Genomic DNA, 57671 nt, shown 5'->3' with positions numbered 1-57671 from the left:
CCCCAGTTCCGTGAAGGCGATCTCGTCCCGGTACTCGACGAATTCCGTATTGGAGATCCGCGCAATGGTTCGCTTGGAACCGAGTTGCTTGGCCAGCATGCAGAGGGTAATATTCGTGGTTTCCGATGCGGTGACGCCGATCACCAGGTCCGAATGGTCCACATGGGCCTCCTTCAGGACGCTGATACTGGTCGCATCCCCTTTGAGGACACGGATATCCAGGTGGCCTTCCGCATAGGAAAGGCTTTCCTTGTTCGTATCGATCAGCGTGATGTCCTGGGATTCGTAAGAAAGTAATTTCGCGAGATGGAAGCCTACCTCTCCTGCTCCTGCAATAATGATCTTCATTCAGTATAAATTGATACGGGTAGCTGGCTGTCCGCCGGTCCGCGGCATGCGGAAGTCCGCCCGGCAAAAGTACGCAATTTTATCATTCTCACCGATACAGGCGGGAATCGTTCCCCGGTTTTCGGAGGCCTTTCCAGCCTGCTGCCAAGCCGGCGCATTGTCGTATCTTTGCGCGCAAAAGAGCACCCGAATGGCAAAGGAAATCCTCCCGTACGACGATTCCGGGGAGAGTAAAAAGCAGCAGGTCCGAAACATGTTCGATACGATTTCGGACAAATACGACGGGCTGAACCGCGTGATCAGCCTGGGTATCGACCGGCGCTGGCGCAAACGTCTGGTGGGGCTGGTGGTCGATAAAAACCCCGGATCCGTCCTGGACATTGCCACGGGTACCGGCGACCTGGCCCTGTCCCTGGCCCAAGCGGGGGTCAAAGCGGTAGTTGGCCTGGACCTGGCGCCCGGCATGCTCGAAGTAGGACGCAGGAAGGTCCGGGATTCCGGACTGGACGACCAAATCGAGATGGTGCTAGGCGACAGCGAAGCCCTGGAGTTTCCGGACAACCGGTTCGATGCGGTGACAGTGGCCTTCGGGGTGCGCAATTTCGAGGACCTGGAAAAAGGCCTGACGGAGATTTACCGGGTGCTGCGGCCCGGGGGTACCCTGGCCGTTCTGGAAACCTCCGTCCCGGAGAAGCAGCCGTTCCGCTGGGGCTATAATATCTACTGCCGGCACTTCCTGCCGCGGGTGGGCCGATGGTTCTCCAAAGACCCGTCGGCGTACAGCTACCTGTCCCGGTCGGCGGCCGCATTCCCCCACGGGGAACGGTTCAACAATATTTTGGGGAAAATCGGGTTTATAGCTATGGAACACCGGCCCCAGACGTTCGGGGCAGCCGCCATTTATACGGCAACAAAATAAATGTATGAGGAACCTCCTGCCGCTCTGTTTCCTGATAATCCTGTGCCAGTCCGGCCAGGCCCAATTCCGGGAAAACCCCATCCTGAACTTGCAGAACGAAGACAAGGCGCTCCTGAACTGGGGGTATTACCTGGGTTTCAACCAGTACGATTTCAAATTTGAATACAAAAACGACCTCCCGGATATCGTCGTGGACAAATCCTTCGGGTTCAATGTCGGGCTGATCGGGGAACTCCGCCTGAATGAATTCCTGGACCTGCGTTTTGAGCCCGGGCTGTTCTATTCCCGGAGGCTGCTGGGCTTCCCGGGGTTCGCTTCGGACAACGACGCCCTGAGGGAGGTGAAATCCACCTACATCAGTTTCCCCCTGCTCCTCAAGGCAGGTACCCGCCGTTTCGGCAACATCAAACCCTTTATCATCGGCGGGGCCGGCGTGGCGCTCAACCTGGGCTCAAACCAGGATTCCATGGAGGACAACAGCAGCGGAACCTTCCGGATGAAAAAGACGGTGGTGAACTACGAATTGGGGTTCGGCATTGACTTTTACCTGGAATACTTCAAGTTTTCGCCTTCCATTCGCGGGGTTTTTGCCCTGACGGACGAACTGGTGCCCGACGACGACCCGCAGAGCCCCTGGACCGGGAATATCGAGGCGCTGAAAACCCGGGGCATCTTTATCAACTTTACTTTCGAGTAGCCCGTCGTATTTCGTAGAGCAGGATGGCAGCCGCGGTTGCCACGTTCAGGCTTTCGGCCCGGCCGAAAGACGGGATGGCCCAGGTTTGCGACAACCGGTCCCGGACCGGCCCGGAGAGTCCGTGCGATTCACTCCCCATCACCAGGATACCCGGCAAAAGCCGTTGCTCCCCCCCGATGGCCTCGCCTTCCATACTGGCTCCGTAGACCGGCAAGCCGCTTGCGTCCAGGGTCTCCGCCAGGTCTTTGTACACCACCCGTACCCGGGCAATGGACCCCATGGTAGCCTGCAGTACTTTCGGGTTGTAGCAGTCCACGGTGTCCGGGGAACAGAGCAATTCGCCAATACCGAACCAATCGCACAGGCGGATCAGTGTCCCGAGGTTCCCCGGGTCCCGGACCCCGTCCAGGGCGAGTGTCCAACCCTCAAATGTCAGCGGTTCCGGGTCGGGTATCGGGAAGACCCCGAGCACACCGCTGGGGCGGACCAGGGCGCTCGCCTTCCGGAGCTCCCCCTCGGTGATCGGCTGCGACCCGGGAAGCTCCTCCGGGGCCGTGCTGTACAGCCCAACCGGCTCCAATCCCGAATCGAGCAGCTCGCCAACCAGTTTCATCCCTTCGGCCAGAAATTGCCCTTCCCGTATCCGGTACTTTTTTTGATGCAGACTCCTTATTCGTTTTAATTCGCTTTTTGCAACCATACAAATAGCTTAATTTTGGGGGTTATGAAGGTTTATCCTCCCTTTGTGAACCTCCCGGCTAAAATAGGATTAATCTTGCTGTGCCTGGTTATCTGTTCCTGCAACGCGCTGAAAAGGGTCGAAGAGGATGAACAACTCCTGACCGAGTACAGCATCCACGCGGACGGGGAAAAAATCACCGATCCGCTGGTGAACAGCCTCGTGCTCCAGAAACCCAACAGCCGGTTGCTCGGGATCCCGCTCCGGCTGCACCTCTACAACCTCGCCAAAAAAGATGCCGACTCCTCCTACCAGGCCTGGCTCAATCGCAAGGATGGCCGCCGGGAACGGCTCGAATCACTGCTTTCCAAAAAACAGGTAAAACGCCTGGGGGAATCTTTTTTTGTCAGCGGGTACAGCGATTGGCTCAAGCGGGTTGGGGAAGCCCCTGCTGTTATCGACACGGCGCGGATCAACCGGTCTGTCCAGCGCCTGAGTTCCTATTATACGAACCGCGGGTATTTCAACAACTCGGGAAGTTACCAGCTGGACAGCACGGGAAGGCAACGGGCTGCGGTCCGGTACCAGCTGGACCTCGGGGAGCCCTACCTTGTGGATTCCCTGAGCCGGCGGATCGCCTCCCCGGCCATCGACTCCATCTACGCCCTCAACCGGGACGCTTCCCTGGTGCGCGAAGGAGATGTATTTGACCTGGGCAATTTTACCCAGGAGCGGGAACGCCTCACCACGCTGTTCCGGAATTCCGGGGTCTGGAATTTCCAGGAGAGTTCCATTACCTACGACATCCTCCGCGACACCCTCAGCCGGGATGACCAGCAGATGCATGTGGAGCTCAACATCGACAACCTGCGCCGACGGGGCGACAGTGCTGTGACGGACGAAGCCTACCGGGTCCGCCGCATGGGAAATATCCACATTTACCCGGACCACCGGTTCCAGGACGGCACACAGAAAGCGGATACCGTCCGGTACGACAACTACATCATCCATTTTGACGGCCGGCTGCGCTACAAACCCAAAGTCCTGGCCGATGCGATCTTCCTGGATCAGGACAGCGTCTACCGGGACATCGACCGGCTCAGGACCTACCGGCAAATCAGCAACCTGAACACCTTCCGGTACCCGAATATCGAACTGATCGAAGCCCCGGGGGACCGACTGGATGCAAACGTCTACCTGAGTGCGCGTCCCCGGAATTCCCTGGCGGTGGATTTTGACGTGACCCATTCCAACATCCAGCGCCTGGGCTTTGGCCTGGGAGCCTCCCTGATTACCCGGAATGTTTTCGGGGGGGCCGAAACCCTGAGCCTGTCTGCAAGGGGCACGTTCGGGCTGCTGAGCGACGATACCCAGGGGGAGGATTTCTTTTCGGAAATCGGCGGGGACATCAACCTGATTTTTCCGCGAATCTGGTTCCCGCTGGTAGACGGGGGCAATATCATCCCGTACTACATGCTGCCCAAAACCCGGATGACCGTAGGTACCAGCTTCCAGAAGAATATCGGCCTGGACAAGCAGACCCTCAATGCCGTATTGGGTTACAGCTGGTCCTCTACCGACTTCAAAAAACACCTGATTGAATTGCTGAACATCCAGTTTGTCCGCAACGTCAACCCGGACCGTTTTTTCAATGTCTACCAGAGCTCCTACGGCCGCCTGAACGATGTGGCGAGCGACCCGGAGTATTTGAACAACCCGGACCTGGCCGGGTTCTACGAACCCGGGGACACCCCCGAGGACCCGCCGAATCTGACCATCCCGGAAGGGACTACCGGGTTTACGGACGCCATCATCAACCAGGGGCTGGCGCCCACGGATTCACAGGACTACGCAGATGTCTTCCGGGTAGAGGAACGCCGGCAGCGCCTTACGGAAAACAACCTGATTTTCACCTCCAACTACACCTACACGAAAAACTCCAAGACCGGGATCAACGACAATAGCTTTTACCAGATCCGCTGGAAATTGGAAGGGGCCGGCAACCTGCTGGCGGTCTTTACCAATATCGTACCCTTTAACGAAAACGACTCGGGCAAAAAGCTCGTATTCGGCGTGCCTTTTTCCCAGTACCTGAAAGGGGAGTTCGATTTTATCCGGCACTGGGAACTCAATGCCACCGACGTTCTCGCCTTCCGCACCTTCATTGGCCTGGCGGTCCCATACGGGAATTCGGACGACATCCCGTTTGTCCGATCGTACTTCGGCGGGGGGTCCAACGACAACCGGGCCTGGTTCCCGTATTCCCTCGGACCGGGGAGTACCAGCAACCTGAACGACTTCAACGATGCGAATTTTAAACTGGCGATGAACCTGGAATACCGTTTCCCCCTGGTCGGCGACCTGAAAGCGGCCCTGTTCAGCGATGTGGGGAACATCTGGAATGTCTGGGACAGCGAAGACGACCCAGCCGCCACCTTCAACGGGTTCTCCTCCCTGGAGGAACTCGCCCTCGGGACGGGCTTTGGCCTCCGGTACGACTTTACCTATTTCGTCTTCCGGGCAGACCTGGGCTTCAAGACCTACAACCCGGCCGAACCCGTTGGAAAAAGATGGTTCCGGGACTACAATTTTGCCAACTCCGTACTGCAGATCGGAATAAATTATCCGTTTTAACGGGTATTATTATTACTTTTGTCGCAGCGAACTACCAACCCAAAAAACGCAAAACATGCCGCATTCCATCAAGCCGGGCGTTGCCACTGGTGAAGAAGTACAGGAAATATTCAGCTATGCAAAGTCCAAAGGCTTTGCCCTGCCAGCCGTAAACGTCATCGGCTCGGATACCATCAATGCAGTCCTGGAAACAGCTGCTGAACTCAAGGCACCGGTTATCCTGCAGTTTTCAAACGGGGGTGCCCAGTTCAACGCGGGGAAAGGCCTGTCCAACGAAGGGCAGCGCGCCGCCATCAAGGGGGCCATTGCCGGAGCCCGGCACGTGCACGAACTGGCCGAAGCCTACGGGGCAACGGTAATCCTCCACACAGACCACTGTGCCAAGAAACTCCTGCCGTGGATCGACGGCCTGCTCGACGCGAGCGAGGCGCATTTCAACGCCACGGGCAAATCCCTGTTCAGCTCGCACATGATCGACCTGTCGGAGGAACCCATCGAAGAAAACATCGCCCTTTGCAAGGACTACCTGGCCCGCATGAGCAAGATGAACATGACCCTGGAAATCGAACTCGGCATCACCGGAGGGGAGGAAGACGGCGTCGACAATACGGACGTGGACGACTCCAAGCTCTACACCCAGCCCGAGGAAGTGGCCTACGCCTATGAAGAGCTCTCCAAGGTAAGCCATCGCTTTACAGTAGCTGCCGCTTTCGGAAATGTACACGGGGTTTACAAGCCGGGGAATGTGAAACTGACCCCGAAAATCCTCAAGAATTCCCAGGAATTCATCAGCGAAAAATACAAGGTGGGCCATAACCACATCGATTTTGTCTTTCACGGCGGCTCGGGTTCCACCCTGGAGGAAATCCGCGAGGCCATCGGGTACGGGGTGATCAAAATGAACATCGACACGGACTTGCAGTACGCCTTCATGACCGGCGTACGCGATTATATGAAAGAAAAGGAGGGCTACCTCCAGGCGCAGATCGGCAACCCGGAAGGCGCCGATTCGCCCAACAAAAAATACTACGATCCCCGGGTCTGGCTGCGGGAAGGGGAAAAAACCTTTGTCGCCCGGCTCAAGAAGGCCTTCGAGGACCTGAACAACGTGGGCACGCTCTAGGCAGGCCTGCATCGGAATTGCGCGGGCATCCTTCGGGCATGCCCCGATACGTGGAATTGAAATAGCACATTATGTCATCCTGGTTCAAGAGAAAAGAAAAAGGAATACAAACCGCCACTGAGGAAAAGAAGGACACCCCCAGGGGCCTTTGGTACAAATCGCCCACAGGGAAAATTGTCGAATCCGAGGAACTGGCCAAGAACCACTACGTCAGCCCGGAGGACGACTACCATGTGCGCATCGGCAGCAAGGAGTATTTCCAGATACTTTTTGACGACAACAAATTCACCGAAATGGATGCCGGGCTTTCCTCCAAGGACCCGTTGAAATTCGAGGATACCAAGAAATACAAGGACCGGCTCAAGGAGGCCGAAAAGAAAACCGGGCTCAAGGATGCCGTCCGCACGGCCTACGGCAAGTCCATGGGCCGGGACCTGGTAATCGCCTGTATGGATTTCAGCTTTATTGGCGGATCCATGGGGAGCGTGGTCGGCGAAAAAATTGCCCGGGCTATCGATAAGGCTATCGAGAAAAAAGTGCCCTTTGTAATGATCTCAAAATCCGGCGGGGCCCGGATGATGGAAGCGGCCCTGTCCCTGATGCAACTGGCCAAGACAAGTGCCAAACTGGCTCAGCTGGCCGAAGCCGGATTGCCGTATATCTCACTATGCACGGACCCCACCACTGGCGGGACAACCGCATCCTATGCGATGCTTGGGGATATCAATATTGCCGAACCCGGGGCGCTGATCGGATTTGCAGGTCCGCGGGTGGTCAAGGAGGCCACCGGCAAGGAACTGCCCGAAGGTTTTCAGACCGCAGAATTCGTATTGGAACACGGCTTTTTGGATTTTATCGTCCATCGCCGGGAACTGAAAAAGAAAATCAACCTCTACCTGGACCTGGTACTCAACCAGCCGGTACGCGTGGAAGAAGTGCCGGAAGAATAAGCGGGAAGCCATTGGAACATAAAATTTCCCGGGACCGCCCGGATAGAAATCCTGAAATTATTCCTATCTTTGCGGCCTGATTGAAAATCAATCGGATACATAAAAATCATTTACAACAATATTGGCATGTATTTAACCAAAGAGAAAAAAGCCGAAATCTTTAAGAAATTCGGCGGATCGGACAGCAACACCGGCTCCACCGAGGGCCAGATTGCGCTGTTCACGGAACGGATCAACCACCTGACCGGGCACCTGAAGAAGAACCAGAAAGACTACAACACCGAGCGTTCCCTGGTTCGCCTGGTGGGTAAACGCCGCAGCCTGCTGGACTATCTGAAGAAAAAGGATATTGAGAAATATCGGAGCCTGATCAAGGATCTGAATATTCGTAAATAACTTATTGCAGGGGAGCCCGTCGGGCTCCCCTGTTTGTTTACCGGCGGTTTGCCCGCCACCCCGAAGTCCCTGCCTTTGCAGGGCAACATAAAAAGCTCACTTCCGGTTTTTCATTGGTCGACCTGCACAACACAACACCGCAGACCATTGTTTAACATTCTCCCGGTAGCTCGGGAGGCTAATTCCATTTTATGATTCCAGAAGCTTTTCAGGAGGTCATCGACCTCGGAGACGGTAGGGAGATCTCTATCGAAACCGGAAAACTTGCCAAGCAGGCCCACGGGTCGGTTGTGGTACGGTCCGGGAACTGTATGCTGCTTTGTACGGTTGTATCCAACTACAAGGCCAGCGATTTGGATTTTCTGCCCCTGACGGTAGATTACCGCGAAAAATTTCACGCGTCCGGGCGGTACCCGGGCGGATTCTTCAAGCGCGAAGCGCGTCCCAGTACCGGGGAAATCCTGGTCATGCGGCTGGTAGACCGCGTACTGCGCCCGCTCTTTCCTAAAAATTATCACTGCGAAACCCAGGTGATGATCCAGCTGATGTCCCACGACGACGACGTCATGCCGGATGCCATGGCCGGCCTGGCCGCCTCGGCTGCTATCCAGCTTTCGGACTTTCCGTTTGAATGCCCCATCTCCGAAGTACGGGTGGGCCGCGTGGATGGCGAATTCATCATCAACCCCACCCGGACCCAACTCGAGTCCTCGGATATCGACATGATTGTCGGGGCTTCCGAAGATTCCGTTATGATGGTAGAGGGGGAAATGGACGAAATCTCGGAGGAGGACATGACCGAGGCGATCAAGTTTGCCCACGAAGCCGTAAAAGTTCAGATCGCTGCGCAAAACCGGCTGGCCGACAAGGCAGGCCGCAAGGAAGTGCGCGAATACGAAATCGAGGAGGAGAACGAAGCAGTTGAGAAGAAAATCCGCGATATCGCTTACGACAAGGCCTACGCCATTGCCAAGGCCGGTTCGGCCAAGCAGGAACGCAGCGCCGCGTTCAGCGAACTCAAGGAAGAGGTCCTGGCTGCCTTCAGCGAGGAGGAGCAGGAAGAATTGGGCGACCTGATCAAGAAATACTACTACAAGGTAGAGAAGGAGGCCGTCCGCAACCTGACCCTGGACGAGCAGATCCGGCTCGACGGCCGCAAGACCGACGAGATCCGGCCCATCTGGTGCGAGGTGGACTACCTGCCTTCTACCCACGGCTCCGCGATCTTCACCCGGGGGGAAACCCAGGCCCTGGCCACGGTAACCCTGGGGACTTCCCGCGAGGCAAACATTATCGACATGCCTTCCTTTGAAGGGGAAGAACGGTTCTACCTGCACTACAACTTCCCGCCGTTCTCCACAGGGGAAGCCCGCCCGATCCGCGGGACGTCCCGTCGTGAGATCGGCCACGGAAACCTGGCACAACGGGCCCTGTCCCGCCAGGTACCGGAAGATTGCCCCTATACCGTACGGGTGGTATCGGAAGTGCTGGAAAGCAACGGATCCTCATCCATGGCAACGGTTTGCGCCGGAACCATGGCCCTGATGGATGCCGGGGTAAAACTCCGCAAACCGGTATCCGGGATCGCCATGGGGCTGATTTCCGATCCGGAGTCCGGTAAATATGCCGTATTGTCCGACATCCTCGGGGACGAAGACCACCTGGGCGACATGGATTTTAAAGTGACCGGGACGGCCGACGGCATCACCGCCTGCCAGATGGACATCAAAATCAAGGGGCTTTCCTATGAAATCCTGATCAAGGCGCTGAAACAGGCCCGGGACGGACGGCTGCATATCCTGTCCAAGCTGACAGATACCATTGCTGCCCCTGCCGAAGACGTGAAGCCGCATGCGCCGAAAATGGTGACCCGCATCATCCCGAACGAGTATATCGGGGCGGTCATTGGCAAAGGTGGCGAAGTGATCCAGGAATTGCAGAAAGAAACCGGCACTACCATCGTGATCAACGAAGATCCGGCAACCGGCGAAGGGATTGTTGAAATCCTCGGGACCGACCAGGGGGGTATCGACAAGGTTTTGGCAAAGATCGATTCCATCATGTTTACGCCCGAAGAAGGCAGCGTGTATGAGGTAAAAGTGATTAAAATGCTCGATTTTGGGGCCGTGGTGGAATACCTCGACGCCCCGGGCAACGAAATCCTGCTGCACGTTTCCGAACTCGCGTGGGAACGCACGGAAAATGTAGAGGATGTGTTGAGCATGGGCGACGTCTTTGACGTCAAATACATGGGCATCGACCCGCGTACCCGTAAGGAACGCGTTTCACGCCGGGCGCTCCTGCCCAAGCCGGAAGGCTGGGAGGAACGTCCCTCGCGTCGGGATGGCGGCCGTGGCGGAGATCGCCGTGGTGGCGGAGATCGCCGCGGCGGTGGAGACCGACGGGGCGGAGATCGCCGGGGCGGAAATCGGCGCCGCGATTGATCCCCAAACGTCTATTTAAACGTAAAACCCCTGGCAACAGGGGTTTTTTTATGCGTTTTAACCAAAAAATCAACTTTTTGTAACCCCTGTGTAACATTTGCACAATTTATACGTATAACTAATGCAGTAGGCACTATTTATATAGGATAAGGATCGATACATGAGACAACTAAAGATTACCAAGCAGGTTACCAATCGCGAAACCGCTTCCCTGGACAAATACCTCCAGGAGATCGGAAAAGTAGACCTGATTACCGCCGATGAGGAAGTGGAACTGGCCCAGCGCATTAAAGCGGGCGACCAGGCAGCTTTGGAAAAACTCACCAAGGCGAACCTCCGTTTTGTCGTTTCGGTAGCCAAACAGTACCAGAACCAGGGCCTGACCCTCCCCGACCTGATCAACGAGGGCAACCTGGGGCTGATCAAGGCAGCCCAGCGCTTTGACGAAACCCGGGGGTTTAAATTTATATCATATGCCGTTTGGTGGATCCGGCAATCCATCCTGCAGGCACTGGCGGAGCAGTCTCGGATTGTTCGCCTCCCCCTGAACAAAATTGGGTCGATCAACAAGATCAACAAGACGTTTGCATTTTTGGAGCAGGCCCACGAACGGGTACCCTCGGCCGAGGAGATTGCCAAGGAACTCGACATGACCGTGGAAGACGTAAAACAGTCCCTGAAAAACTCCGGGCGCCACGTATCCATGGATGCGCCCCTGATCGACGGGGAGGATTCCAACCTCTACGACGTACTCAGGAGTGGCGAATCCCCGAACCCGGATAAGGAATTGCTTCACGAATCCCTGCGCACGGAAATCGAACGTGCCCTGGAAACCCTGACCCCCCGGGAAGCGGATGTGATCCGCCTGTATTTCGGGCTGGCCGGGCAACATTCTATGACCCTGGAAGAAATCGGCGAAACCTTCGACCTGACCCGCGAACGCGTCCGTCAGATCAAGGAAAAGGCCATCCGCCGACTCAAGCATACCTCTCGTTCCAAGATACTTAAAACGTATCTCGGATAAGGGAGGAATACAAATTACATGTTAAATAAACGATAAATTGGAAATCTGGTATAAAGTTTGTAATTTGTAACCCATAACAGCAGTTATCATGACTGTTCGTTTTTTGATTGATGAATAAACTCCGGCTGATTACCGGAGTTTTTCATTTTAGGGCCCTTGAACAGGGCTTTTTCCCGTTTATGGGGCTGCACTGGTCGATTCCAGGGTTATTCGCTTACCGGGGTCGCCGGGAAAAATGTATTTTTGAGAAACCGCATCTCCTATCCCATGAAACATCCGATAATTGCCCCTTCCCTGCTGGCCGCGGATTTCGGCAACCTGCAGCAGGCTGTGGAAATGGTGGAACAAAGCCAGGCGGGCTGGCACCATATCGACGTGATGGACGGCCTGTTCGTCCCCAACATCTCCTATGGCATGCCCGTGATCCAGGCCATCGGGAAGCATGCCTCCAAGCCCCTGGACGTCCACCTGATGATCGTCGACCCGGACCGCTATATCGACACCTTTGCCGATTTAGGCGCTGCCACGCTAACAGTCCACCTGGAGGCCTGTACGCACCTGCACAGGAGCCTGCAGCGGATCCGGGACGCCGGGATGAAGGCCGGCGTGGCCCTGAACCCCCATTCGCCCGTAAGCCTGCTTTCCGAAGTAGCCGAAATGGCAGATCTGGTGCTGGTTATGAGTGTAAATCCCGGGTTCGGCGGGCAATCTTTCATTGAAAATACCTACCGGAAGATCGAAGAATTGCGGAAGCTGCTGAGCGAACGCAACAGCCAGGCGCTCATCGAGGTAGACGGCGGGGTGACCCTGGAAAATGCCAGCGCCCTGGTTGCAGCCGGCGCAGATGTCCTGGTGGCGGGGAGTACGGTGTTCCGTTCCGACGATCCGGCCGGCACCATTGCCAGACTTGCGGCGGCCGGCCAAAAGTAGGCCGGGATCCGCCCGGCCGGCAAGTCTTGTTTGCGGTGAATTCAAACTTCCCCGGGAAAAAAGCAGCTGTAGCGAATCTTTCGGATTCAGAAGGCATCAATACGGAATGAAGCGGTATTAATACTGATCCAAAAGGTATTTAATCACGTCCGTAGTGGTTACAATGCCTATGAGTTCCCCGTCACGACAAACCGGCAACGCGTGGAATTCCTCTTTGCTGAATATTTCCGCCACCTCCTTGATGGTTGCATCCGGACCGACCGACCGCAAATTCTTCACCATGACCTGCGGGACGGTAAACATGTCGTAGACGATGGATTCAATAGCTTCCTCATCCTCGTAGGACCCGTCTACAAAACTGATGCGCAACAGGTCCGTCAGGCTGAGCATGCCCACGATCTTTTTACTGCTGACCACCGGGATATGGCGGATGCGGTGTTTCTTGAATAATTTTTCAGCTTTTTCCAGACTGTCGGTGGTATTGAGCACCACCAGTTGGGTGCTCATGATACTGGATACCGGGATACGTTCTTTTACGCTCATGGCTGCATGGTTTATGATGTATTAAAGATCCCATTTAACAGGCTTCCAAAGAATGATAATTGTCATACGGGCCCGCAGCGGTTCCTGATTGGGGCCATCCGGCCCAAAATGGTTAATTTTGCAACTCCCAGCGGGCCGGTTGCCTGGGGGAGGACCAAATCAGCGAGCTATGGATTTAATTATCATCGGAGGGGGGCCCATTGGTATTGCCTGTGGGCTGGAAGCGAAGAAAAAGGGGGTTTCCTACACCATCATCGAAAAGGGGCCCATCGTGAATTCGCTGTTCAACTACCCGGTGAATATGCAGTTCTTCTCCTCCTCGGAGCGCCTGGAAATCGACGAAATACCCTTTATCAGCAAAGAAGCCAAACCCAAGCGCAACGAGGCGCTGGAATACTACCGGCGGATTGTGACGTCCAACCAGCTGAACATCCGTCTCTTTGAAAAAGTCGGTGGGATACACCGGGGGGATGACGGTTTTACCGTGCAGACCAGCCGGGGGGAATACGCCGCCCGAAACGTCATTATCGCCACGGGGTTTTACGATTTGCCCAACCTGCTGGGTGTTCCCGGGGAAGACCTGCCCAAGGTGTCGCACTACTATAAGGATCCCCACTTTTACGCCAGTCAGAAACTCGCCGTGATCGGCGCCAGCAATTCCGCGGTGGATGCCGCCCTGGAATGCTGGAGGAAGGGGGCGGATGTCACCATGATCGTCCGGGGGCCGGAAATCGGGCAACGGGTTAAATACTGGGTCCGGCCGGATATCCTCAACCGGATCGAAGAGGGCAGTATCCGGGCGTATTACAACAGCGAGGTAACCCGCATTGACGAAGAATCCATTGAGATCCGCACGCCGGATGGAATCCGGAGCCTACCCAATGACTTCGTCCTGGCCCTTACCGGCTACCAACCCAATTTTGAGTTTCTGGAACAGGCGGGAATCCGCTTGTCCGAAGATGCCAAACGACTGCCGGAATACAACCCGGAGACCATGGAAACCAATGTGCCCGGACTCTATTTGGCAGGGGTGATATGCGGGGGTATGGAAACCCACAAATGGTTTATCGAAAATTCACGAGACCACGCCCGCCTGATCCTGGACCATATTGCGGGGAACATGGAGGCCGCCGCCCTCCCGGGGAAACTGTAGCCCAGGCTACTGCCAGCCGGGGCCCGGATTGAGCCCCTGTTTTCTTCATTACAACCCAAATGCCTCCAGGATAGCCTTTTACGGCATTATTTTGGGTGAAAAAACAAACCGGTCTCCTCCTATCGGCATACATTTACCTCAAGGAAATCCGAGTTGGCCTACCCAATCGGGGATTACCGCGTTTTGTACTCAGGCCAACCCGCAGGAATCAACCCATAAACACACCCATTAATTAAAATAGAATAGTATGTCGCTCCTCACCATAATATTGAACCTTTTGTTACCCCCTGTAGCGGTCTTTATGCAGCACGGGGTCGGCACCACCCTGTTGATAAGCATTTTACTCACGCTCCTGGGTTGGTTGCCCGGTGTCATCCACGCATTTTTGGTCAATAGTTGATTGCAACCTGCCCCCGGGAAAGCAACCCCCCTGTGCGGATATGCGCACAGGGGGGTTGCATTTTTGAAGCCCTGTTAAAAAAAGTATTTATCTTAGGGCTTCCCAGCCCGCATATCAACCCACCGACAGATGTCCCATCCCTTTCGACGAATTATCATCCCGATACTTGTTATTTCTACCCTGGCCGTTTTATCCGGCTGTTCCCGCTGGGATCAGGATCCCGTGGTTCCCGTGCGACAAGGCCAGTCTATCGTCTTCCTGGGCAATAACCTGCCTTCCCGAATGATGCATTACGGGTATTTTGAAGCGACCCTGCAAGCCGCTTACCCGGACAGCCTGCTGCAGATCCGCAATATGGGGGACGGGGGGAATACCCCGGGGTTCCGGCCCCACTCCGGAAGGATGCACCCCTGGGCATTTCCGGAAGCGGAAGCACTTCTCGGGGAACTCTACCCCCCTTCCGGGAGTGAGGGCCACCTGGAAAGTCCCGACGAGTGGCTCGCCCGGCTTCGGGCAGATGTCATCCTCGCGTTTTTCGGCTTTAACGAGGTTTTTCGCCCGGATAGTTACCGGGAAATTACCCGGGACGAACTCCGCGCATTTATATCCCACACGCGCTCCCAGCTGTACAACGGGGCTTCTCCGCCCCGGCTGGTGCTCCTTTCCCCCACCGCAATGGAAGCGGTTGCCGGCGGTCCGGACCTCCCGGATTTTCGGGAAACCAACAAAAAGCTGGAGGCCTACACCGCCATGATGGAAACTGTGGCCGTCGAGGCCGGGGTGCCCTTCCTGGATCTGTTCCACCCCTCAAAAGAGTGGTTCGAAGGGGAAGAGAACCTGACCATCGACGGACTGCAACTCAACGATGCCGGCTACCGCCAACTGTCCGCTTACCTGGCCGGGCAACTTTTTGGCGTCGACGCAGGTGTCCCCGAAGATGAGGCCCTCCTCGCAGCGGTCCGGGAAAAAAACTGGTTCTGGCACAACGATTTCAAAATCCCCAACGGCGTCCACGTTTTCGGGAGGCGGTACGACCCCTTTGGGCCGGACAATTACCCTTACGAGCTCGAAAAGATCCGCCAGATGACCGCCGTCCGCGATACGGCTATCTGGAAGACCGCGGCAGGAGGGTCCTACGACGTGGCTGCTGCCGACTCGCTCACCCGTCCCCTGCCTCCGGTTCAGTCCAATTACAAGCCCGACCAGTACGGGCACGGAGGAGGTGAATACCTCTACGGGGAGGAAGCCCTGGCCACGTTTACGCTGCCACCGGGATATGAAATTTCACTCTTTGCCTCAGAATCGGATTTTCCAGAGCTCGCCAACCCGGTGCAGCTTTCCTTTGACGATGCCGGCCGCCTCTGGGTGGCCACCATGCCCTCCTACCCCCATTACCGGCCGGGCGATTCCAAACCGGATGACAAGCTGTTGATCCTGGAGGACCTCGACGGGGACGGCCGGGCCGATACGGCAAAAACCTGGGTGGACGGACTCCACCTGCCGGTGGGATTCGAATTGAGCCCGGAGGGCGTCTACATCTCCCAGGGCACCCACCTGAAGCGCTACCGGGATACGGACGGGGACGACCGGGCCGATACCGAAGAGATCGTCTTCAGCGGGTTTGACGACCACGATACGCACCACGCCATCAGCGCATTCACTTCGGATCCGAGCGGTGCGATCTATATGGGGGAAGGCACCTTCCTCCATACAAACGTCGAAACCCCGTACGGCCCGGTCCGGGGTACAAATGGCGGTTTTTACCGTTACAACCCGACCCGCCGGCACCTGGAACGGACCGCCCAGTTACCGATCCCAAACCCCTGGGGGATCGCCTTCGACCGGTGGGGCCAGCCCTTCTTCCTGGATACCTCCGGTCCGGCCCTGCGCTGGATGTTACCGGGAACCCTGCAACCTGAATACGGCATTTCCCACCCGCTACCGGCAGACATGGTCCCCGATGCACACAAGGTCCGCCCCACCTCAGGGCTCGAATTTGTCTCGAGCCGCCATTTCCCGGATTCGGTCCAGGGAGATATCCTCCTGTGCAACGACATCGGATTCCTCGGGATCAAACAACACGCCCTGCGGGAAACCGGAACCGGCTTCTCCCTGGAATTCCGGCAGGACCTGCTTCGGAGCAGCGACCCGAATTTCCGCCCGGTGGACCTGGAATTCGCCCCCGACGGCAGCCTGTACGTGGTGGACTGGCACAATATCCTCATTGGCCATATGCAGCACAACGCCCGGGACCCCTATCGCGACCACAGCCACGGCCGTATCTACCGCATCACCCATACGGAGCGGCCACTGCTGTCCGCCCCGGACCTGCAGGCGGCCCCGGTTGAAGAACTGGTCAGGGCCCTCGGAGCCCCGGAATACCGGACGCGTTACCGGGCCCGTCGGGTGCTCAGGGGGCGCGACCCGGACGCGGTTTCCGAGGCATTGAGGAACTGGACCGCCCGGCTCAACCCGGCCCACCCGGAAGCGGAACACCAGCTTCTGGAGGCCCTCTGGACCAGCTGGGGGATCGGCAGGCTCGATACGGCTTTACTGCGGGAACTCCTGGACTCAGGCGACCCCCGGGTACGCGCTGCCGGGGTTCGGGCCGTCCGTTACAATACGCATTTGCTCCCGGACCATGTGAAAATACTGGAAAGGACGGCCGGTGATCCCCATGGTCGTGTTCGGATGGAGACCCTGGCGGCAGCATCCTGGCTACCGGATTCGACGGCCCGGAACATCCTGCAAATCCTCGGCGAGTCCGGACTGGACAGCTGGAACCGCGAAGCCTTCCTTGCAGTAAGCAACCGGCTTTACGGCGAGAGGCAAAGCGATGTGGAGGACAAGGGCCCGCCGGTACCGGACGGATTCAGCGAACGGGACAGTACGTTATTTGTCAGCGGTCGGGAAATCTATCTGCGGGAAGGGTATTGCGCCACCTGCCACCAGGAAGACGGGCAGGGCCTGCCCGCTTCCGGTTTTCCGCCCCTGGCCAACAGTTCCTGGGCCACCGGTTCGCAAGAGCGCCTGATAAAACTAACGCTTAAAGGCCTGCAGGGCCCGCTGATGGTCAATGCCGTTCAGTACGACGGCAAGGTGCCGATGACGGCTTTTGAGGGTCTCCTCTCCGACGAGGAGATTGCCGCGGTGCTCACTTATGTGCGCAACGCCTTCGGGAACCGGGCCAAACCGGTGTATCCGGAATCCGTGGGGCGTATCCGGGAAGCGGTCCGGGAGAAAAAAGGATTTTATCACACAGAAGAACTGCAATAGTCCTTTGAAAAACGTCACGCCCATGAAGTACGCCACACCCATAAAAAACGCCATCCTCGCGTCCGTTTGCCTGGTGGCATGCCTCCCCGGGATGGGTTGCAGGCAAGCGGCTGAACCGACAGGGCAGGCAGCAGAAACGGAAAAAAAACCCCATGTGGTATTTGTCATCGGGGACGAGGAATATCGCTCCGAGGAATCCATGCCGATGTTGGCCGGGATTCTCAAGAGGGAGCTGGACGCGGAGGTAACGCTCTGTTTCTCGGTAGATTCCAGCGGGGTGATCGACCCAAACCGCCTGGATCATATCCAGGGGCTCGCTGCCCTGGACAGCGCGGACCTGATGGTGTTGTTTACCCGATTCCGCGCGCTGCCTGAGGCCGAACTGGCCCACATTACCCGGTTTGCCGAATCCGGTAAACCGATGGTGGGGTTCCGGACGGCCACACATGCTTTTCTCTATCCGGATTCCACGGAAAACGCCCGGATGAACAACGCCTGGCCGGCCCGGGTCTTTGGGCAGCAATGGATTACCCACCACGGACACTTCGAGGACGGGAATGACCCGTTGACAGCTGTAACCCTTGCGGAAGGCGTGGAGCATCCGATACTGACAGACGTGAATGCCTTCCAGGCGTATTCCTGGCTTTACCATGTGGACGGAGGCGATTGGGAGTTACAGGGAGATGCCGCGCCTCTCCTCATTGGGAGGTCCCTGCGCTCCAAGCACGAGATGGACGGCCGCCTGGACGAATTCCCGCTGGTCAATCCGGTTGCCTGGACCAAATCCTATACAGGGGAATCGGGGAAAACGTCCCGGGTGTTCTTTACCACCCTCGGGCATCCTTATGATTTTCGAAACCCGAATATGCGCCGACTCGCCCTGAATGGCATCTACTGGGCGCTGGGACTCGAGGTACCGGAAGACATGGACGTGTCCTATACACAGCCCTACCAACCCAATAATTCCGGGTTCGGGGAGGTCTACAAAAAAGGCCTTTTGCCGGAAGGGCAGCTCCCCTAAACCCTGTGACGGTCAGGCTACAGGACGGCTCCTGAGACTCCCATGGATGACTCCGGCACGGCTGGTAACTCGGAGGATGGCTGAAAATCCCCGCAATACGGCACGAATTTCCATGATTTCTATAATTTTGTTTATTGTTTAACATTAATTGTTAAACATTATGGGTACATTTTACCCCATAAACCGATATGATATGTTTGGATTCCTAAAATCCCGTACTCCCCGTGAGAAACTTGAGGTGCGGTACAAAAAACTCCTGGGGGAAGCCCACAAACTCTCCCAGACCAACCGCTCGCAGGGCGATGCAAAATACGCGGAGGCCGAGGCCGTCCTTAAAGAAATAGAAATGCTGGATTCGGGTGCCTGACCCGATTCCTCACAATAATCGATTCATGCAAAAACTACCCACTACCCCACCCGTGCAGGTTAACGGGACACCCAGAGAAGGCACCGGGACTGCATCGCTCCCCGAGCACCTGCAAACCCCGCTCTGCGAGGATGCCTTTGATCTGAGCGACGCCGAGAAAAAAGTCCGGATTGCATTCTATTTTCAGCGGATTATGGAAACCCTCGGTTTGGACCTCAACGACGATTCCCTCAGGGATACCCCTGCCCGGGTAGCCCGGATGTATGTGGAAGAGTCCTTTTCCGGCCTGGACCCAAAGAACAAACCCCAGGTATCCCTGTTCGAAAACACTTATCGCTACGGGCAAATGCTGGTAGAAAAGAACATTTTGTTCTATTCAAATTGCGAGCACCATTTTGTGCCCATTTTCGGAAAAGCCCATGTAGCCTATTTCTCCTGCGGCAAGGTCATCGGCCTGTCCAAACTCAACCGGATAGTGCGCTACTATGCCCAACGGCCGCAGGTGCAGGAGAGGATGACCTGCCAGATCGGGGCCGAATTGCAAAACGTGTTGGGCACCCGGGACGTCGCGGTGATCCTCGATGCGAAACACCTCTGTGTGGCGTCCCGGGGCGTACAGGACGATTGTTCGGAAACCCTCACCTCATTTTATGGAGGTTGCTTTGAAAGCCCCGAAAAAATGGCGGAATTGCAATTCTACCTCCGGGGTTGCTGAGCAGTCCTTACAACCGCAATTGCACTTTTCACAACAAAAAGGAGCCCCATGGGGCATAAATCGGTCGCCCGCCCGTTATGGTAAGCAAAATTCCGATTATGCGAAGCTTATTTTTTTCGATACTCTTTCTGGGGATTGTCGCTACGGCCACCTCCCAGCAGGGATTTAAAATCGGGGCACACGGATCGTTGCCCGTCACCTCGGAGGTCAATGACGTGGTGAGCCTGGCCGTGGGGGTGGATGCCGGTTACCTGGCAGCCCTTGGGGAAGTGGTAGACCTTGGCGCCATGGTGGGGTTTATCAACGGGTTTCCCGAAAAATTTGACAGCGGGGGCGCGGACCTGCCCAGCGTTCAGTTCCTGCCCCTTGCCGGCAGCCTGCGCATCTGGCTGTCGAACTCCTTTTCTTTTGGGGGCGATGCCGGATATGCCCTGGGCCTGAATGACGGAAATGACGGCGGGTTGTACTACAAACCCGTTATCGGATTCCTGATGGGGGCCCAGACAGAAGTAAACCTGTCCTACACAGGCATCGAAACCGACGGGAGCCCCTGGGCAACTGTCAATCTCGGGTTTCTCTACACCTTTCCGGAAGCGAACCGGTTCCGCTAAATTTCCCGGGGGCACGCGCAATCACCTGGCGTACTTTCCGGAAATCGCTATCTTAGGCGCAGACCAAACTCCTAAAATGGCAAATTTTAATATCGATGCCCGCCAGGCGATGACCTACGACGCCATCGTGATCGGGTCGGGTATCAGCGGCGGATGGGCCGCCAAGGAATTGTGCGAAAAAGGGTTGAAGACCCTGGTCCTGGAACGGGGTCCGATTGTAGAGCATGTGGCGGACTACAAAACCATGAACGACGACCCCTGGGACCTGGAACTCCGGGAATCTCTGACCCCGGAGGAACGCCGGAAACACTACAAGGGTATCCGGTCGGGATTTATCGGCAAGTCCGTGGAGCATTTTTACGCAAACGACGCGGAGAACCCCTATACGGAAGTTAAGCCCTTTCTATGGATCCGCGGCCACCAAATGGGCGGCCGATCCCTCCTTTGGGGGAAACAGACCTACCGCTGGAGCGACCTGGACTTTGAAGCGAATGCCAGGGACGGCTATGGGGTGGACTGGCCCATCCGATACAAGGATATCGAACCCTGGTATACCTATGTGGAGAAGTTTGCCGGGATCAGCGGGGAACCCCTGGGTTTACCGCAGTTGCCCGACAGCCACTTCCTGCCACCGATGGAGTTGAACTGCGTGGAGAAACACGTAAAGAGCCGTATTGAAGAGCAATTCCCCGGGCGCCACATGATTATCGGCCGGGTGGCACACCTGACTGAGCCCCTCAATGGCCGCGGGAAGTGCCAGTACCGGAACCGGTGCAGCCGGGGCTGTCCGTACGGGGCGTATTTCAGCAGCAATGCAGTGACCCTGCCGGCCGCCCAGGCCACGGGGAACCTGACAATCCGCCCCTACTCCATTGCCCAGTCCATCCTCTACGACGAAGAGAAGGGCCTGGCCAACGGGGTTCGCATTATCGACGCGGAAACCGGGGAGTCCATGGACTACCGGGCACGCATCGTTTTCTGCAATGCCTCTGCCCTGAGTACCACTCAAATCCTGCTGAACTCCAAATCGAACCGCTTCCCGGAAGGGATGGGGAACGACAGCGGGGAACTGGGGCATAACCTGATGGACCACACGTACCGGGTGGGGGCCACAGCGCGGGTCCCCGGGTTTGAGGATAAATATTACAGCGGCCGCAGGCCAAACGGCATCTATATCCCGCGTTACGTAAACGTGGACGAAGGTTCCAGGTCCCAGGATTTTGTCCGGGGCTTCGGCTTCCAGGGAGGCGGATATCGGGGAGGGAACCCGGCCAATATCCCTGAATTTGGGGCCGGTTTCAAGGACGAAATCCTCAAGCCGGGACCCTGGGAATTCTTTATTACCGGATTTGCAGAATGCCTTCCCTACCACGAAAACAAGGTAACTCTGGACACTGAAAACACGGATAAATGGGGCCAGCCTACATTGGCCATCGACTGCGAGTTCAAGGAAAACGAAAAAGCCCTGAACCGGCAGATCCGCAAGGATGCGGTTGAAATGCTCGAGAAGGCCGGCCTTGAAAATGTCATGGGTTTCGACAACGAGCATGAACCCGGCTACGGCATCCACGAAATGGGAACCGCCCGTATGGGTCGCGATCCCAAAACCTCCGTGCTGAACGGTACAAACCAGGTACACGCAGTGAAAAACGTCTTCGTCACGGACGGGGCCTGTATGACCTCGTCTTCCTGCGTAAACCCTTCACTGACCTATATGGCATTGACCGCCCGTGCAGCGGACCACGCGGTATCCGAACTCAACAAATTCAATATCTGACATGGATCGAAGAAGCGCGCTCAAGAGAACCGGACTGATGGCGGGGGCTGCCCTGGCCCTGCCAACTGCCCTGTCCCTCCTACAATCCTGCCAAAATGAAAAACGGCCGGACTGGAAACCGGAATTCCTCACGGCCAGCGAGGCAGCCCTGGTGGCCGCCCTGGTGGACACGGTCCTGCCCCGGACGGAAACCCCGGGCGGGCTGGATGTAAAGGCCGATATGTTCATGGACAAAGTCTTCGCCCGGGTGTACGACCCGGAGGCCCGGGAGGCACTCCGCAGGGAACTGGCCGCCTTTGATTCCCGGTGCATCGATGGGTATGGAGAGGTGTTTGCAGAACTCGGGGATACCGACCGCGCAAGTGTACTTAAAGCCGAGGAAGCCGCCGGCGGAAAATTCAACCCGGGGGTATGGGGGACGGCCGTAGGGGAACAGGAACCCGTCGGTTTTTACCGCAACCTGAAATCCATGATGGTCTGGGCGTATTTCTCCTCGGAGGAAATCGGCAGGAATGTACTTAGCTACGACCCGATACCCGGGGCGTTCCAGGGGTGTATCCCCCTATCCGATGTGGGGAATCGCTGGAGCCTGTAGCCGGCTTATCCGATAATCCGCCGTTCCCCGAAGAAAGGCTGTTCGTAATACCGCGTACCCGTCGCCTTGTAGAGCGCATTGGCCAGGGCCCCCTGGACAGGCGGCAGGGAAGGCTCCCCGAGACCCGTCGGGTCGATCCCATTGTCCACAAAATACGTTTCAATGGATTTGGGCGCCTCGGCGTTGCGGATTAGCCGGTAGGTATCAAAGTTTGATTGTTCTGCCCGGCCGTCCCGGAAGGAAAGCGCGCTGAATGTCGCATGCCCGATACCGTCGACGATACCACCTTCCACCTGGTTTTTGGCGCTGAGCGGATTGATAACGATACCGCAATCCACTGCGCAATACACTTTCTCCACCTTGGGCGTATTGGCTTCCACCTTCAAATCCAATACCTGGGCCACATAGGAATTGTGGCAGAAGTACGCCGCCACGCCGCGCGACAGGCCGCTGGGCGGCCCCGCTTCCCAATTCGATTTCTCCCGGACCAGTTTCAGCACACCTGCATAACGTTCCGGGTCGTAATCATTTGTTTCAGGGTCCCCGACCGGGTCGCTGATCGCCCGGTCAAAGAGTTCCAGGCGGAACTCGATCGGATCCTTACCCGCCGCCTCGGCAACTTCATCCATAAAGGCCTGCTCGGCCCCAGCGATAAAATTGGAGCGGGGCGCGCGCCAGGCTCCGGTGGTTACCAGCGTCGGCAGGGCGTGTTTCTCGGCCAAGTAGTTGTCTACTGCACCGGCGGGGAAACGGTTCTCAAATACCAGGTCGTCGTTGGTACCCACCCCGCGGACATGCCAGGCAATCAGGTTGCCCGCTTCGTCCAGGCCGGCCTTGTAGCGTATTTTATAGGAGGGCCGGTAGGTGCCCTGGGTCATATCATCCTCCCGGGAGTAAACGAGCTTTACAGGTGCCTGCATCTTTTTGGAAATCATCGCTGCTTCAACGGCGAATGTTCCGTAGAGCCGCCGCCCGAAGCCGCCACCCATCCGGGTCATCATCACATCGATCTTCTCCTTGGGCATGCCCAGGACGGAAACCAGCGTATTCTCCAGGTATTCCGGAGTTTGTATGGGGCCGAGCAACTCGGCTTTCTCCGGGGTTACATGGGCAAAGAAATTCATGGGTTCCATCGTGTTGTGGGCCAGGTAGGGCGCACTGAAGGTGCTTTCCACCACTTTGGCCGCCTGTGCAAAGGCCCGATCCACATTGCCGTCCTTCCGCGCGGGTTTCTCGGGGGCGGTTGCCAGCAGCTTCTCGAGTTCTTCTTCGTGGAATGCCGTACTCTCCAGGGTCCCGTCTGCCTCCCACTCGGCCTGCAACGCCTTCTTGGCCTGCATGCACTGCCAGGTGCTTTCGCCTACAATAGCTATCATCTCGGGGATGGCTCCCCCGTCCGACCATTGCCTTTCGGCCCCTTCCGGGTAGACCACGATCGGGAACACATCCCGGATACCGGGCATGGATTTTACCGATTCCGCGTCAACGGATTTTAATTTCATCCCGAATGCCGGCGGATGGGCCACCATGGCGATCAACATCCCCTCGCGTTGCACATCCAGGCCAAACAAGGGCTTGCCCGTTACAATCTTTGGGCCGTCCACGTTTTTGCGGTCCGTCCCGATTATCGTAAAATCCTTAGGTTCCTTCAACGCCACTTCCTCCGGGACTTCAAGCGCTGCAGCAGCAGACGCCATTTCCCCGTACCCGGCCGATTGGCCGGAGGCTTTGTGATGAAGCATCCCCATCTCGGTGGTTACCTCCTCCACCGGGACCTCCCAGGCCCGGGCCGCTGCCTCTCGGAGCATCTGTCGGGCTGTCGCCCCGGCCAGCCTGAGACCCTGCCAACCCTGTCGGATGGACTGGCTGCCCCCGGCCAGTTGGCGCGTGAAGATATCGAGGTTCAGGGGGGCCTGCTCCACAATCACGCGTTCCCAATCAATATCCAACTCGTCTGCGACGATCATCGGCATGGCCGTCTTGACATTCTGCCCGATTTCCGGGTTGGGCGACATGATGGTCACCACCCCGTTGTCGCCAATCTTGAGGAAACCGTTGATTTCAAACCACTCGTCGGGCATGGCCAGGGCAGCTTCCCGGGCGGCCTCGTCCTTGCAGGAGGCGAGCCAGCTGAAGCCGAGCATCATGCCTCCCCCCGCCAGGGCGGAAGATTTTATAAACGAGCGTCGTCCGATGGATGTTTTTATCAGTGTCATTTTCTTGGGATTAATTGGATTCTAACATGTTAAATGGGTGGCTCAAAACCCTGGATGGTGCCTGCAATTCTCTCAGGCGTACCTCAGGTAGCCGATTGGTCAGCAGCCATCCTGATGGCCTTTTTAATCCGCACATAGGTGCCGCACCGGCAAATATTGCCGTTCATAGCCGATTCGATATCCGCATCGCTGGGGTTCGGGTTTCCCTTGAGCAAGGCAGCAGCCGACATGATCTGTCCGGCCTGACAGTACCCGCATTGGGGGACGTCCACCTCCAGCCAGGCTTTCTGGACCGGGTGATCGCCGTTCTCCGAAAGGCCTTCGATGGTGGTGACTTCCTGGTCGCCTACCGAGGATACCGGCAGCGAACAGGAACGGGTTGCCGTGTCCCCGAGGTGTACCGTACAGGCACCGCACTGCGCTATCCCGCAGCCGTATTTGGTCCCGACCATATTCAGATGGTCGCGCAATACCCACAAAAGCGGGGTGGACGGATCTGCATCCACCTCCATTGAGGTTCCGTTAATTTTCAGGTTATAAACTGCCATGGATAAAAATTTTGCAATAAGTTAGTGAGTTTACCAGAATTATACCCGGACGCTACTTTGATAAACTGTTAAATCGACAGATATTTAACAATTATTAACAACGCTTCCGCATTCGAATTACATGGAAAACAAACCCCAGGTCGTGATCGTGGGCGCCGGCTTCGGCGGGATCGAACTCGCCAAGTCCCTTCGGCGTTTGCCCGTGGATGTCCTGCTGATTGACCGAAACAACTACCACAATTTCCAGCCGCTAATGTACCAGGTGGCAACTGGAGGGCTGGAGCCCGACAGCATAGCCTACCCGGTTCGGCGCATCTTCCGCCGGTTCCGCAATGTCCGGTGCCGGATGGCGGAGGTCAGCCTGGTGGACTGGGAGCGCAGCCGCTTGTTTACCTCCATCGGTACCGTGCCGTACGACTACCTGGTAATCGCCACGGGCAGCCGGACAAACTATTTCAACTTTGAATCCCTACAGGATCGGATGCTCACCCTCAAGTCGTTGCCGGATGCCCTGAACCTCCGGAGTTTCGTCTACCAGAACCTGGAAAAAGCCATCGCCAATTACAGCGGGGAGCCCCTGGAGGAAATCATGAATATCGCCATCGTGGGAGGCGGCCCTGCAGGCATTGAACTGGCCGGGGCCCTTGCCGAGATGAAAAAACACGTTATCCCCAGGGATTTTCCCGACCTCGACACCTCCCTGATGAGCATCAACCTCTACCAGAGCGGCGATCGGGTCCTTAAGGCCATGTCGGAAATCGCCTCGGAAAAAGCCCGGGAGTACCTCGAGGACCTGGGCGTCAACGTCCTGCTCAATTCCCGGGTGGCCGATTACCGGGACGACCAGGTGCATTTATCGGACGGGACCCGGTTTCCCACCGACACGGTTATCTGGACGGCAGGGGTCCGGGCCGCCCCCTTAAATGGCTTGCCGGAATCCTGCCTGCTTAAGGGGAACCGCATTGCGGTAGACCCCTGCAACCGGGTAGCCGGCCTGGACAATGTTTTCGCCATTGGCGACGTAGCCGCCTGCATTGCGGAGGCAACCCCGCGCGGCCTGCCGATGCTGGCTCCGGTTGCCCAGCAACAGGGTCGCCACCTGGCCGGGAACCTGGGTCGCTTGTTAAGGCGTCGGGATTTAGTGCCTTTTGTTTACCGCGACCGGGGCGCGATGGCCACCGTTGGGAGGGCGCGGGCGGTAGCCGACCTGCCCAACTGGAAATTCCAGGGAACTTTTGCCTGGGTGGTCTGGATGGCCGTCCATATCTATTCCCTGGTCGGCTTCCGGAACAAACTCTCCGCCCTCTACCACTGGGCTTTTAATTACCTGAGTTACGACCGCCCCCTGGGTTTGATCATCCGGCCATACCGAAGGGAAGCGCAGGATGCGGCCAGTGACAGGGGGCCGGGGCCCGGCGATTAAACCCTGGCCCGGAATCGGCGTCTAACATCCTGGGGCCTGTTCCGGCGTACCCCCTGCGCAACCCGCCGGGGATTCCCCGGGAAGCACAAATTGCACAGCACCCGGAAAAACAACAAACCTAACATCCTTAAAAAACCAAACCTGATGAAACAAATTAAACTACTGTTGATCCTTGCGATCCTGACGGGAACCTGCGGCACGATCCTGGCCCAGAATGCCGGAAACTACAAGATTCTGGTCGAAGGCTTTGACTGGGGCCCGGCGGTGAACAAAGTTGTCCTGGAAATGGGGGAAACCCTCAGCGAACCCCCTACCGGAGATTTCTCAGTTCACGCCACGCGCACCACGGACCTGGCGGAAATACCGGAAGCCATGGCAGCCGGACCCCGGACCGTCCTGAATACGTACGTATCGGATGCCAACGGCAACCGGGTCGCAGCAGGTTCCCACCTGACGCTTGTCCTCGCTGTCGGGCCCCAAATGCCGATCGGATCGCCATTCCAGTACGCTCAGAACGAAAAGGTCCGGGGCAATTTCTGGGTGGACTACCGCGTGGCGATTACCCACCTGCCCACACTGCGCACCTGGACCGAGAAAACGGGCCGGATCATGCCGCTGACAGACTCCTTTGACCTGGAGGGCTCCTTTCAGTATGCCCCCGGAAAATCCATGTCCTACGCCGCTTTCAGCCCGGCTGCAGGGGGTGGCAAAAAACCACTCATCATCTGGCTCCACGGGGGCGGGGAAGGCGGGACAGACCCCACAGTGGCCCTTCTGGGCAACCGGGCCGCTAATTATGCATCCCCGGACATCCAGGTCCTCTTCGGGGGCGCGTATGTCCTGGTTCCCCAGGCTCCGACCTTCTGGATGAATCGGGAAGGCGGCGGCTATACCCGGGGGGATGTCGAGGACATATACAACGAAGGACTGATGGACCTGATTAAGGCGTATGTCGCCGATAACCCGGGAATCGACCCGGACCGGATTTACGTGGGCGGCTGCAGCAACGGGGGCTATATGAGTCTCAAGCTGCTGTTGAAGGACCCGGATTATTTTGCGGCGGCCTTCATCAGCGCACTGGCCTACCACGCCGAGTACGTTACCGATGCGCAGATCCGCAGTATCCGGAAGGTGCCGATATGGTTTATCCATTCCAAGGACGACCCGGTGACCCTCCCGGAAGAAACAGCAGTACCCATTTACAACCGCCTGCTGGAGGCGGGGGCCCGCAATGTGCATTTCTCCTATTACGACCACGTAACGGACATAACCAACCAGTATGGGGGGGAAGGCTTCCATTACAGCGGCCACTGGTCCTGGATCTATTCCCACGCCAATGTGGCCCGCCAGGATTTTGACGGGGGGCCTGTACTGGTAAACGGGCGGCCGGTTACGGTTATGGAATGGCTGGCGGCCCAGGAGAATTGATGCGCCGCCCGTGCCGGCCGGTCAATCTGCCGTCTCGTAGGCAAACTGAACGATTCGGGCAGGGCCTATAAAACCCTGCCCTTTGGAGGCATCCCACTCTGCGGTCAGGTTCATGGCCTGTACCTCTTCCAGGGATTTTCCGCTGTTACGCGCCGCCCGGACCCGGTTGCGGATGGTCGCTACCATATCCCGGAATTCCAGGAGTTCCGGCCGGCCCATTACGGGTCCGTGGCCCGGGATAATCCGCGTGTCGTCATCCACGATAAACAAGGCCATATTCAGGTTGCGCAGCAGCCCGTCGATATCCCCTCCGGATGACTGGTCGATATACGGATACCCGTTTACAAAGTTGTCGCCCATGTGGATGGCGTTTTCCCCGGGGAAGTAGATATAGGTATCTCCGTCCGTATGAGCCGGGTCCACATGCATCAGGTGCATGCTGCGCCGGGGGCTCAGGTGCAGGGTCAGCTCGTCGTTGAACGTAATCCGGGATAACGCGGCATAGGGCGCTGGTTCGGACACTCCCCGTTCGCCCCGGTCTACGCGCATCCCCATGCGTTTCCGGACATTTTCGTGGGCCACTAAGATGGCACCCTGGTTTGCGAGGTTTTCATTGCCCCCAACGTGGTCGCCGTGCCAGTGGGTATTCACCACAAAACGCACGGGTTTGTCGGTGATTCCCGAAACCGTTTCCAGTATCTTCCCGGTCAGTTCGGCAAACTGGTCGTCGATGATATAGGCGTAATCGTCCCCGAGCGCCAGGCCGATATTCCCCCCGGCACCGAAAAGGACATACAGGCTGTCGGTAACCTGTTCCGCAGTAATCTGTACCTGGTCCCAATCGCGCTGGGCCGGAAGTTCATGTAAAGACAGGAAGGCCGCCGCAAGGAAGGCGAAAAGGCCTTTTAAGACGGGTATTCTTTGGCGGTGTATCGCGGTCGCTGGCATAACGGGATGGTTTTAAGTGTCCTGAAGATAGCCAATTCCGAATTTAGTGGCAATTCCGTAGATTTAATACCGACCAAAGCCGCATCCCATGGGGAACCGCATCCTCCTGATCGAAGACGAATACGCCATTGCCTCCTTTGTTACCCAGGGATTGCAGGAATCGGGCTATGCGGTCGCGGTTTGCTACGACGGGGAAAAGGGGCTTGAAATGCTGCAGGATGGGGATTTCGACCTGGTCATCCTGGATATCGTCCTGCCTGGGATGGACGGACGGGAGGTGGCCCGTACTATCCGGGGCCAGGGTCTGGACCTTCCGATTCTGATGCTCACCGCCCTCGGTTCTACTGAAAACGTCGTCCGGGGTCTCGATTCGGGGGCGGATGACTACCTGGTCAAGCCATTTAAATTCAAAGAGCTCGAGGCGCGGGTCCGGGCCCTTTCCAGGCGCCGGTCTTCCGGTCCCCGGGGCAACCGCACCCTCTCAGCGGGCAACCTGGTTCTCGACCGGGATGCGAAAACCGTCAGACGCGGAGAAGCGGATATCCACCTGACCGCTACCGAGTACCGCCTTCTGGAGTACCTTTTGCTCAATAAAAACCGGGTGCTGAGCCGGATTGACATCCTGGAAAGCGTCTGGGACATCACCTTCAACCTGGGGACCAATGTGGTGGATGTATACGTAAATTACCTGCGGAACAAAATCGACAAACCTTTCGATTCAAAACTGATCCACACCGTGATCGGCATGGGGTACACCCTGAAAGACAACGAACCCTAAAACCCGGACCCACTCATGCGCCTGCGAACCCGGATCACTGCCATTTTTGTCCTGCTGACCGCCCTGTTGCTCCTGGGGGTCTTTACCTTTATTTTCCTGTTTTCCGGGTTTTATACCCAAAGGGAATTCCAGGTCCGGATGGAGGGTCGCCTCTTCCAGCTGGCCACGGAGCTTGAAACCACCCCGGGGGTGCTGACTACACCCGGGCGGGTATCCACCCCGGGCCTGACCCCCAACCAGCAGCCGGCGCTGCCCGAAGAGGCGGTGGGGGTCTATCCGGTCCCTTCGCGCCCGGATATGGCCCGAATCGTTACCAACCAGGGGTTGCCCGATGCTTTTACCCGGGACCTGCTGGCAGGCGGGACGGCCGCCTGGGAACAGGGAGGGCGCTATTACCGGGGGACGCTCCTGGACCTGTCGCAGGGGGAAACCCTGCTGCTACTCAGCGCACGGGACACCTACGGGCTCAATAAACAGCGTAACCTGCTGAACCTCCTGATCCTCGCCTACGCCCTGAGCCTGGCCTGCCTGTTGTTGTTGGGCGAGTATTTTGCCACCCAGGCACTGAGCCCGATTAACCGGATCATCCGGAAGGTGCAGTCCATTCGGGCCGGAAACCTCGATGACCGTCTGGAGGTGGGCCGGGGAAAGGATGAACTCGCCGAACTGGCCGGGACGTTCAACAACATGCTCGACCGCCTGGAAATCGCCTTCGACCAGCAAAGCCGCTTTATCAACAACGCCTCCCACGAATTGCGGAACCCCCTTACGGCCATCCTGGGGCTTACCGAGGTGGGACAGGCCCGGCAGCGGGATGCCGCCTCCTACAGGGAGCTGCTGCGGGACATTGAACGGGAAGCACAACGCCTGGACCATTTGGTGGACGGGTTGCTCCAACTCGCACAGACCGGGGAATCCGGCAAAGGGTTTACCGCAGTTCCCTTCCGGGTGGATGAAATCGCCATGGAGATCAAAGAGGCGATGACTGTTTCCGGCCCGGGCGGACGGATTCGCCTGGACCTGGAAGAATTGCCTGAAGATGCGCGCGGGATTACCTTAACGGGCAGCCCGACACTCTTTAAGGTAGCCCTGGGAAATATCGTCGAGAATGCCTGTAAATACTCCGGAAACGAGCCTGTACAACTCCGGGTCCTCAACGACGGAAACGACATCCTCATCCTGGTGGCCGATAAAGGTATTGGGATTCCTTCCGGTGAACTCACCAATATTTTTGAGCCCTTTTACCGGGGTTCGAACGTCCGGTCCAGCCGGGGATACGGATTCGGCCTGCCGATGGCCTACCGGATCATCCGCCTGCACCACGGGGATATCCGAATTTCATCCCAACCGGGCAAGGGAACCCTGGTAACGATCCGCGTTCCGAATCTGCAGGGGCAGCGCGGCCTGGCTTAAAAAGAATTCTAATCCCATTCTAATCTGCTTCTTAAACCGTTCCAATCCCCGGGATGTAATTTCACACCCAATGAATATCAGCAAGTTATGAGAAATGTCCTGATCCCTACCGATTTTACCCCCGAGTCGCTTCAACTCATGGAGTACGCCCTGCTGAATTACCCCGGCGAGCCGATACATGTAGTCCTGGTCCACGGGTTCCGTTCCCCGGATTCCAAATGGGGCCTGATCCAATTCTCCACCCGCAGTGAAGTGCGCAAATTGCGGTCGGAAGACTTTGAAAATGCCCTGAACCGAATTTGCCGGACGCACGGGAAATCCATCGGGTCGGTACAGACCCTGCTTTTTACGGGGCGGAATACCCACGCCTTTAAAAATGCGATAGAACCTCTGGAGATTACCGATGCTGTCGTGCCGGAAAACGGTACCCTCAACTGCCGGAACCGACGCAGCTTCGACCCTACCCGCTATATACGCAAATGTGTGGACCGCGTAGCGGAGGTGCCTTATGAAACGGATCAAAAGGAGGCTTCAAAACAACAGTTCTCCCTCCAGAACCTGCTTAACCTGCGCACCTGACAGCAAACCTGACAGCAAACCTGCGCACCTGAATTAACCCTGGGCAGCTGATTCTAGCCCTGGGCAGCGAGTTGTTTGCGGACCATAGCGGCAAGCGTCTTCCCATCTGCCCTGCCCGCGAGTTTTTGGGTGACAACCCCCATGACTTTTCCCATATCCTGCATGCCGGCGGCATCCAGCTGGTCGATGGCGGCAGCTACCTCGGCTTCCATTTCCGATTCGCTCAGTTGTTCAGGCAGGAAACGTTCCAGGATGGCGGCCTGGGCCAATTCCGGCCCCGCCAGGTCTTCCCGGCCCTGCTTTTGGTAGATCTCCGCGCTCTCCTTGCGCTGTTTTACCTGCTTCTGTACCAGGGCAATCTCCTCTGCCTCTGTCAGGCCTTTGGCCCCTCCCTTCTCGGTTTTGGCCAGCAACAACGCCGATTTTACGGCCCGCAGCGCCTCCAGTGCCACGGTATCCTTGGCCTTCATAGCGGCCTTCATCTCGTCCATGACGCGGTCTTGTAGTGACATTATGATCGGATTTAAATGGATGACAAAGATACGCAACCCGCCCGGGGTGTAAAAATAACCCCGGCCACAAGGGCCGGGGTTCGTTCCATACAGGTCGCAGTGGGGTGAAACCTGCGTGGGGATTAATCTACATTGTCGTGGAGGAAGGAATTGTTGGAGCGGAGCCGCATCTCCTCGTTGCTGTCCTCGCTGAGGGTGGTCCTGGAAACCTTTGAATCGCCCCGTTTGGCATCGGTGAGGTCCACTCCCTGCCGCTTATAGGCAGGTTCCTTCTCAATATCGTCTATCGTAGTCCGGTTGTGCTGGAACTTGTAATTGAAGTCCTTGAGTTTCCGTCGGCGCTCGTCGGCGCGTTCCCGGAGGATCTCGCTGATCGGCCGGTCGGTGGGGTCGGCATCCGGGGTTGGGCTTTCCGACCCGGAACCCTCCACCGTCTTCTTCTCAAAAACCAGTTCGTCCTCGACGATTTTCGGTTCGTATTTTTCCGCCTTGGAAGTAGCGCCCGTCAGTTGCTGCTCCAGTTCCATGTAATCCTCCAGGCTGTATCGGGTTTCCCCTTCCTTCTTGTACTCGAGTACGGGGGTAATCTCTACGTGTTCCCGGACCTCCATGTCGCGGACATCCTCATCCAGGTCAAAAGTGATGACGTTTTCCGCGGATTCCTCCGAGTCTTCCTGCGTATCCAGCGGCATGTCGAAGTGCAGGCTGATCTGGTCCTGCTCCGGCGCATCCGCCATCACCACTTCCGGGTCCACCACTTCGATATCGTTGATCAGGTCTTTGGAATCGATGATGATGAAATCTTCATCGGCTGCTACTCCTTCCGCCACGACCTCTTCGTAAAACACATTGAAGTTGCGGATGTACTGGGTGGTGGGGATAAGTTGCTGACCTTCTTCCGCGGGCGGGGCAGCTTCCGGGGTGCGGGACGCATCCTCCCGGGCCGCCTCCGGGGTGCGGGATGCATCCTCCCGGGCCGCCTCCGGGGTGCGGGACACATCCTCCCGGGCCGGTTCCGGGGTCGCGGCCGGGTTTTCCGTCCCGGGGTTCCGGTCGGCATCATCCAGTTCCAGGGTGTGGACAACCCGCTGCGGGCCGGGCTCCGAAAGGTCTTGCTGGGCCTTTTGCTCGTCCTCCAGGGTGTGGATGATTTTTTTGGATTCCGTATTGACAATATCGTTCTGCTGGTCGATGTTAAAACCGGTGGCTATCACGGTCACGGCAATCGCCTCGCCGAGCCCCTCGTCCTCCCCGACACCCATGATGATATTGGCCCCATGGCCGGCTTCGATCTGGATGTGGTCGTTGATTTCCCCGATCTCGTCGATGGTGATTTCCTGGGAGCCGGAAACGATCAGGAGCAACACGTTCTTGGCGCCGGTAATCTTGTTGTCGTTCAGCAGGGGCGAATCCAGGGCCTTCATGATGGCTTCCTGGGCCCGCGCTGAACCGGTGGCCGCCGCAGACCCCATGATGGCGGTGCCGCTGTTGGAGAGTACCGTTTTGGCATCCCGCAGGTCGATGTTCTGGGTGTAGTGGTGGGTAATCACCTCGGCAATGCCGCGGGCCGCCGTGGAGAGCACCTCGTCGGCTTTGGAGAAGCCCGCCTTAAAGCCCAGGTTCCCGTAGACCTCCCGCAATTTGTTGTTATTGATAACAATCAGGGAGTCCACGTTGTTTCGCAACCGTTCGATACCCCGCTGGGCCTGTTCGCAGCGCATTTTCCCCTCAAAGAGGAACGGGATGGTAACAATCCCCACCGTGAGGATGTCCATCTCCTTGGCCTGCTTGGCGATGATAGGCGCAGCCCCGGTTCCCGTACCGCCCCCCATTCCGGCGGTAATGAAAACCATCTTGGTGGTCTGCTGGAGCATCTGTTTGATCTCTTCCATACTCTCCAGGGCCGCCTGCTCCCCTACTTCCGGATTCGCCCCGGCTCCGAGGCCCTCGGTAAGGGAAACACCCAACTGGATTTTGTTGGGGACCGCGCTGTTCTGCAGCGCCTGCGCGTCTGTGTTGCATATTACAAAATCGACCCCGTTGATCCCCGCCTGGAACATGTGGTTGATGGCATTGCTGCCACCACCGCCAACGCCGATAACCTTGATCACGTTGCTTTGGTTCTTTGGCAGGTCGAAGGTGATATTGTCCATTTCCATGTTGTTGCTCTTTTATTGATTTATGAATGGGTATGTGGTTGTTCTTTCAATTGCGGCTTAGCCGGCTATTCGGCGTTATCCAGAAATTCCTTGAGCCGGTCTGTCCATTTATCGAATACCGAGCGTCGCGGTTTGTCCACCTCCCCGGACTTCCCGGATGCCGGAGCCCCTTCCAGGACCATCTCCTTTTCGCCCTCCTGTGATTCCGAGGTACCGTCCTTGCGGGTATGGCGGTGTTTGTTCTCTACGGCGTTCATCAGCAGGCCCACCGCCGTGGCATAGGTAGGGCTGGCAATCTCCATGTCGGAATCCCCGGCCAGGTGTTCGTTCGGATAGCCGATACGCGTGTCCATCCCGGTGATGTATTCCACGAGTTGCTTCAGGTGCTTGAGCTGGCTGCCGCCTCCGGTCAGCACAATCCCTGCAATCAGTTTCTTTTTCTGGTCCTCGTGCCCGTAATTCTTAATTTCCAGGTACACCTGTTCGATAATTTCAACGACCCGGGCGTGGATGATCTTCGAGAGGTTCTTCAGGGTGATCTCCTTGGGTTCCCGCCCCCGCAAGCCGGGGATGGATACGATTTCATTGTCTTTGTTTTCACCCGGCCAGGCCGAACCGAATTTGATTTTGAGCAATTCCGCCTGCTTCTCGATGATGGAACAGCCTTCTTTGATATCCTCCGTGATCACGTTCCCCCCAAACGGGATGACGGCCGTATGCCGGATGATGCCGTCCTTGAAGATGGCCAGGTCTGTGGTGCCGCCCCCGATGTCGATCAGGGCCACACCCGCTTCCTTTTCCTCCTGGCTCAGGACTGCATTGGCCGACGCCAGGGGCTCCAGGGTGATGTTTTCCAGGTCGAGCCCTGCGCTCTTGATACAGCGCCCGATGTTTTTGATGGAGGAAATCTGCCCGACCACTACATGGAAATTCGCTTCCAGCCTGCCGCCGTACATCCCGATCGGCTGCTTGATCTCCGCCTGTCCGTCTACCTTGTACTCCTGGGGCAAAACGTGGATAATTTCCTCCCCCGGGAGCATGACCAGTTTGTAGACCTGGTTGACGAGCTTCTCCAGGTCTTCCTCCCCGATCACCTCTTCGGAATTCGCCCGGGTAATGTAGTCGCTGTGCTGCAGGGAACGAATGTGCTGCCCAGCAATCCCGACCGTCACTGCCCCGATCTTCAGGCCGGAATCCGATTGGGCTTCCTCCACGGCCTGCTGGATGGATTGGATGGTTTGGGTGATGTTGTTTACCACACCCCGGTGCACCCCGAGGCTTTTGGACCTGCCGATACCCAGCACTTCGATTTTACCATACTCGTTTTCCTTACCGATAATGGCGACGATCTTGGTGGTTCCAATGTCCAGTCCTACTGAATACTTCGCTTCTTCCATGCGCTTTCAGATTTTAGTGCACACCACCTGGTTGTCGAATTCCAGGCTGACTACCTCGTAGTGTGCCAGTGTTTTATCTTGAGAGGCCTTTGCGTAAAAGGCCTTGAAATTGTCAAACTTTGATTTCAGGTCCGTAACGTCTCCGAGGCGGACCACAAAATTGTCCAGGCGGAACCTGAGGCGGTAATCCGTCTCATCTTCGATATGGATCCCGATGATATTCTTGCTGAGGAACGGGTCCTCGTTGATGAATTTCAGGATCTCATACGCGTCTTCCAGGCTCTTGCCCGTAATCTTACCCGTAATGATGGGGACACGCGCGGAATGGTTGGGTGATAGCGGCATTTTTCTGCCTTCGTCGTCCAGATAAAACTGGGTATCACCCGCCACGCGTCCGATTGGATGCCGCTGGGTTATTTTCGTGATAAGCTGGCCGTCTACAGTAAGATAAACCTGGGCATTTTTCACCATTTCATGAGTCCGGAGGACCGATTCCACAGTATCCAAAACTATCGCATCTTTGGGTGTATTCCGGAGGCTGCCGAATTTTTGTATTAACAATTTATTAACCGTACTTTCCGTCAGATACAGGTTGTCGGCACCTTCAAACCGAACGGTAACTCCCGAGATATCCCGTCGGTTACTACGCACTTCTGAAAATGCGTAAAGACCTGTTATACAGATCAATAATCCTATCAGCTTCAATGTATTCCACTTAACTTGCACAACTCAACGCTTCTTTAATCGGGTCTACTTCCAGGCCAATATCCCCCGCCCCGATAGTCAGGAGGATTTGCGGGTTTTCCCGGGTGATTTCCGGGATCAGTTCGGACTTTTTTATCAGCCGTTTCCGGGGGTTTTCGATTTGATCGAGTAACCACTGCGAATCGATGCCTTCGATGGGGTCTTCCCGGGCCGGGTAGATCTCCAGCAGCCAGATGGTATCGAAGCGGGAGAGGCTCCGGGCGAACTCCGGGCCAAAGTCCCGGGTACGGCTGAAGAGGTGTGGCTGGAACACCGCCAGGATATCTTTGCCGGGGTGCATTTCCCGGATCGCATCGCAAACCGCATCGATCTCCGTGGGGTGGTGCGCATAATCATCGATAAAGATGCCTTGCTCGGTCTTGATTTTATAGGAGAATCGCCTTTCGACCCCCTTAAAGCTGCCCATGGCTTTAACCAGGCGGTCTGGTTGCTCGGCAACCTGGACCGCCATCGTAAAGGCAGCTAATCCATTCAACAGGTTGTGGCGCCCGGGTTTTGAAAACCGGACGGATTCAAAAACGCGGGTCGGCGTATGGATGTCGAAGCGATATGCCCCGTCTTCGGTACGCAGATTGCGGATGGAATACGCGGCATCGTCATCGATCCCGTAGGTAAGCCCTTCCAGGGGCAGCCCGTTGCGGACCACCAGCACCCCTCCGGGCCGGACCTTTGCGGCAAACTCGCCAAAGGTGGCCTTCAGCGTGGCGTCGTCCCCGTAGATATCCAGGTGGTCGGCATCCATGGAGGTTACGCAGGCAATGTCGGGTTCCAGGTAGAGGAAGGAGCGGTCGTACTCGTCGGCTTCCACAACCGAAAATTCGGTGCCCTCCATCAAAAAATTGCTGCCGAAATCCTCGGATACCCCCCCCAGGAAGGCCATCACTTCCAGGCCGGCCTCCCGGAGGAGGTGCGCCAGGATACAGGATGTCGTGGTTTTCCCATGGGTGCCGGCCACCGCCAGGCAACGGGAGGCCCGGCTGATCATCCCGAGTACCTGGGAGCGTTTTGTCACCTCGTACCCGCCCTTGCGGAAAAAAGCGAGTTCGCTGTGCGTTGCGGGTACGGCAGGGGTATAGATGACCAGGGTCCCTTCCGGCTGCCGGAAAGCAACGGGAATCTCGTCTGCATCCTCCCGGTAATGCACGGCGATGCCCTCTGCCTCGAGTGCCCGGGTAAGCGGAGTAGGCACCTTGTCGTAACCGGCTACCTCCCGGTTGCTCCTGACGAAATACCGGGCCAGGGCGGACATGCCGATGCCCCCCACACCAATCAGATAGACCCTATGTACACGGGAGAGTTCCATCAGGCTTTCAGGATTTTTTCTATTTCGTCCACAATCTCGCGGGTTGCCCCTGGGCGCCCCAGCGCCCGGAGGTTGTCTCCCATTATTTTCATCCGGGCCGGGTTGGCCAGCAATTCGCCCAAACACGCCTCAAAGCGGTTTTCGAGTTCAGATTCCGGCAGCATAACGGCTGCGTCACGCTCCACCATGGCCCGGGCGTTCTTGGTCTGATGATCCTCGGCCACGTTCGGGGACGGGATGAATACCACCGGTTTCCCGATCAGGCTGAGCTCCGATACGGAGCCGGCGCCAGCGCGGCTGATAATGATATCCGCCGCCGCATAGGCAGTTTCCATCTCGGAGATAAAGTCCAATACGCGCACCTGGTCGGAATCGCAATCCCGGTAGGTTGGGTAATACCCTTTCCCGCATTGCCAGATAATCTGCAGGCCCAGGTCCTGGAGAAACTGGAGTTTCCCGCCGATCAATTCGTTGATCCGGCGGGCGCCCAGGCTGCCTCCGAGGACCAGGAGGGTCTTCTTTCCGGGGTCCAGCCCCCATTTAGACCGGCTAGCAGCAGGATCCGGCAGGTTGCCGGCCAGGCTGCCCCGGACCGGGTTGCCGGTCAGCACAATCTTATCCGCCGGGAAATACCGGTCCATGCCCTCATAGGCCACAAAGATTTTCCGTGCCCTGCCCGCCAGGAGCTTGTTGGTGATGCCCGCATAGGAATTCTGCTCCTGCAACACGCAGGGAATGCCCCTGCCGGAAGCCACCCGCAGGGTCGGGCCGCTGGCAAAGCCGCCGGTTCCCACCACCAGGTGCGGCTGGAATTCCTTCACTATTTTACGTGCCTGCATCATACTTTTTATCAGTTTCAACGGGAAGATCAAATTCTTCCAGCTGAGTTTCCGGGCCAGGCCGCTGATCCAGAGTCCCCGGATCTCGTAGCCCGCCTGGGGCACTTTTTCCATTTCCATCCGGTCCTGTGCCCCCACAAAAAGGAACCGGGCGTCCGGGTAGCGCGATTTCAACTCGTTGGCAATCGCCACCGCCGGATAAATGTGTCCTCCGGTACCGCCCCCGGAGAGTAAGAACCTATAGTTGTCCACTCAGTACCTCCAGAGGATGTTCCTCCGTATTTTGTTCGATTTCCTTTTGTTCGTCCTGTTTCCGGCTCGCGCTCAGGACCACCCCGATGGCCAGGCAGGTCATCCAGATGGACGTTCCCCCGGAGCTGATGAGCGGGAGGGTCTGGCCCGTTACCGGGAATAACTCCACGGCCACCGCCATGTTGATAAGCGCCTGGAAGACAATCGGCAGGCCCACGCCGATGACCAGTAGCTTCCCGAATACGGTCTGGTTGGCATTGGCCACCACCACTATCCGGAACAGCAGCAACATGTAAAAAAACAGGAGGCTCAGCCCGCCTAATAACCCGTACTCCTCAATGATTATCGCATAGATAAAATCCGAGGAGCTCTGCGGGAGAAAATTCTTCATAACGCTTTTGCCCGCGCCGTTGCCGATGAGGCCCCCGCTGGCAATGGCGATTTTCGCCTTTTCTATCTGGTAATCCCCTTCGCTGTCCGTCCCGTCCCAGAAACTCTCCACCCGGCTGATCCAGGTATCCACCCGGTTTGGGAAGACCCCGGGCATGGCCTTGGCCAGCAAGACAAAGAGCGCGAGGGTGACAATGCCCGCCCCGATGATGCTCAACAAATACTTTGTCGGGTACCCCCCGAGGAAACAAAGCATCAGGACCATGCAGAACAGAATGGCGGCGGTGGAAAAGTTAGCCGGCAGGATGAGGATCAACACCAGAAAAACCGGTAACCACAAGGGCAGGATACTCTCGGTAAACCGGATTTCCCGGTCCCGGATCTTGCTCAGGTAGCGCGCGGTATAAATCATCAGGACCACTGCCGCCAGGTTGGACGTCTGGAAGGTGATCCCCACCACCGGGAGACGGATCCAGCGGCTGGCGTTGGCACCTTCGATGGTGGTTCCCTGGGCCAGCGTATACCCCAGCAGGACCAGGACCACCGGCAGGGCGATGATCGAGAGCCCTTTAAAGAAATGCGTGGGGATTTTATGTACGCTGTAGATGATCCCGAAGCCGAGAACGAGCAACAACCCGTGCTTGAGCAGGTGCCCCACCGTGGTGCCGTTGCCCACCACATAGACCAGGTTGCTGCTCGCGCTGTAGACCGGCAGAAAAGAAAACAGGGCCAACAGGGCCACGACGCCCCAAATGGCCTTATCTCCCTCCAGGCTTTTCAGGATCCCTTTCATCTATAGTGCTTTTACCGCGTCCTTAAACTGGTCGCCCCGGTCCTCGTAATTTTTAAACAGGTCAAAGCTCGCACAGGCCGGGGAGAGCAGGACGTTATCCCCCCGCTCGGCAATTTTGTAGGCCACCTTCACGGCCTCGGACATCGCATAGGTCTCCACGAGCAGGTCAACGGCATTGCCGAAGGCCTCCACAATCCGGCTGTTGTCGGCCCCCAGGCAAATAATGGCCTTGACCTTTTCACGGACCAGGGGCATCAGCGGTTTGTAGTCGTTGCCCTTATCGACGCCGCCAACAATCCACACCGTCGGGGCCGTCATGCTGTCCAGGGCGTAAAACGTGGCATTTACGTTGGTGGCCTTGGAGTCATTGATATACTGGACGTGATGAATCTTGAGTACCCGTTCCAACCGGTGGGGCGCCCCCTGGAAATTGGCGACGCTCTCCCGGATGCTCTCCTTGCGGATGCCGAGCAACCGGGCCACCGTGGCGGCGGCCATCGTATTCTTCATGTTGTGTCGGCCTTCGAGGGCCAGCGTGTCGTTGCTCATAGTAAGTGGCGTATTTTCTTTTTCCAATTGTATGTTTATATCGTTTCCTTTCAGCCAGCCGGCGGCCCCGGGATCTTCTTCCAGGGTCAATGGGAGGAGGTTGGCGGCAAAATCCTCCGGGTTTATTTCCCTTGCCAGCACCGGGTCGTCCCGGTCAAAAACCAGGAAATCCGAGGGCCCCTGGTTCTCGGCAATCCGCTTTTTTGACGCGATGTATCGGTCCATCCGGTATTCGTACCGATCCAGGTGGTCCGGGGTAATATTTGTGATCACCGCAATGTGCGGCCGGAAACCCAGAATGTCGTCGAGCTGGAAGCTGCTGACCTCCAGCACGTAGCAGGGGTGGGATTCCCGGGCTACCATGGCTGCGAAACTATCGCCGATATTCCCCGCCAGGGCCGCATCCATACCCCCCTGCCGCAACAGGTGGTGCGTGAGCATGGCCGTGGTGGTCTTTCCGTTGCTCCCGGTAATGGCCACCAGGGTGGCCTGGCAATACCAGGAGGCGAATTCGATTTCCGAAATCACCGGTACGCCCCTGGCCACAAGCTGCTCCACCAGGGGGGCCGTGTCCGGGATCCCCGGGCTTTTCACGCACAGGTCCGAGTCGAGGATCCGCGATTCGCTATGCCCGCCTTCTTCCCAAAGAATGCCAGTCTGATTAAGAACGTCTCTGTATTTTTCGGCTATCGGCCCATTGTCCGATACAAATACCTCAAATCCTTTTTGCTTCCCCAGCAGGGCCGCCCCAACTCCGCTTTCGCCTGCGCCCAGGACTGCCAACCTGCCGCCCTGCCGAAGCACTGCTACCTGCCGCGCCGTATCCCGTTTTGCCCCTGTTGCCATATCAGCGCACCTTCAGGGTGACGATGGTGACGATGGCCAGCAGGATCCCGATAATCCAGAACCGGGTCACGATTTTACTTTCGTGATACCCCATTTTCTGGTAGTGGTGGTGCAGGGGCGCCATCAGGAAAATCCGTTTCCCCTCCCCGAGCCGCCGCCGGGTATATTTGAAATAGCTCACCTGCAGCATCACCGAGATGGATTCGGCGAAAAAAATGCCGCAGAGCAGCGGTATCAACAATTCCTTGCGCACGATGATGGCAATCACGGCAATGACGCCCCCGATGGTCAGGCTGCCCGTATCGCCCATAAATACCTGGGCGGGATATGCATTATACCAGAGGAAGCCCACGAGCGCCCCCACGAAGGCGGCGATGAACACCACGAGTTCCCCGGCCCGGGGGATGAAAAATATATCCAGGTAATCCGAAAAGATGGCGTTCCCCGAAACCCAGGCAAATATGCCCAGTGTGAGCACGATGATGGCCGATGTCCCGGCCGCCAGCCCGTCGATACCATCCGTCAGGTTGGCCCCGTTGGAAACTGCGGTCACAATGAATATCACAATGGGGATGAACAACATCCAGCCGTATTTCTCAGCCCCTTCCCCGATCCAGCTTACCCATTGGCTGTAATCGAGTTCGTTGTCCTTGAAAAACGGGACATTCGTTTTCAGGGACTTCACCTCCTGCCCCTCCACCTCCTGTAATTCAAAGGATTCCGTAATCACGGTGGTGTTCTTTTCCTTCATGGTGACCTCCGGGTGGAAATACAGCGTGGCCCCCACGATGAGCCCGAGAACCACCTGGCCCGTGATCTTGAACCGCCCTTTGAGGCCTTTCTTGTTCTTTTTAAAAATCTTGATGTAGTCGTCGATAAACCCGATAACCCCCATCCAGAGGGTGGTAATTATTAGGAGGATCACATAGATATTGTCGAGCCGGGCAAATAGCAGGGTGGGAATCAGGGTGGAAACGATGATGATGATCCCCCCCATGGTAGGCGTCCCGGCTTTTTCCTGCTGCCCCTTGAGGCCCAGGTCCCGAACGGTTTCGCCAATCTGTTTGCGTTTGAGGAAGTTGATTACCCGTTTCCCGTAGGCGGTTGCAAGCACCAGGGAGAGCAACACGGCCATGGCCGCGCGGAAGGTCAGAAACCTAAAGAGCGACGCCCCGGGGAACTGGTACGTGCTTTCCAGATACTCGAACAGGTAATACAACATGCGTTGCCGTCTTTTATCGTTATTGCACCAGGTGCATTGATTCGTTCTTTATTCATACTTCCGAAGCCAGCCGCTCGAGCACCTCGCTGACCAGTTTGTAATCGTCGAAATCCCTACGGACCCCGGCAATTTCCTGGTAGGTTTCGTGCCCTTTTCCGGCAATCAGGATAATGTCACCTCCTCCGGCCATCTTGCAGGCGGTTCGGATGGCTTGTTCCCGGTCCTCGATTACGAGGACTTTCCGGACATTCTGGGGTTCCACCCCGGCCTCCATTTCCGCGATGATGTCCCGCGGGGGTTCGCGGCGGGGGTTGTCTGATGTGAATATGGCCGTTTCACTCATATCGGATGCGATATGACCCATAACCGGACGCTTAGACTTGTCACGTTCACCACCACACCCCACTACGGTGATGACGCTTTCATTTCCAGTCCTCAATGCATTGATTGTTACCAACACATTTTTTAAGGCGTCCGGAGTATGGGCATAATCAACAATAGCCGTTATGCGCTGCTTCGACACAAAATATTGGAAGCGGCCGTCAACTGTTTGCAGGCCGCTGAGTAATTGTAATATCTCGAGCTGTCCGAGCCCGAGCAGGCTGGCGGTCGCGTAGATCGCCAGTAAATTGTATGCGTTGAACTGCCCGATGAGCTTGGTCCAGACCTCGTTGTCCTGGATCTTGAGCAGTTGCCCGTCCAGCTGCTGTTCCAGAATCTGCGCGCGGAAGTCCGCATAGGAGCGAAGCGCGTAGGTGAGCTTGCGCGCCCGGGTGTTCTGGATCATGAACAGGCCGTTCTTGTCGTCGGCATTGGTCAGCGCAAATGCGCTTTTGGGCAGGCCGTCGAACAGTTTTTTCTTGGTATCCCGGTAATCGGCAAAATCCTTGTGGTAGTCCAGGTGGTCGTGGGAAAGGTTTGTGAAGATGCCCCCTTCAAAAACCAGGCCCTCTGTCCTGCGCTGGGCAATGCCGTGGGAACTGACCTCCATAAAACAGAATTCCACACCCGCCTCATTCATCCGGGACAGGTATTTATTGATCGTCAGGGAATCCGGAGTGGTCAGCCGGGTGGGGAATTCCTGGTCGTCCACCATGATTTTGATCGTCGAGATCAGCCCCACCTTGTATCCCGCCTTCTTAAAAAGCTGGTAGAGCAGCGTACTCACCGTGGTCTTCCCGTTGGTCCCGGTAACCCCCACCAACCGCAGGTTGGCAGACGGGTTCCCATAATAGTTCGAGGCCATCACCGCCAGGGCCAGTTGCGTATCCGCGACTTCCACGTAGGTCACCCCGTCCGCCAGATCCTGGGGGAGTTCCTCGCAAATCACTGCGCGCACCCCGTTTTTCACCGCCCCGTCGATAAACCGGTGGCCGTCGGCCTCCGTTCCCCGGATTGCCACAAACGCATCGGACGCGCCGGTTTCCCGGGAATCGAAACGGATCGATTCAATGCCCACAGCGGTACTGCCGCTGACTGCGTGGAGGGATACCCCGAACAACAAGTCCTTGAGTTGTTTCATGAGAGTTCCAGGACAATTCGTTTGACTTCTCGGACTTTGGTTCCCTTGGAAACCGATTGCCGTTTTACCTTGCCGTTTCCACGGACTTCCACCTGCACCCCGAGGTTTTCCAGGATGGATATTGCGTCCATCCCGCTCATCCCCCGCAGGTCCGGCAGCGTTTCCGGCGCCTGGCGCGAGGTTTCATAGTATTTTTCGTATTCCGCTTCCAACCCGGAAGGGTCAATTTGAATCCCGGCCAGGTATTGCTCGCGGGGTTTATTGGCGATAACTTTCTGGGCCACCGACCGGAATACCGGCCCCGAAACGTCCGCCCCGTAGTAGCCCACGCTTTTGTCGGGTTCGTGGATAACCACAATACAGGAGTACTGGGGGTCGTCCGCAGGGAAATAACCCGCAAACGTGGAGATATACGCCAGTTTTTCCGGGTCCTTGTGCGCGTAATTCTTTTGGGCGGTACCTGTTTTACCTGCCAGCGACAGGTAAGGGGAATACAGGCTGCGGCCCGTTCCGTGCTCCCCGGATACCACATTCTTCAGCAGCCGTTGTACCTTCCGAACCGTTTCCCGGGAACATATGGCCGGGTTGATCACCTCTTTTTCGAACCGCTCCACTGTCCGGTCCCATTCCCGAACCTCCTTGATGAGCCGGGGACGCAACAGCTCCCCGTCATTGGCGATCGCATTGTAGAAGGCGAGCGTCTGAAGGGGCGTAAGGGACACTTCATAGCCGTGGGACATCCAGGCCAGGGAAATGCCCGACCACCCTTTATCCCCCGGGTTCCGGAGTACGGGTTTGCCCTCTCCCTTGATCGGCATGCCCAGCGGCTGGGCGAGCCCCATTTCCATCAGGCGGTTAACAAACCGCTGCGGGTTCTCCTTATATCCATTGTGGATGATCTTGGCGAAAGCCGTATTGGAGGATACTTCAAATGCCTTCCCGACGGATATTTCCCCATAGCCCCCGTGTTTCGAATCGCGGACCACGCGGTCGTAGATGCGCCAGTAGCCCTTTCCGGTATCCACCACGGTACTCGTATCCACCACCTGGTCCTCCAGGGCCGCCACCAGCGACATGAGTTTAAAAGTTGAACCCGGCTCGTGGGATTCGCCAATGGCGTAATTCAGCCGTTCGTAGTACGTCCCCTCGGAGGTGCGCCCCAGGTTGCTGATCGCCTTGATCTCCCCGGTGCGGGTTTCCATCACGATTACCGTACCGTGTTCCGCCTTGTAGTGTTCCAGTTGCCGCAACAGGGCATGGTGGGCGATGTCCTGTATATTGATGTCGATGGTAGACACCACGTCATACCCGTCCTGGGGCTCAATAATATTGTCCAGGCCGATGGGCTTCCACTGCCCCTTGGCAATTTTCTGTTTGAGGCGTTTGCCTTCAACCCCCCGGAGGTAGCCCCCGAAGGCGCCTTCCAGGCCCACCCGGGTGGCATAGCCGTTTTCATCAAAGCGCTCGTATCCGACGCTGCGTTCGGCGATTTTCCCTAGGGGGTGTTCCCGCACGGTACGCTGCTCCACGATGATCCCTCCCTTGTACGGGCCTTTGCGGAACAAGGGAAATTCCCGGATCGCCATGTATTCCGAGTAATCCAGGTTCCGGGCCACCAGGAGGTACCGGTTTTTGTTGGCACGGCCCTTGCGCAATAGCTGCTCGTAATAAGCCGAAGGTTTCCCGAGCAGGTCGGACAGGGCGCGGGAGAGCGGCCCCACCCCTTGAGAAAAATCCGCATCGGAAACGGTCACCGCATCGAATCGGATGGTGTATTTGGAAACCGAAGTGGCCAGCAGGCTCCCGTCCTCGGAGTAGAGGTTGCCCCGGTTTGGGGCGATAGTAAAGAGCTTTTCGGTCCGCTGCATGGCGAGCTCCCGGTACTTATCGCCGTCCACCGTCTGGATGTTGACCAGCTTGAACACCACCGCCCCGGCAAAGAGGAACAGCCCTCCGGCGACAATATACAGGCGTACGAGTATGTTCTTCGGGGTGATAGCCACGTTATTCCTCGGGTGTTACGATTATTTTATTCGGCGGCGTTTCGGCCGGGAGCAACCCGGCTTCCTTCACGCTTTCGCGGATGGTTGATTCCAGTTTCAGCCGCTGGGCCTGCGACCGGATCTCGACAAATTCGCTGCGCAATTCCTTTACTTCCTCATTGAGTGCCGCCAGTTGGTGTACTTTTTTATCGGCAGCATGCGAACTGGCGATCATGATGGTGGCCAGCCCGGAGATAAAAACGATAAAAGCCCAATTCTTGGGGGCGTCCCCGCTTACCAGGAAGGTGCCTCTAAGTATGGATACCAAGCGTTTTCTCATGCTTCTCAATCAATTGACGGACCGCGTGTCCGTTGTTTCAATATCTGTGCGTTCTGCTATTCTGAGTTTGGCGCTCCGGGCCCTTGGGTTCTCCTCCAACTCGTCATCCCCGGGGACAATGAGCTTACCGACTTTGCGAAAGGGCGCCAGCGGGTTTCCGTAAAAATCCTTGTCAACCTCCCCCTCGAATTTCCCGGTCCGGATAAACCGCTTCACCAGTCGATCTTCCAGGGAATGGTAGCTGATCAGGCTCAAACGCCCCCCGGTCGGCAAGAGCGCAGCGGTCTGTTGCAAAAACGCCTCCAGAGCCGCGAGCTCCTGGTTCACCTCCATCCGGATGGCCTGGTAAATCCGGGCGAGCACCTTGTTCTCCTTGCCGCGGGGCAAGAAGGCGCTAACCGCTTCATTCAGGCCGTACGTGGTCTGAATGGACGCCTTGTCCCGCGCCCTGACCAACTCCCCGGCTATCTTCCCGGCGCTGCGGAGTTCCCCGTATCGCTGCAACACGCTGCGCAGCTTTTCAAAGGAATAGGTGTTGACCACATCCCGGGCCGTGATTTCCGCCCGGCGGCTCATCCGCATGTCCAGCCCGGCGTCGAAGCGGGTGGAAAACCCGCGTTCCGCACGGTCGAATTGATGGGAGGAAACCCCGAAATCCGCGAGGATCCCGTCTACCTTCAGAATGCCATAGAACTTCAAAAACTGTCGTATATACCGGAAGTTTTCCCCAATCAGCAAAAACCGTTCGTCTTCCGGTTTATTGGCCAGGGCCTCTTCGTCCTGGTCAAATGCAATCAACCTCCCTTTCGGCCCCAACCTGCCGAGGATTTCCCGGCTGTGTCCGCCCCCGCCAAAGGTGACGTCCACATAGGTGCCGTCCTCCCGGATCGCCAGCCCGTCGACCGACTCCCGGAGCAGGACCGGTTTATGATATTTCATCTCCGTCATCCCCCATCACCTCCTCGGCGAGGTCTGCAAAATCAGCAGCCGTCTCTTCGAGTACATTCTCATAGCTGTCCTTGTCCCAGATCTCCACAATATTAATTGCCGAGCTCAGGACAACTTCCTTGCCGATCCCCGCCACATCAATCAGGTTCTTGGGGATGAGCAGGCGGCCCGTGGCATCGATTTCCACCAGCTTGACCCCGGCGGTGAACCGCCGGATAAAATCATTGTTCTTTTTGCGGAAACGGTTTTTTTTGTGCATCTGCTGCATCAGCTGGTTCCACTCGGCCATGGGATATAACTCCAGGCAGGGCTGGAACACGGAACGCTTGATGACAAATCCCTCGTTCAGGATGGGAACCATCTGGTTTTTCAGCGCCACAGGGATCATAATACGGCCCTTGGAATCGGCCTTGCATTCATATGTCCCGATGAAGCTGATCACAGTTAAAGCTGGTTGTTTGGTATTATAAAACTCAAATATATAGAAATTATTACCACATTTTACCACAAATTACCACTTTGTTCATAAAAAATAGGGATTGCACCCGGAAGTCGCCAATCTGTTCCGCAATTCCGGGCGGTTTCGCAGTGGGAAGGTTGCCTGCCGCTATTCCGCCTTCAATAGCGTCTTCCAACAGGCCCGGGAAGGCCTTATAAAACCTTGCCATATGGTGGAAATGCCTATATTTGCCAACTGACAGCAGCAACCGCCTGTATGAAAGACCAGATTATCAAAGACGGTAAATACCGGTACATCGAAAAGGGCGAAGGGACCCCGATGATTATCCTTCACGGTTTGATGGGCGGCCTGAGCAACTTTCAGGGCGTCTCGGATTATTTCCCCGAAAAGGGCTACCAGGTCCTGATCCCGGAACTCCCCATCTACGACATGCCGCTTATCAAGACGAACGTGAAGAATTTTGCGCGTTTCCTGGAAGGGTTCATCGAGTACAAGGGGTTAAAAGACGTTATCCTGCTGGGGAATTCCCTGGGGGGGCATATAGGCCTGCTGCATACCAAGATGTTTCCGGAAGTAGTCCGGGCCCTGGTCATCACAGGGAGTTCCGGTTTGTACGAAAGCGCCATGGGCGACGGTTACCCCAAACGGGGCGACTACGAATTCATCAAGAAAAAGGCCGAGGACGTTTTCTACGACCCCAAGGTGGCCACCAAGGAAATCGTGGACGAGGTATACGCCACGGTGAACGACCGGATGAAGCTGGTCAAGACGCTCGCCATCGCCAAAAGCGCGATCCGACACAATATGTCCAAGGACCTGCCGGCCATGAAGACGCCCACCTGCATCATCTGGGGGGAGAACGACACAGTAACCCCGCCCAATGTGGCCAAGGAATTCCACGAACTGCTGCCGGATTCCGATTTGTTCTGGATCCCGGAATGCGGGCACGCCCCCATGATGGAACATCCGAAGGATTTTAACCGCATATTGGCTGGCTGGCTGGAAAAGCGCAACTTTTAAGGCAGCGAACCAAACCCCGGGCCTGCCCGGTAACCCGCCGTTTTTATGAAAATCCGATCTGCAGAATTCGTCGTCAGCAATACCGACGTGTCCCGGTGCCCTGCCGAGCCCCTGCCGGAATACGCTTTTATCGGCCGTTCCAATGTGGGTAAATCCTCCCTGATCAATATGCTGACCGATCGGAAACACCTGGCAAAGATCTCGGGCCGGCCGGGTAAAACCCAACTCATCAACCACTTCCGCATCAACGACAACTGGTTTTTGGTAGACCTGCCGGGATACGGGTATGCCCGGACTTCCAAAAAGGACAAGGCCGCCTTTCAAAAACTAATCCACCGGTATTTCAGGGAGCGGCGGCAATTGCTGTCGGCATTTCTGCTCGTGGATATCCGCCACGAGCCCCAGCCCATCGACCTGGAATTCATGGAATGGCTCACCGGCGAAGGAATACCCTTTGCCCTGATCTTTACCAAAGCGGACAAACTCAAACCCGGCGCCGTATCCAGGCATACGGACGGGTACCTGCAGGCCATGCGCAACGCCGGGTGGGAAGCCGACCCGCCTTTCTTTGTGACCTCCTCCCTGAAGGGGATCGGCAAGGATGAGGTTCTTGCTTATATCGGGGAGATCAATCAAAATTTCCGGGAGGCTTCCGGGGGACCCCCCCAATAAAAATTACGCCAGAACCCCGCAAACTGCCAGCAGCCCCCGGCATTCACGCCAGCCGTTCCCGCAATACGTCCACCAGGTCCTCGAGCCGTTTGACCGCATTCAATTCCCGTGCGGAAAGCAGTATCCGAAGGTGTCCGCTGCGCACTTCCAGCACCGCAGGCAAGGCAACAGCCTCCAGGTCCTTTTCGGCCTGGAGTTCCCGGTATTCATCGCGGTGCAGGAAATGGACGGGCCTGTCCACGGCCTGCAGGAACGCCCTCCAGGACTCCCGGGGCCCTATCGGGCCGTGCGTGAGTTTACAGAGGTTGCAGCCGTAGGTATCCGGACGCATATACTTATGAAGCGTATCCCAAAAAGCCTGGCGCCATCCGGTATCCGCATTGTAGACGAATACCAGGGTTCCGTCTTCCTCCAAAAATTCCGTGTTCATTTTTGTCTTCCTTTCCTTTCTGGCACTGCGCGCCCTTTTCAGTTGGTTCCTTCTTAGGTCAATTCCTTACAATCCCATCTCCTTTAACCTTTCATTAGGCCGGCCCGGCCGGGGAGTTCAGTAAATTAGCCGGAAGTGAAACCGGATATCCATTAAGTTATGAAAAAGATTGTACATCCCTCAGGAGATCGGGGGTTCGCCGACCACGGTTGGCTGAAAAGCAGGCACAGCTTCAGTTTTGCATCCTTCTACGACCCGGATAAAATTCAGTTCGGGGCACTGCGCGTCCTGAACGACGACCGCGTGGCTCCCGGGAAGGGGTTTGGCACCCACCCGCACCGGGATATGGAGATCATTTCCATCCCCCTGGAGGGCGCTCTGGAACACGAGGACAGCATGGGTAACAAAGCGGTAATCCGCGAGGGGGATATCCAAGTGATGAGTGCCGGCACCGGCGTCCGCCACAGCGAATACAATAAAAACCAGGATCGGGAGGTAGCCTTCCTGCAAATCTGGATCCTCCCCGATACGCCCGGGGTGAGCCCCCGGTACGATCAAATCCGGCTCGACCCGGCTGCCGCGCGAAACAAATGGTTTACCGCCCTGGGCCCGCAAGGGAAACACGACGGCCTGTGGATCCACCAGGATGCCTGGCTGCACCTCGGTCACTTTGAATCCGGACAAACACCCCGCTACTCGCTGAAGGCGCCGGAACACGGGCTTTATATTTTTGTCCTGGAAGGTGAAGTGCAAGTGGCGGATACGCGGCTGGCCGACCGGGATGCCCTGGGGGTCTGGCAAACTGGCTCGGTGGACTTCGACATCCTGGAGCAGAGCCGCATACTGCTTATCGAGGTGCCGATGGCGGAACAGGCAGGTACCTGAATCGAGCAATCCAGCAAATTTGATATTTGTCATGAATTATTCGTATCCTAGGGGGTAGATTTACAATCAAACCTATATTCAACGCATGGAACGCATCAACGACATCCTTGTCCCCTTTGATTTTTCCCCACCTTCCGAACAGGCCCTGGCCTACGCCCTGGATTTTGTGGGAAGCCGCCCCGGCAAAAAGATCACCCTTTGCTTTATGCAGGAAAAAGAAGACCTGAAGGCCCTGGAGAAACAGTTTGCGGATATTCGCGCCGGACTCAGCAAAGCGTTCCGCTCCGAATTGGACTGGGTGCATTTTTCGCCCCCGTCGGTGCCCGGCCTGATTGACAAGAGCCGGGAACTCCACACCGACCTGATCCTGATGGGCACTTCCGGCTCCCAGGATCCGGAGGGAACCACCCACACCTCGCAAACCGTCCTGTCCACGGATTGCCCGGTTTTGGTAATCCCCCAGGGGGTCCCGGAGGAATTCCGCCTGAAGAAAATCGCCCTGGTACTCGGCAGCAACGAAATAGACGACCCCAAGGATCTGGGGACCTTGCTGAATTTTGCACGAACCTTCAATGCGCAGGTGCACGTGCTGACGATTCAGACCACCCCTGGCGTATACGGGTATTCCAGGGAGGAAGAAAAGAACGAGCGGCTACTCGAGTACTACCTGGAAGATTTCTATGCCCAGCATACCTTTATAGAGAGTGACGACATGGTGGAAGGGATTTTTGACTACGCCCAGGAAAAAGAAATGGACCTGATTGCCATCCTGCCACGCAATCACGTGCGCAATGGCAAGCCGTCCGAGGGACGGCTCACCCGGATCCTGACCCTGCAATCCCGAATCCCCCTGCTGGCCATCGAGCACTAAGGACCTCTTATATGTCCTTGCTCCTGACCACTTGTCGGCCATTGGAGTCATTAAAAGGCCGATTTAAATAGAAAGCAACCATTTATACGTAATTTCCGCGGCAAAACGAATTGTACACACCGAAATACCACCCAATATGTCGCAACCCGTCTCCCCCTACCGCAACTGGTACCACCCGTACACCCCCGACCGGAAATACGCCCGCCGTGCAGCCTACTTCAGCATGGAGTTCGGTATCGACCAGGGGCTGAAAATCTATTCCGGGGGCCTGGGCTTTTTGGCCGGCTCCCACCTGAAGTCCGCCTTTGACCTGAAACAGAATATGATCGGTATCGGGATGCTTTGGAAATACGGCTATTACGACCAGGAGCGGCAGCAAGACGGCACCATGGCATCCCGCCTGGTGGAAAAAAGATACGATTACCTCCAGGATACGGGGATTGAGCTTTCGGTGGCTATTAATGACAACCCGGATGTTCGGGTTCGGGTCTGGGTACTCCCACCGGATGTCTTTCAGACAGTACCCCTGTACCTGCTCAGCACGGATGTCCCCGACAATGACCACCTTTCCCGGACGATCACCGACCGCCTCTACGACCCGAATGACGAAACGCGAATCTCCCAAAGCATTGTACTGGGAATCGGCGGGGCAAAGCTTGTCGGGCTGCTGGGAGGGGCCGACTGCTACCACCTGAACGAAGGCCATGCACTCCCGGCTTTTTATTACCTGCGCGACCAGGGGGTTCCCTCCTCCCAAATGGTCTTCACCACGCATACGCCGGAGAAAGGCGGAAACGAAACCCGCAATGGCTACCACCTGAACAACCGCGGATTCTTTGGCCGCCGGTTGCCCGACCCGGAATTGCGCCGGCAACTCGTCGGGGAAGAGCTCAATTATACCGTATCGGCCCTTCGGCATTCCAAAAAGGCGAATGCGGTTTCCAAACTGCACGCCCGGGTGGCCCGGCAGATGTGGCAACCCTTTGGCCTGGATTCCCGGATCGTCCCCATTACCAATGCCCAGCACCCGGGATACTGGACGGATCCTGCACTGCAAAAGCACTTTGAGAAAAATCAGGTTAAAGCCTTCCGAAAGCGCAAAACGCAAATGAAGGCCGACCTGTTCCGGGAAGTCATGAACCAGACCGGAAAGCGGTTTGACCCGGAGGTCCTCACCGTGGTCTGGGCCCGGCGGTTTGCCGCCTACAAACGGGCAGACCTGCTGTTGCGGGATTTTGAGCGTTTCCGAAAACTCCTGACCAACCCGGAAAAACCCATACAGATTATCTGGGCGGGCAAGCCCTACCCGGAAGACTACGGCGCCATCAATATCTTCAACCGACTCATCGAGGTCAGCTGGGGGTTCCCCAACCTGAGTGTGCTGACCGGCTATGAGATGGAACTCTCCAGGTTGCTGAAGGAAGGCTCGGATATCTGGCTCAACACCCCGCGAATCACCCGAGAGGCCTCCGGTACCAGCGGGATGACGGCTGCGATGAACGGTTCGCTGAACCTGACGGTGAACGACGGTTGGATCCCCGAGTTTGCCCGTCACGGCGAAAATGCCTTTGTCCTTCCCGAGGCAGATCCCGGACAGCCCCACAGCGTCCAGGACGAGGTAGACAGCAAAAACCTGTACGAAATACTCGAGAAAGACGTATTGCCCTTATACTACGAGCAACCCGAAAAATGGATGGAGATGGTATTCCGCGCCAAGGAGGAAGTTGTCCCTGCGTTTTCGAGCCACCGGATGGCCGACGCCTACTACCGGGAGCTCTACAAGGCCTGACCTCCCGGGCCGGGCGAATCGCCTTTTAGTTCGAGCTTCTCGGCAAAGTAGTCGCAGAAATCCTTCATGGTGGCCGTCATCTTTTCGTCCTGGGTGGCCTTCATAAACGTATCGGAAAGCGCCACCAGGGTCTGGTGGAAAAAGATCTTCATCTCCTCCACGGGCATGTCCTTGGTCCAGAGGTCAATTTTCAGGGACTCTTTGTTTGCGCTGTCCCAAACAGACAGGAGCATCGCCTTGGCTTCCTCGTTTTCAATCCCGCCGTCCTGGGCAGACCAGTGCAGCTTTTCCGGGACCCGGTTTTCATCCAGGGCCACCCGAAGGGTTATTTCCGATGTATGTAGTTCCGACATAATTTCTTATCTGGGGGGTTTGTAATTTGATTCCCTGAACAGTGCCTCCCCGGGCAATTCCATCAGTTGGCGAAGTTCCGTATCCGGGTTGGCCTCCATATAGGAGCGCACAATCTGCCATCCCATATAGCGACCGATCCTCCCGGGCGATTCGTTGTCGAGTTCCAGTCGGAACTTGCTGAAAGGCGCCGGGTCCAAAAATCGCGGGCCCAGTTCCCGGTCCGTGCTGTAGAGCAGTTCCCGTTCAATCAGGTAGCGCCAGATCTGGGCTTCGTTCTCCCGGGCCCATTGGAGCTCCTCCCCGGTATAGCCGATTTTGGTCGAATCCGGTTCCAGGGGCAGCAATTGATCCTTCAGGTAGAGGATTTTACCGTAATAAACCATCTGGCCGACAAAACTCCGCTCCCGGGGAGCCGGGACCACCGACCGGGCAAATGCCGCCGCCACATCGCTCATCATGAAATCCGCATCCAGGGATTTGGCGATATACCGGTCCATGTTGCCGTAGAAGGGGTGGTCCGGGCCCAGGTAGTTGTCCAGGCCAATCAGCAACAGCGTATCGGCCAGGACCACCCGGTTTTGGTAATCCACATCCGTTGTCAGCGTGATGACCGAAGGCACCGGGCGATCGGGAAAATAAAATTGTACGTGCTTGTAGAAGAGTTCGAGTTCCCGGGTAAACGGCTCAAAATCGGGAAAAACCCGTTCCACCTCTGCCCGCAGCCGGGTTTGCAGGGAATCCTCTTTTTTGGCCAGCCAAATACTGTCCGGGAATTGGGACGGAAACAGGTAGGGGAACCGGGCTTTTAAACCGGGGAGCTCCTCAGGGGCCACAGTGTCAAAGGCACGGTCAAATCGATGGACCTCGAGGTCTACCGGTATCCGGGCAATGCGTTCGGGTACATTCGCCCCGGTTTCCCCACAGCTGCAGAACAGCACCATGGCAACAACAGGTATTCCTTTTATAAGTAATCGCAGCAAGGCTTTCGTATTAGGAGGCGGGGTGCTATTTTTACGGGGCAAAGTTAGTGGTTTTCCAATTGAAACTAAAGCGGGATGCAATCTGAAAAAATCATCGAACATATCGTTAACTGGTTAAAGGACTATGCCCGTGATGCGGGAATGAAGGGGTTTGTCGTCGGGGTCTCCGGGGGCATCGATTCGGCCCTCACCTCCACGTTATGCGCCCGGACCGGGCTGGAGGTGCTCTGTCTGGAAATGCCCATTCACCAATCCACAGCTCAGGTTACGCGGGCTGCCAACCATATCGAATGGCTCCGGAACCAGTATCCCAACGTGCGGTCCGAATGGATCAACCTGACCCCGGTATTCGACAGCCTGATCGGGGTACTCCCGCCGGTGGAATCCGAAGACTCGCGGTTTATGTCCCTGGCCAATACCCGCGCCCGGTTGCGAATGACCTCCCTGTATTATTTCGCCGCCCTGGAAAAGTACCTGGTGGCCGGAACGGGCAACAAGGTGGAGGATTTCGGGGTGGGATTCTACACGAAATACGGGGACGGAGGCGTGGACCTCAGCCCGATTGCGGACCTGCTGAAGACAGAGGTATACCAGCTGGCTTCCCATTTGGGAATCAATAAGGAAATCCAGGATGCCCCGCCCACGGACGGGCTCTGGGGAGACAACCGCACGGATGAAGACCAGATTGGGGCCTCCTACCCGGAATTGGAGTGGGCCATGGAGATGGACGAACGGGGCAAAAAAGCCGATGATTTTAAGGGTCGGGAGCGTGAAGTCTTTAAAATATACAAACACCTCAATACCGTTAATCGACACAAAATGCTTCCTATCCCGGTGTGTGAAATTCCGGAATCCCTCAAATAAGCCACTCAGCCCCAATTCGATGCATTATCTCGAGAATTGAGGGAGATTTCCTAACCAATCGGGAATTTTTTGACAATTTTGTTGAGGTAATAACGGATTTAAGCCTTACATTGCATGTCAGTTTTTAGGGACGTGCCGAGCCTTGAAATCGATAAACAAACCAAAATGATCAATGTACTAATTGCGGATAATCACCCGGTTGTCCGTCTTGGCATCAAACAAGTTCTGGAAAATGATGGCGATATTCAGGTTCTCGGAGACGTTGGAACCACCACGGCGCTTTTCCAGATGCTTTCAAAAGCGACCCCCGACGTACTGATCCTCGAGATGGATATTCCGGAAATCAACGGAATTGCCACCCTGCGCAAAATGAAAGATGAATACCCGGAAGTCCAGGTGCTGATTTACAGTGGCCAGTCCGAGGACGTCTATGCCCTGAGCACCATCCGTGCCGGCGCGCGCGGCTACCTTTCAAAAAGCGCCGAACTCTCCTACCTGGCCGATGCCGTGCATAAGGTAAGTGACGGGGGCATGTTCATCACCAATGAACTCGCCCAGCGGCTGGCCTTTGACGAAGGCACCCAGAAACCCCGCCGCTTTTTCCGCAAGCTGTCTACCCGCGAGGTGGAAGTCCTTAAAATGCTGGCGAGCGGCAAACGAAACAAGGAAGTGGCCCTTGGCCTGAACCTGAACGAAAAAACCGTCAGTACCTACAAGGCCCGCCTGATGAAAAAGCTGAATGTCGACAATATGGTCGATTTGCTTCAACAAGCCAAAGCCCTGGAATTATACTGATTGCAGCGAGGCGAATACTGGATAAAAAAGCCCGGATCCCCGGGCTTTTTTATTTTCGTTGCCCGGGACGCGGGGGATACGCGGCACGTCCCTCAGCTTGCCGGGGTATCGCTTTCAGGATAATACCCGGTTGAGCTTTTTGTTGAGGAGTTTGTTGAGTTGCAGGTAATTGATAATCTCCTCCAGCACCTCGGCATTCGTCTCCCCGGGACGGGATTCGGTCTGCCCCCTCAGCGCCTCGATGCGCTTTTTGATCAGGTAACACCTCAGGGAGAGGATGGTTTCGCTTACGAGTTGCCCCAGGCTGTCCTGCTTTTGTTTCGGGTAGATATCCTTGCGTTCCCAATGGTGCAGCTCGTACTTCTCCTCGTCCATGAGGATGGCCGATAATTCCCCGGCAAATTCCGCATCCGCCTCTTCGGTTAACCGGTGCACGCTGAAATCCGGTTCGGAATTCAGCTTCTCGATGAGTTTGTAGTAGAGGCTCCGGAATCGGGCGTCGCTGAGTTCAATTTCATCCTCCTGAAGGTCCAGAAAAATTTTCTCAAAAACGCGTACTTCGCTACGCTCAGGTTCCAATACCAACTCCCCTTCGTCGTTCTCCTTCAGGACGAGATCCTCGAATTCCTCGGACTCCCTGCCGTAGAGCAGCAGTACTTCGATAATTTTACGCTCCAGCTCGTACTGGGGGTCTACCTTGGCGGCAGCGGGATCCTGCCGGACCACTTCCATGGGTCCCGGTTCGGGCTTGCGCGCCTCTTCCCGCTGGGCCTTGCGGGTCATCTGTGCCAGCGTGT

At 56.7% G+C, this 57671-nt stretch carries 54 protein-coding genes (2 of these 54 cut by a window edge); 30 read left to right on the top strand and 24 right to left on the bottom strand.

Annotated elements, in window-relative coordinates:
- Positions 1–348: the start of a Trk system potassium transporter TrkA gene (gene trkA / locus AC3DKS_RS07155; RefSeq protein WP_015755731.1), read on the bottom strand. Its footprint begins 1002 nt before the window's first position; only the first 348 of its 1350 coding nucleotides appear in the window; it begins with the start codon at positions 346–348; its stop codon lies off the left edge, out of view.
- 190 nt (positions 349–538) lie between these two features.
- Between trkA and ubiE the strand changes: the two genes are divergently transcribed.
- A complete protein-coding gene (gene ubiE / locus AC3DKS_RS07150; RefSeq protein WP_272607502.1) occupies positions 539–1267 on the top strand; it encodes a bifunctional demethylmenaquinone methyltransferase/2-methoxy-6-polyprenyl-1,4-benzoquinol methylase UbiE in 729 nt (242 codons plus the stop codon).
- Positions 1268–1271: 4 nt separating this feature from the next.
- Positions 1272–1964: a type IX secretion/gliding motility protein PorT/SprT gene (porT, locus tag AC3DKS_RS07145; protein WP_015755733.1), complete on the top strand. Its 693-nt coding sequence runs from the start codon at positions 1272–1274 to the stop codon at positions 1962–1964.
- Here porT and AC3DKS_RS07140 read toward each other — a convergent pair.
- Positions 1951–2664 (bottom strand): TrmH family RNA methyltransferase, encoded by a 714-nt coding sequence (locus AC3DKS_RS07140; RefSeq protein WP_272607503.1) that lies wholly within the window; start codon positions 2662–2664, stop codon positions 1951–1953. The genes porT and AC3DKS_RS07140 overlap by 14 nt on opposite strands.
- Positions 2665–2688: 24 nt before the next feature.
- Here AC3DKS_RS07140 and tamL point away from each other — a divergent pair, with 24 nt between their 5' ends.
- The 7 genes from tamL to rpe all read left to right on the top strand — a co-directional run bounded on the left by tamL (position 2689) and on the right by rpe (position 12144).
- Positions 2689–5277 carry a translocation and assembly module lipoprotein TamL gene (gene tamL, locus AC3DKS_RS07135; RefSeq protein WP_272607504.1) on the top strand — a complete coding sequence of 863 codons (2589 nt, stop codon included), beginning with the start codon at positions 2689–2691 and terminating at the stop codon, positions 5275–5277.
- Between the two features lie 55 nt (positions 5278–5332).
- The gene (gene fbaA, locus AC3DKS_RS07130; protein ID WP_015755736.1) at positions 5333–6400 is read left to right on the top strand and encodes a class II fructose-bisphosphate aldolase; all 1068 of its coding nucleotides are present in this window, start codon (positions 5333–5335) and stop codon (positions 6398–6400) included.
- A gap of 71 nt (positions 6401–6471) precedes the next feature.
- Entirely contained in the window at positions 6472–7350 is an 879-nt protein-coding gene (gene accD / locus AC3DKS_RS07125; RefSeq protein WP_015755737.1) for an acetyl-CoA carboxylase, carboxyltransferase subunit beta, read from the top strand.
- Positions 7351–7476: 126 nt separating this feature from the next.
- Positions 7477–7746: a 30S ribosomal protein S15 gene (rpsO, locus tag AC3DKS_RS07120; protein WP_272607505.1), complete on the top strand. Its 270-nt coding sequence runs from the start codon at positions 7477–7479 to the stop codon at positions 7744–7746.
- 191 nt (positions 7747–7937) lie between these two features.
- A complete protein-coding gene (locus AC3DKS_RS07115; protein ID WP_015755739.1) occupies positions 7938–10190 on the top strand; it encodes a polyribonucleotide nucleotidyltransferase in 2253 nt (750 codons plus the stop codon).
- A 160-nt stretch (positions 10191–10350) separates the two neighbouring features.
- Positions 10351–11214: a sigma-70 family RNA polymerase sigma factor gene (locus tag AC3DKS_RS07110; protein WP_015755741.1), complete on the top strand. Its 864-nt coding sequence runs from the start codon at positions 10351–10353 to the stop codon at positions 11212–11214.
- Between the two features lie 267 nt (positions 11215–11481).
- The gene (rpe, locus tag AC3DKS_RS07105; RefSeq protein WP_272607506.1) at positions 11482–12144 is read left to right on the top strand and encodes a ribulose-phosphate 3-epimerase; all 663 of its coding nucleotides are present in this window, start codon (positions 11482–11484) and stop codon (positions 12142–12144) included.
- A 117-nt stretch (positions 12145–12261) separates the two neighbouring features.
- Here the strand turns inward: rpe and AC3DKS_RS07100 are convergent, their stop codons facing one another.
- Entirely contained in the window at positions 12262–12687 is a 426-nt protein-coding gene (locus tag AC3DKS_RS07100; protein ID WP_015755743.1) for a CBS domain-containing protein, read from the bottom strand.
- Between the two features lie 169 nt (positions 12688–12856).
- Between AC3DKS_RS07100 and AC3DKS_RS07095 the strand changes: the two genes are divergently transcribed.
- The 9 genes from AC3DKS_RS07095 (at position 12857) to AC3DKS_RS07055 (ending at position 22602) form a co-directional block, all read left to right on the top strand.
- Positions 12857–13840: a YpdA family putative bacillithiol disulfide reductase gene (locus AC3DKS_RS07095; RefSeq protein WP_272607507.1), complete on the top strand. Its 984-nt coding sequence runs from the start codon at positions 12857–12859 to the stop codon at positions 13838–13840.
- 247 nt (positions 13841–14087) lie between these two features.
- Entirely contained in the window at positions 14088–14240 is a 153-nt protein-coding gene (locus tag AC3DKS_RS07090; RefSeq protein WP_015755745.1) for a YqaE/Pmp3 family membrane protein, read from the top strand.
- A gap of 129 nt (positions 14241–14369) precedes the next feature.
- Positions 14370–17516 (top strand): PVC-type heme-binding CxxCH protein, encoded by a 3147-nt coding sequence (locus AC3DKS_RS07085; protein WP_272607508.1) that lies wholly within the window; start codon positions 14370–14372, stop codon positions 17514–17516.
- Positions 17517–17538: 22 nt separating this feature from the next.
- Positions 17539–18537 (top strand): ThuA domain-containing protein, encoded by a 999-nt coding sequence (locus tag AC3DKS_RS07080; RefSeq protein ID WP_272607509.1) that lies wholly within the window; start codon positions 17539–17541, stop codon positions 18535–18537.
- A 193-nt stretch (positions 18538–18730) separates the two neighbouring features.
- A complete protein-coding gene (locus tag AC3DKS_RS07075; RefSeq protein ID WP_041327931.1) occupies positions 18731–18904 on the top strand; it encodes a Lacal_2735 family protein in 174 nt (57 codons plus the stop codon).
- A 25-nt stretch (positions 18905–18929) separates the two neighbouring features.
- Positions 18930–19619 carry a GTP cyclohydrolase I FolE gene (gene folE / locus AC3DKS_RS07070; RefSeq protein ID WP_272607510.1) on the top strand — a complete coding sequence of 230 codons (690 nt, stop codon included), beginning with the start codon at positions 18930–18932 and terminating at the stop codon, positions 19617–19619.
- 98 nt (positions 19620–19717) lie between these two features.
- Positions 19718–20230 carry a hypothetical protein gene (locus AC3DKS_RS07065; RefSeq protein WP_041327324.1) on the top strand — a complete coding sequence of 171 codons (513 nt, stop codon included), beginning with the start codon at positions 19718–19720 and terminating at the stop codon, positions 20228–20230.
- A 76-nt stretch (positions 20231–20306) separates the two neighbouring features.
- Complete coding sequence (locus tag AC3DKS_RS07060) at positions 20307–22007, top strand: GMC oxidoreductase (protein ID WP_015755751.1); 1701 nt, start codon at positions 20307–20309, stop codon at positions 22005–22007.
- Position 22008: 1 nt separating this feature from the next.
- Positions 22009–22602: a gluconate 2-dehydrogenase subunit 3 family protein gene (locus tag AC3DKS_RS07055; RefSeq protein WP_272607511.1), complete on the top strand. Its 594-nt coding sequence runs from the start codon at positions 22009–22011 to the stop codon at positions 22600–22602.
- Between the two features lie 5 nt (positions 22603–22607).
- Here the strand turns inward: AC3DKS_RS07055 and AC3DKS_RS07050 are convergent, their stop codons facing one another.
- Together AC3DKS_RS07050 and AC3DKS_RS07045 are read right to left on the bottom strand one after the other, a co-directional pair.
- Complete coding sequence (locus AC3DKS_RS07050; RefSeq protein ID WP_041327326.1) at positions 22608–24818, bottom strand: xanthine dehydrogenase family protein molybdopterin-binding subunit; 2211 nt, start codon at positions 24816–24818, stop codon at positions 22608–22610.
- Positions 24819–24901: 83 nt separating this feature from the next.
- The gene (locus tag AC3DKS_RS07045; RefSeq protein ID WP_015755754.1) at positions 24902–25366 is read right to left on the bottom strand and encodes a (2Fe-2S)-binding protein; all 465 of its coding nucleotides are present in this window, start codon (positions 25364–25366) and stop codon (positions 24902–24904) included.
- A gap of 121 nt (positions 25367–25487) precedes the next feature.
- On the opposite strand from AC3DKS_RS07045, the gene AC3DKS_RS07040 reads away from it, so the two are divergent.
- Both AC3DKS_RS07040 and AC3DKS_RS07035 read left to right on the top strand, forming a co-directional pair.
- Positions 25488–26789: an NAD(P)/FAD-dependent oxidoreductase gene (locus tag AC3DKS_RS07040; protein ID WP_272607512.1), complete on the top strand. Its 1302-nt coding sequence runs from the start codon at positions 25488–25490 to the stop codon at positions 26787–26789.
- Between the two features lie 144 nt (positions 26790–26933).
- Positions 26934–28217 (top strand): prolyl oligopeptidase family serine peptidase, encoded by a 1284-nt coding sequence (locus AC3DKS_RS07035; protein ID WP_272607513.1) that lies wholly within the window; start codon positions 26934–26936, stop codon positions 28215–28217.
- A 21-nt stretch (positions 28218–28238) separates the two neighbouring features.
- Here the strand turns inward: AC3DKS_RS07035 and AC3DKS_RS07030 are convergent, their stop codons facing one another.
- Positions 28239–29165, bottom strand: a complete 927-nt coding sequence (locus AC3DKS_RS07030; protein WP_272607514.1) for an MBL fold metallo-hydrolase — start codon at positions 29163–29165, stop codon at positions 28239–28241.
- A gap of 88 nt (positions 29166–29253) precedes the next feature.
- Between AC3DKS_RS07030 and AC3DKS_RS07025 the strand changes: the two genes are divergently transcribed.
- From AC3DKS_RS07025 to AC3DKS_RS07015, 3 genes are all read left to right on the top strand, one after another.
- On the top strand, positions 29254–29943 hold the full coding sequence (locus AC3DKS_RS07025) for a response regulator transcription factor (RefSeq protein ID WP_015755758.1): 690 nt from the start codon (positions 29254–29256) through the stop codon (positions 29941–29943).
- Between the two features lie 15 nt (positions 29944–29958).
- Positions 29959–31356 (top strand): sensor histidine kinase, encoded by a 1398-nt coding sequence (locus AC3DKS_RS07020; protein ID WP_272607515.1) that lies wholly within the window; start codon positions 29959–29961, stop codon positions 31354–31356.
- 87 nt (positions 31357–31443) lie between these two features.
- Positions 31444–31935: a universal stress protein gene (locus AC3DKS_RS07015; protein WP_148214403.1), complete on the top strand. Its 492-nt coding sequence runs from the start codon at positions 31444–31446 to the stop codon at positions 31933–31935.
- Between the two features lie 53 nt (positions 31936–31988).
- Here AC3DKS_RS07015 and AC3DKS_RS07010 read toward each other — a convergent pair whose 3' ends face one another.
- The 14 genes from AC3DKS_RS07010 to mraZ all read right to left on the bottom strand — a co-directional run bounded on the left by AC3DKS_RS07010 (position 31989) and on the right by mraZ (position 48196).
- Complete coding sequence (locus AC3DKS_RS07010) at positions 31989–32447, bottom strand: GatB/YqeY domain-containing protein (protein ID WP_272607516.1); 459 nt, start codon at positions 32445–32447, stop codon at positions 31989–31991.
- A gap of 122 nt (positions 32448–32569) precedes the next feature.
- The gene (gene ftsZ / locus AC3DKS_RS07005) at positions 32570–34606 is read right to left on the bottom strand and encodes a cell division protein FtsZ (protein ID WP_272607517.1); all 2037 of its coding nucleotides are present in this window, start codon (positions 34604–34606) and stop codon (positions 32570–32572) included.
- Between the two features lie 65 nt (positions 34607–34671).
- Complete coding sequence (ftsA, locus tag AC3DKS_RS07000; protein WP_272607518.1) at positions 34672–36003, bottom strand: cell division protein FtsA; 1332 nt, start codon at positions 36001–36003, stop codon at positions 34672–34674.
- A gap of 6 nt (positions 36004–36009) precedes the next feature.
- Positions 36010–36654 (bottom strand): cell division protein FtsQ/DivIB, encoded by a 645-nt coding sequence (locus AC3DKS_RS06995; protein ID WP_272607519.1) that lies wholly within the window; start codon positions 36652–36654, stop codon positions 36010–36012.
- Positions 36655–36718: 64 nt separating this feature from the next.
- Positions 36719–38071, bottom strand: coding sequence for a UDP-N-acetylmuramate--L-alanine ligase (locus tag AC3DKS_RS06990; RefSeq protein WP_272607520.1), 1353 nt, complete (start codon positions 38069–38071; stop codon positions 36719–36721).
- A complete protein-coding gene (murG, locus tag AC3DKS_RS06985) occupies positions 38071–39162 on the bottom strand; it encodes an undecaprenyldiphospho-muramoylpentapeptide beta-N-acetylglucosaminyltransferase (protein WP_041327332.1) in 1092 nt (363 codons plus the stop codon). Before murG ends, AC3DKS_RS06990 begins: the two co-directional genes overlap by 1 nt.
- On the bottom strand, positions 39149–40345 hold the full coding sequence (locus tag AC3DKS_RS06980; RefSeq protein ID WP_015755767.1) for an FtsW/RodA/SpoVE family cell cycle protein: 1197 nt from the start codon (positions 40343–40345) through the stop codon (positions 39149–39151). Before AC3DKS_RS06980 ends, murG begins: the two co-directional genes overlap by 14 nt.
- Complete coding sequence (murD, locus tag AC3DKS_RS06975) at positions 40346–41740, bottom strand: UDP-N-acetylmuramoyl-L-alanine--D-glutamate ligase (protein ID WP_272607521.1); 1395 nt, start codon at positions 41738–41740, stop codon at positions 40346–40348.
- A 1-nt stretch (position 41741) separates the two neighbouring features.
- Entirely contained in the window at positions 41742–42962 is a 1221-nt protein-coding gene (mraY, locus tag AC3DKS_RS06970) for a phospho-N-acetylmuramoyl-pentapeptide-transferase (RefSeq protein ID WP_272607522.1), read from the bottom strand.
- 52 nt (positions 42963–43014) lie between these two features.
- A complete protein-coding gene (locus tag AC3DKS_RS06965) occupies positions 43015–44484 on the bottom strand; it encodes a UDP-N-acetylmuramoyl-L-alanyl-D-glutamate--2,6-diaminopimelate ligase (protein ID WP_015755770.1) in 1470 nt (489 codons plus the stop codon).
- On the bottom strand, positions 44481–46487 hold the full coding sequence (locus tag AC3DKS_RS06960; RefSeq protein ID WP_015755771.1) for a penicillin-binding protein: 2007 nt from the start codon (positions 46485–46487) through the stop codon (positions 44481–44483). Before AC3DKS_RS06960 ends, AC3DKS_RS06965 begins: the two co-directional genes overlap by 4 nt.
- 1 nt (position 46488) lies before the next feature.
- On the bottom strand, positions 46489–46806 hold the full coding sequence (locus tag AC3DKS_RS06955; protein ID WP_015755772.1) for an FtsL-like putative cell division protein: 318 nt from the start codon (positions 46804–46806) through the stop codon (positions 46489–46491).
- A gap of 9 nt (positions 46807–46815) precedes the next feature.
- Positions 46816–47745 (bottom strand): 16S rRNA (cytosine(1402)-N(4))-methyltransferase RsmH, encoded by a 930-nt coding sequence (gene rsmH / locus AC3DKS_RS06950; protein WP_049764906.1) that lies wholly within the window; start codon positions 47743–47745, stop codon positions 46816–46818.
- Positions 47732–48196, bottom strand: coding sequence for a division/cell wall cluster transcriptional repressor MraZ (mraZ, locus tag AC3DKS_RS06945; protein ID WP_015755774.1), 465 nt, complete (start codon positions 48194–48196; stop codon positions 47732–47734). Before mraZ ends, rsmH begins: the two co-directional genes overlap by 14 nt.
- A 273-nt stretch (positions 48197–48469) precedes the next feature.
- Between mraZ and AC3DKS_RS06940 the strand changes: the two genes are divergently transcribed.
- Positions 48470–49234 carry an alpha/beta fold hydrolase gene (locus AC3DKS_RS06940; protein WP_015755776.1) on the top strand — a complete coding sequence of 255 codons (765 nt, stop codon included), beginning with the start codon at positions 48470–48472 and terminating at the stop codon, positions 49232–49234.
- A 45-nt stretch (positions 49235–49279) separates the two neighbouring features.
- Positions 49280–49906 carry a ribosome biogenesis GTP-binding protein YihA/YsxC gene (yihA, locus tag AC3DKS_RS06935; protein WP_272607523.1) on the top strand — a complete coding sequence of 209 codons (627 nt, stop codon included), beginning with the start codon at positions 49280–49282 and terminating at the stop codon, positions 49904–49906.
- A gap of 43 nt (positions 49907–49949) precedes the next feature.
- Here the strand turns inward: yihA and AC3DKS_RS06930 are convergent, their stop codons facing one another.
- Complete coding sequence (locus AC3DKS_RS06930) at positions 49950–50336, bottom strand: hypothetical protein (protein ID WP_272607524.1); 387 nt, start codon at positions 50334–50336, stop codon at positions 49950–49952.
- A gap of 159 nt (positions 50337–50495) precedes the next feature.
- On the opposite strand from AC3DKS_RS06930, the gene AC3DKS_RS06925 reads away from it, so the two are divergent.
- The 3 genes from AC3DKS_RS06925 to glgP all read left to right on the top strand — a co-directional run bounded on the left by AC3DKS_RS06925 (position 50496) and on the right by glgP (position 53881).
- Positions 50496–51221: a pirin family protein gene (locus AC3DKS_RS06925; protein ID WP_272607525.1), complete on the top strand. Its 726-nt coding sequence runs from the start codon at positions 50496–50498 to the stop codon at positions 51219–51221.
- Between the two features lie 85 nt (positions 51222–51306).
- Entirely contained in the window at positions 51307–52092 is a 786-nt protein-coding gene (locus tag AC3DKS_RS06920; protein WP_015755780.1) for a universal stress protein, read from the top strand.
- A 136-nt stretch (positions 52093–52228) separates the two neighbouring features.
- Entirely contained in the window at positions 52229–53881 is a 1653-nt protein-coding gene (glgP, locus tag AC3DKS_RS06915; protein ID WP_272607526.1) for an alpha-glucan family phosphorylase, read from the top strand.
- Here the strand turns inward: glgP and gldC are convergent.
- Both gldC and gldB read right to left on the bottom strand, forming a co-directional pair.
- Complete coding sequence (gene gldC, locus AC3DKS_RS06910; RefSeq protein WP_015755782.1) at positions 53869–54234, bottom strand: gliding motility protein GldC; 366 nt, start codon at positions 54232–54234, stop codon at positions 53869–53871. The two genes, glgP and gldC, sit on opposite strands and share 13 nt — an antisense overlap.
- A gap of 6 nt (positions 54235–54240) precedes the next feature.
- Positions 54241–55176 carry a gliding motility lipoprotein GldB gene (gene gldB / locus AC3DKS_RS06905; protein ID WP_272607527.1) on the bottom strand — a complete coding sequence of 312 codons (936 nt, stop codon included), beginning with the start codon at positions 55174–55176 and terminating at the stop codon, positions 54241–54243.
- A 114-nt stretch (positions 55177–55290) separates the two neighbouring features.
- Here gldB and nadE point away from each other — a divergent pair, with 114 nt between their 5' ends.
- Positions 55291–56079 carry an NAD(+) synthase gene (gene nadE / locus AC3DKS_RS06900; RefSeq protein WP_015755784.1) on the top strand — a complete coding sequence of 263 codons (789 nt, stop codon included), beginning with the start codon at positions 55291–55293 and terminating at the stop codon, positions 56077–56079.
- Between the two features lie 165 nt (positions 56080–56244).
- The gene (locus AC3DKS_RS06895; protein ID WP_041327936.1) at positions 56245–56874 is read left to right on the top strand and encodes a response regulator; all 630 of its coding nucleotides are present in this window, start codon (positions 56245–56247) and stop codon (positions 56872–56874) included.
- Positions 56875–56988: 114 nt separating this feature from the next.
- On the opposite strand, the gene dnaG is transcribed toward AC3DKS_RS06895, so the two are convergent.
- Positions 56989–57671, bottom strand: the 3' end of a protein-coding gene (dnaG, locus tag AC3DKS_RS06890; RefSeq protein WP_015755786.1) for a DNA primase. It continues 1294 nt past the right edge of the window; only the last 683 of its 1977 coding nucleotides appear in the window; the start codon falls outside the window, past its right edge — the gene reads right to left on this strand; the stop codon is at positions 56989–56991.

Source organism: Robiginitalea sp., from assembly GCF_982776155.1.
The sequence above is the reverse complement of the archived record's forward strand: the minus strand, read 5'-3'. Positions and strand labels throughout refer to the sequence as shown.

Bases quoted from the DNA above. Each gene is read 5' to 3' on its own strand.
- ftsA (WP_272607518.1), bottom strand. From the start codon at position 36,003: ATGGAAGAAGCGAAGTATTCAGTAGGACTGGACATTGGAACCACCAAG.
- AC3DKS_RS06925 (WP_272607525.1), top strand. From the start codon at position 50,496: ATGAAAAAGATTGTACATCCCTCAGGAGATCGGGGGTTCGCCGACCAC.
- AC3DKS_RS06940 (WP_015755776.1), top strand. From the start codon at position 48,470: ATGAAAGACCAGATTATCAAAGACGGTAAATACCGGTACATCGAAAAG.
- AC3DKS_RS07050 (WP_041327326.1), bottom strand. From the start codon at position 24,818: ATGACACTGATAAAAACATCCATCGGACGACGCTCGTTTATAAAATCT.
- folE (WP_272607510.1), top strand. From the start codon at position 18,930: ATGCAAAAACTACCCACTACCCCACCCGTGCAGGTTAACGGGACACCC.
- AC3DKS_RS07040 (WP_272607512.1), top strand. From the start codon at position 25,488: ATGGAAAACAAACCCCAGGTCGTGATCGTGGGCGCCGGCTTCGGCGGG.
- AC3DKS_RS06920 (WP_015755780.1), top strand. From the start codon at position 51,307: ATGGAACGCATCAACGACATCCTTGTCCCCTTTGATTTTTCCCCACCT.
- gldB (WP_272607527.1), bottom strand. From the start codon at position 55,176: ATGGTGCTGTTCTGCAGCTGTGGGGAAACCGGGGCGAATGTACCCGAA.
- ftsZ (WP_272607517.1), bottom strand. From the start codon at position 34,606: ATGGAAATGGACAATATCACCTTCGACCTGCCAAAGAACCAAAGCAAC.
- AC3DKS_RS07065 (WP_041327324.1), top strand. From the start codon at position 19,718: ATGCGAAGCTTATTTTTTTCGATACTCTTTCTGGGGATTGTCGCTACG.
- AC3DKS_RS07115 (WP_015755739.1), top strand. From the start codon at position 7,938: ATGATTCCAGAAGCTTTTCAGGAGGTCATCGACCTCGGAGACGGTAGG.
- glgP (WP_272607526.1), top strand. From the start codon at position 52,229: ATGTCGCAACCCGTCTCCCCCTACCGCAACTGGTACCACCCGTACACC.
- tamL (WP_272607504.1), top strand. From the start codon at position 2,689: ATGAAGGTTTATCCTCCCTTTGTGAACCTCCCGGCTAAAATAGGATTA.
- AC3DKS_RS07075 (WP_041327931.1), top strand. From the start codon at position 18,731: ATGTTTGGATTCCTAAAATCCCGTACTCCCCGTGAGAAACTTGAGGTG.
- rsmH (WP_049764906.1), bottom strand. From the start codon at position 47,745: ATGAAATATCATAAACCGGTCCTGCTCCGGGAGTCGGTCGACGGGCTG.
- rpsO (WP_272607505.1), top strand. From the start codon at position 7,477: ATGTATTTAACCAAAGAGAAAAAAGCCGAAATCTTTAAGAAATTCGGC.
- AC3DKS_RS06955 (WP_015755772.1), bottom strand. From the start codon at position 46,806: ATGAGAAAACGCTTGGTATCCATACTTAGAGGCACCTTCCTGGTAAGC.
- yihA (WP_272607523.1), top strand. From the start codon at position 49,280: ATGAAAATCCGATCTGCAGAATTCGTCGTCAGCAATACCGACGTGTCC.
- AC3DKS_RS07020 (WP_272607515.1), top strand. From the start codon at position 29,959: ATGCGCCTGCGAACCCGGATCACTGCCATTTTTGTCCTGCTGACCGCC.
- AC3DKS_RS07015 (WP_148214403.1), top strand. From the start codon at position 31,444: ATGAGAAATGTCCTGATCCCTACCGATTTTACCCCCGAGTCGCTTCAA.
- porT (WP_015755733.1), top strand. From the start codon at position 1,272: ATGAGGAACCTCCTGCCGCTCTGTTTCCTGATAATCCTGTGCCAGTCC.
- rpe (WP_272607506.1), top strand. From the start codon at position 11,482: ATGAAACATCCGATAATTGCCCCTTCCCTGCTGGCCGCGGATTTCGGC.
- mraY (WP_272607522.1), bottom strand. From the start codon at position 42,962: ATGTTGTATTACCTGTTCGAGTATCTGGAAAGCACGTACCAGTTCCCC.
- AC3DKS_RS07090 (WP_015755745.1), top strand. From the start codon at position 14,088: ATGTCGCTCCTCACCATAATATTGAACCTTTTGTTACCCCCTGTAGCG.
- murD (WP_272607521.1), bottom strand. From the start codon at position 41,740: ATGGCAACAGGGGCAAAACGGGATACGGCGCGGCAGGTAGCAGTGCTT.
- AC3DKS_RS07055 (WP_272607511.1), top strand. From the start codon at position 22,009: ATGGATCGAAGAAGCGCGCTCAAGAGAACCGGACTGATGGCGGGGGCT.
- AC3DKS_RS06965 (WP_015755770.1), bottom strand. From the start codon at position 44,484: ATGAAACAACTCAAGGACTTGTTGTTCGGGGTATCCCTCCACGCAGTC.
- gldC (WP_015755782.1), bottom strand. From the start codon at position 54,234: ATGTCGGAACTACATACATCGGAAATAACCCTTCGGGTGGCCCTGGAT.
- AC3DKS_RS07030 (WP_272607514.1), bottom strand. From the start codon at position 29,165: ATGCCAGCGACCGCGATACACCGCCAAAGAATACCCGTCTTAAAAGGC.
- AC3DKS_RS07060 (WP_015755751.1), top strand. From the start codon at position 20,307: ATGGCAAATTTTAATATCGATGCCCGCCAGGCGATGACCTACGACGCC.
- AC3DKS_RS07095 (WP_272607507.1), top strand. From the start codon at position 12,857: ATGGATTTAATTATCATCGGAGGGGGGCCCATTGGTATTGCCTGTGGG.
- accD (WP_015755737.1), top strand. From the start codon at position 6,472: ATGTCATCCTGGTTCAAGAGAAAAGAAAAAGGAATACAAACCGCCACT.
- AC3DKS_RS07110 (WP_015755741.1), top strand. From the start codon at position 10,351: ATGAGACAACTAAAGATTACCAAGCAGGTTACCAATCGCGAAACCGCT.
- AC3DKS_RS07085 (WP_272607508.1), top strand. From the start codon at position 14,370: ATGTCCCATCCCTTTCGACGAATTATCATCCCGATACTTGTTATTTCT.
- AC3DKS_RS07080 (WP_272607509.1), top strand. From the start codon at position 17,539: ATGAAGTACGCCACACCCATAAAAAACGCCATCCTCGCGTCCGTTTGC.
- AC3DKS_RS07025 (WP_015755758.1), top strand. From the start codon at position 29,254: ATGGGGAACCGCATCCTCCTGATCGAAGACGAATACGCCATTGCCTCC.
- AC3DKS_RS06895 (WP_041327936.1), top strand. From the start codon at position 56,245: ATGATCAATGTACTAATTGCGGATAATCACCCGGTTGTCCGTCTTGGC.
- AC3DKS_RS07035 (WP_272607513.1), top strand. From the start codon at position 26,934: ATGAAACAAATTAAACTACTGTTGATCCTTGCGATCCTGACGGGAACC.
- AC3DKS_RS07010 (WP_272607516.1), bottom strand. From the start codon at position 32,447: ATGTCACTACAAGACCGCGTCATGGACGAGATGAAGGCCGCTATGAAG.
- AC3DKS_RS06980 (WP_015755767.1), bottom strand. From the start codon at position 40,345: ATGAAAGGGATCCTGAAAAGCCTGGAGGGAGATAAGGCCATTTGGGGC.
- fbaA (WP_015755736.1), top strand. From the start codon at position 5,333: ATGCCGCATTCCATCAAGCCGGGCGTTGCCACTGGTGAAGAAGTACAG.
- ubiE (WP_272607502.1), top strand. From the start codon at position 539: ATGGCAAAGGAAATCCTCCCGTACGACGATTCCGGGGAGAGTAAAAAG.
- AC3DKS_RS06930 (WP_272607524.1), bottom strand. From the start codon at position 50,336: ATGAACACGGAATTTTTGGAGGAAGACGGAACCCTGGTATTCGTCTAC.
- AC3DKS_RS07140 (WP_272607503.1), bottom strand. From the start codon at position 2,664: ATGGTTGCAAAAAGCGAATTAAAACGAATAAGGAGTCTGCATCAAAAA.
- nadE (WP_015755784.1), top strand. From the start codon at position 55,291: ATGCAATCTGAAAAAATCATCGAACATATCGTTAACTGGTTAAAGGAC.
- AC3DKS_RS07045 (WP_015755754.1), bottom strand. From the start codon at position 25,366: ATGGCAGTTTATAACCTGAAAATTAACGGAACCTCAATGGAGGTGGAT.
- AC3DKS_RS07100 (WP_015755743.1), bottom strand. From the start codon at position 12,687: ATGAGCGTAAAAGAACGTATCCCGGTATCCAGTATCATGAGCACCCAA.
- AC3DKS_RS06990 (WP_272607520.1), bottom strand. From the start codon at position 38,071: ATGGAACTCTCCCGTGTACATAGGGTCTATCTGATTGGTGTGGGGGGC.